Source organism: Asaia prunellae JCM 25354 (genome assembly GCF_000613885.1).
Taxonomy (GTDB): Bacteria; Pseudomonadota; Alphaproteobacteria; order Acetobacterales; family Acetobacteraceae; genus Asaia; species Asaia prunellae.
Window position 1 is genome coordinate 172,434 of the sequence record NZ_BAJV01000002.1, and the last position, 57,671, is coordinate 230,104.

The 57,671-nt window shown below is 56.7% G+C and carries 44 protein-coding genes, 1 tRNA gene and 10 pseudogenes (2 of these 55 cut by a window edge); 33 read left to right on the plus strand and 22 right to left on the minus strand.

The genetic code is table 11. The features are described from left to right. The 4 genes and pseudogenes from proS to dnaE form a co-directional block, all read left to right on the plus strand. Positions 1-848: the 3' portion of a proline--tRNA ligase gene (gene proS / locus JCM25354_RS02255; protein ID WP_025884804.1), read on the plus strand. It extends 478 nt beyond the left edge of the window; the window shows 848 of its 1,326 coding nt (coding positions 479-1,326); the start codon falls outside the window, past its left edge; the stop codon is at positions 846-848. A gap of 2 nt (positions 849-850) precedes the next feature. After that, positions 851-2,098, plus strand: a complete 1,248-nt coding sequence (locus tag JCM25354_RS02260) for a lipoprotein-releasing ABC transporter permease subunit (RefSeq protein WP_025884805.1) — start codon at positions 851-853, stop codon at positions 2,096-2,098. Then, positions 2,091-2,774 carry an ABC transporter ATP-binding protein gene (locus JCM25354_RS02265; RefSeq protein ID WP_025884806.1) on the plus strand — a complete coding sequence of 228 codons (684 nt, stop codon included), beginning with the start codon at positions 2,091-2,093 and terminating at the stop codon, positions 2,772-2,774. Before JCM25354_RS02260 ends, JCM25354_RS02265 begins: the two co-directional genes overlap by 8 nt. Before the next feature lie 44 nt (positions 2,775-2,818). Next, positions 2,819-6,237 (plus strand): annotated as a pseudogene (gene dnaE, locus JCM25354_RS16025) (DNA polymerase III subunit alpha). A gap of 91 nt (positions 6,238-6,328) precedes the next feature. Here the strand turns inward: dnaE and JCM25354_RS02275 are convergent. The 3 genes from JCM25354_RS02275 to JCM25354_RS16035 all read right to left on the minus strand — a co-directional run bounded on the left by JCM25354_RS02275 (position 6,329) and on the right by JCM25354_RS16035 (position 9,241). Further along, positions 6,329-6,670: a hypothetical protein gene (locus JCM25354_RS02275; protein ID WP_148301345.1), complete on the minus strand. Its 342-nt coding sequence runs from the start codon at positions 6,668-6,670 to the stop codon at positions 6,329-6,331. A 519-nt stretch (positions 6,671-7,189) separates the two neighbouring features. Next, the gene (locus JCM25354_RS21275; protein WP_159103431.1) at positions 7,190-8,038 is read right to left on the minus strand and encodes a sensor histidine kinase; all 849 of its coding nucleotides are present in this window, start codon (positions 8,036-8,038) and stop codon (positions 7,190-7,192) included. A gap of 555 nt (positions 8,039-8,593) precedes the next feature. Beyond that, on the minus strand, positions 8,594-9,241 hold the full coding sequence (locus JCM25354_RS16035) for a response regulator transcription factor (protein WP_199899887.1): 648 nt from the start codon (positions 9,239-9,241) through the stop codon (positions 8,594-8,596). A gap of 359 nt (positions 9,242-9,600) precedes the next feature. Between JCM25354_RS16035 and rpsB the strand changes: the two are divergent. The 3 genes and pseudogenes from rpsB to recO all read left to right on the plus strand — a co-directional run bounded on the left by rpsB (position 9,601) and on the right by recO (position 12,200). Continuing rightward, positions 9,601-10,382, plus strand: a pseudogene (rpsB, locus tag JCM25354_RS02300) (30S ribosomal protein S2). 104 nt (positions 10,383-10,486) lie between these two features. Next, a pseudogene (gene tsf / locus JCM25354_RS16040) lies at positions 10,487-11,427 on the plus strand (translation elongation factor Ts). Beyond that, entirely contained in the window at positions 11,424-12,200 is a 777-nt protein-coding gene (gene recO / locus JCM25354_RS02310) for a DNA repair protein RecO (protein WP_025884812.1), read from the plus strand. Before tsf ends, recO begins: the two are co-directional and overlap by 4 nt. On the opposite strand, the gene JCM25354_RS02315 is transcribed toward recO, so the two are convergent. Further along, complete coding sequence (locus JCM25354_RS02315) at positions 12,168-13,094, minus strand: Brp/Blh family beta-carotene 15,15'-dioxygenase (RefSeq protein ID WP_025884813.1); 927 nt, start codon at positions 13,092-13,094, stop codon at positions 12,168-12,170. The two genes, recO and JCM25354_RS02315, sit on opposite strands and share 33 nt — an antisense overlap. Before the next feature lie 16 nt (positions 13,095-13,110). Further along, positions 13,111-13,824, minus strand: a complete 714-nt coding sequence (locus JCM25354_RS02320) for a bacteriorhodopsin (protein ID WP_025884814.1) — start codon at positions 13,822-13,824, stop codon at positions 13,111-13,113. Between the two features lie 227 nt (positions 13,825-14,051). Between JCM25354_RS02320 and parC the strand changes: the two are divergent. After that, positions 14,052-16,272, plus strand: a pseudogene (gene parC / locus JCM25354_RS16045) (DNA topoisomerase IV subunit A). Positions 16,273-16,286: 14 nt separating this feature from the next. Here the strand turns inward: parC and JCM25354_RS02330 are convergent. Then, positions 16,287-17,015, minus strand: coding sequence for an arginyltransferase (locus JCM25354_RS02330; protein ID WP_025884815.1), 729 nt, complete (start codon positions 17,013-17,015; stop codon positions 16,287-16,289). Between the two features lie 129 nt (positions 17,016-17,144). Here JCM25354_RS02330 and cls point away from each other — a divergent pair, with 129 nt between their 5' ends. Next, entirely contained in the window at positions 17,145-18,563 is a 1,419-nt protein-coding gene (gene cls / locus JCM25354_RS02335; RefSeq protein ID WP_025884816.1) for a cardiolipin synthase, read from the plus strand. Here the strand turns inward: cls and JCM25354_RS02340 are convergent. Further along, positions 18,547-19,275: an endonuclease/exonuclease/phosphatase family protein gene (locus JCM25354_RS02340; protein ID WP_025884817.1), complete on the minus strand. Its 729-nt coding sequence runs from the start codon at positions 19,273-19,275 to the stop codon at positions 18,547-18,549. The two genes, cls and JCM25354_RS02340, sit on opposite strands and share 17 nt — an antisense overlap. Beyond that, on the minus strand, positions 19,275-20,327 hold the full coding sequence (locus JCM25354_RS02345) for an AI-2E family transporter (RefSeq protein ID WP_025884818.1): 1,053 nt from the start codon (positions 20,325-20,327) through the stop codon (positions 19,275-19,277). The genes JCM25354_RS02340 and JCM25354_RS02345 overlap by 1 nt, the downstream gene beginning before the upstream one ends. Before the next feature lie 93 nt (positions 20,328-20,420). Between JCM25354_RS02345 and JCM25354_RS02350 the strand changes: the two genes are divergently transcribed. Next, entirely contained in the window at positions 20,421-21,263 is an 843-nt protein-coding gene (locus JCM25354_RS02350) for a sulfurtransferase (RefSeq protein WP_025884819.1), read from the plus strand. Positions 21,264-21,276: 13 nt separating this feature from the next. After that, positions 21,277-22,500, plus strand: coding sequence for a cystathionine beta-lyase (metC, locus tag JCM25354_RS02355; RefSeq protein ID WP_025884820.1), 1,224 nt, complete (start codon positions 21,277-21,279; stop codon positions 22,498-22,500). On the opposite strand, the pseudogene JCM25354_RS16050 reads toward metC, so the two are convergent. The 3 genes and pseudogenes from JCM25354_RS16050 to JCM25354_RS02370 all read right to left on the minus strand — a co-directional run bounded on the left by JCM25354_RS16050 (position 22,487) and on the right by JCM25354_RS02370 (position 26,183). After that, positions 22,487-24,006, minus strand: a pseudogene (locus JCM25354_RS16050) (YifB family Mg chelatase-like AAA ATPase). The gene metC and the pseudogene JCM25354_RS16050 sit on opposite strands and share 14 nt — an antisense overlap. Before the next feature lie 70 nt (positions 24,007-24,076). Beyond that, positions 24,077-25,327, minus strand: coding sequence for a phosphoglycerate dehydrogenase (gene serA / locus JCM25354_RS02365; RefSeq protein ID WP_025884821.1), 1,251 nt, complete (start codon positions 25,325-25,327; stop codon positions 24,077-24,079). 55 nt (positions 25,328-25,382) lie between these two features. Continuing rightward, entirely contained in the window at positions 25,383-26,183 is an 801-nt protein-coding gene (locus JCM25354_RS02370) for an inositol monophosphatase family protein (RefSeq protein WP_025884822.1), read from the minus strand. A 120-nt stretch (positions 26,184-26,303) separates the two neighbouring features. On the opposite strand from JCM25354_RS02370, the gene JCM25354_RS02375 reads away from it, so the two are divergent. From JCM25354_RS02375 to smpB, 4 genes are all read left to right on the plus strand, one after another. After that, the gene (locus tag JCM25354_RS02375) at positions 26,304-27,035 is read left to right on the plus strand and encodes a 3-deoxy-manno-octulosonate cytidylyltransferase (protein WP_025884823.1); all 732 of its coding nucleotides are present in this window, start codon (positions 26,304-26,306) and stop codon (positions 27,033-27,035) included. Continuing rightward, complete coding sequence (locus tag JCM25354_RS02380) at positions 27,032-27,871, plus strand: prephenate dehydratase (RefSeq protein ID WP_025884824.1); 840 nt, start codon at positions 27,032-27,034, stop codon at positions 27,869-27,871. The genes JCM25354_RS02375 and JCM25354_RS02380 overlap by 4 nt, the downstream gene beginning before the upstream one ends. Positions 27,872-27,956: 85 nt before the next feature. Beyond that, positions 27,957-28,853, plus strand: a complete 897-nt coding sequence (gene dapA / locus JCM25354_RS02385; protein ID WP_025884825.1) for a 4-hydroxy-tetrahydrodipicolinate synthase — start codon at positions 27,957-27,959, stop codon at positions 28,851-28,853. Positions 28,854-28,856: 3 nt separating this feature from the next. Beyond that, a complete protein-coding gene (smpB, locus tag JCM25354_RS02390; protein ID WP_025884826.1) occupies positions 28,857-29,348 on the plus strand; it encodes an SsrA-binding protein SmpB in 492 nt (163 codons plus the stop codon). Positions 29,349-29,552: 204 nt separating this feature from the next. On the opposite strand, the gene JCM25354_RS22900 is transcribed toward smpB, so the two are convergent. After that, complete coding sequence (locus JCM25354_RS22900; protein WP_025884827.1) at positions 29,553-30,233, minus strand: cold-shock protein; 681 nt, start codon at positions 30,231-30,233, stop codon at positions 29,553-29,555. A 377-nt stretch (positions 30,234-30,610) separates the two neighbouring features. Here JCM25354_RS22900 and JCM25354_RS02405 point away from each other — a divergent pair, with 377 nt between their 5' ends. After that, on the plus strand, positions 30,611-31,570 hold the full coding sequence (locus JCM25354_RS02405) for a lipid A deacylase LpxR family protein (protein WP_243443853.1): 960 nt from the start codon (positions 30,611-30,613) through the stop codon (positions 31,568-31,570). Positions 31,571-31,673: 103 nt separating this feature from the next. Here JCM25354_RS02405 and JCM25354_RS19710 read toward each other — a convergent pair. Both JCM25354_RS19710 and recG read right to left on the minus strand, forming a co-directional pair. Then, positions 31,674-33,307: pseudogene (locus JCM25354_RS19710) on the minus strand (EAL domain-containing protein). A 109-nt stretch (positions 33,308-33,416) separates the two neighbouring features. Beyond that, a pseudogene (gene recG, locus JCM25354_RS16065) lies at positions 33,417-35,506 on the minus strand (ATP-dependent DNA helicase RecG). A gap of 127 nt (positions 35,507-35,633) precedes the next feature. On the opposite strand from recG, the gene mfd reads away from it, so the two are divergent. Both mfd and JCM25354_RS02425 read left to right on the plus strand, forming a co-directional pair. Next, the gene (gene mfd / locus JCM25354_RS02420) at positions 35,634-39,089 is read left to right on the plus strand and encodes a transcription-repair coupling factor (protein ID WP_025884829.1); all 3,456 of its coding nucleotides are present in this window, start codon (positions 35,634-35,636) and stop codon (positions 39,087-39,089) included. A 172-nt stretch (positions 39,090-39,261) separates the two neighbouring features. Then, a complete protein-coding gene (locus tag JCM25354_RS02425) occupies positions 39,262-40,056 on the plus strand; it encodes an SDR family NAD(P)-dependent oxidoreductase (protein WP_025884830.1) in 795 nt (264 codons plus the stop codon). Between the two features lie 33 nt (positions 40,057-40,089). On the opposite strand, the gene JCM25354_RS02430 is transcribed toward JCM25354_RS02425, so the two are convergent. From JCM25354_RS02430 to JCM25354_RS19715, 3 genes are read right to left on the minus strand one after another with little or no spacing between them, the layout of a single operon-like run. Beyond that, a complete protein-coding gene (locus JCM25354_RS02430) occupies positions 40,090-40,326 on the minus strand; it encodes a hypothetical protein (RefSeq protein ID WP_025884831.1) in 237 nt (78 codons plus the stop codon). Continuing rightward, positions 40,278-40,793, minus strand: coding sequence for a hypothetical protein (locus JCM25354_RS02435; protein ID WP_025884832.1), 516 nt, complete (start codon positions 40,791-40,793; stop codon positions 40,278-40,280). Before JCM25354_RS02435 ends, JCM25354_RS02430 begins: the two co-directional genes overlap by 49 nt. Positions 40,794-40,797: 4 nt before the next feature. Further along, positions 40,798-41,709: a hypothetical protein gene (locus JCM25354_RS19715; protein WP_148301347.1), complete on the minus strand. Its 912-nt coding sequence runs from the start codon at positions 41,707-41,709 to the stop codon at positions 40,798-40,800. A gap of 110 nt (positions 41,710-41,819) precedes the next feature. On the opposite strand from JCM25354_RS19715, the gene JCM25354_RS02445 reads away from it, so the two are divergent. Next, positions 41,820-43,232: a pyridoxal phosphate-dependent decarboxylase family protein gene (locus tag JCM25354_RS02445; RefSeq protein ID WP_025884834.1), complete on the plus strand. Its 1,413-nt coding sequence runs from the start codon at positions 41,820-41,822 to the stop codon at positions 43,230-43,232. 65 nt (positions 43,233-43,297) lie between these two features. Here JCM25354_RS02445 and JCM25354_RS02450 read toward each other — a convergent pair whose 3' ends face one another. The 3 genes and pseudogenes from JCM25354_RS02450 to JCM25354_RS02465 form a co-directional block, all read right to left on the minus strand. Next, on the minus strand, positions 43,298-45,160 hold the full coding sequence (locus JCM25354_RS02450) for a cobaltochelatase CobT-related protein (protein ID WP_025884835.1): 1,863 nt from the start codon (positions 45,158-45,160) through the stop codon (positions 43,298-43,300). A gap of 13 nt (positions 45,161-45,173) precedes the next feature. Next, a pseudogene (locus JCM25354_RS16075) lies at positions 45,174-46,189 on the minus strand (AAA family ATPase). A gap of 111 nt (positions 46,190-46,300) precedes the next feature. After that, positions 46,301-46,888, minus strand: coding sequence for a DnaJ domain-containing protein (locus JCM25354_RS02465; protein ID WP_035446606.1), 588 nt, complete (start codon positions 46,886-46,888; stop codon positions 46,301-46,303). A 51-nt stretch (positions 46,889-46,939) separates the two neighbouring features. Between JCM25354_RS02465 and JCM25354_RS16080 the strand changes: the two genes are divergently transcribed. Genes JCM25354_RS16080 through JCM25354_RS22000 form a run of 3 tightly spaced genes read left to right on the plus strand, consistent with a single transcriptional unit; the run spans position 46,940 to position 47,813 of the window. Next, positions 46,940-47,227 (plus strand): BolA family protein, encoded by a 288-nt coding sequence (locus JCM25354_RS16080; protein ID WP_035446607.1) that lies wholly within the window; start codon positions 46,940-46,942, stop codon positions 47,225-47,227. Positions 47,228-47,232: 5 nt separating this feature from the next. After that, a complete protein-coding gene (locus JCM25354_RS21995; RefSeq protein ID WP_025884837.1) occupies positions 47,233-47,475 on the plus strand; it encodes a hypothetical protein in 243 nt (80 codons plus the stop codon). Then, the gene (locus tag JCM25354_RS22000; RefSeq protein ID WP_243443839.1) at positions 47,472-47,813 is read left to right on the plus strand and encodes a LolA family protein; all 342 of its coding nucleotides are present in this window, start codon (positions 47,472-47,474) and stop codon (positions 47,811-47,813) included. The genes JCM25354_RS21995 and JCM25354_RS22000 overlap by 4 nt, the downstream gene beginning before the upstream one ends. On the opposite strand, the gene lipB is transcribed toward JCM25354_RS22000, so the two are convergent. Beyond that, entirely contained in the window at positions 47,717-48,481 is a 765-nt protein-coding gene (gene lipB / locus JCM25354_RS02480) for a lipoyl(octanoyl) transferase LipB (RefSeq protein WP_051537164.1), read from the minus strand. The two genes, JCM25354_RS22000 and lipB, sit on opposite strands and share 97 nt — an antisense overlap. Positions 48,482-48,538: 57 nt before the next feature. Here lipB and JCM25354_RS02485 point away from each other — a divergent pair. From JCM25354_RS02485 to JCM25354_RS02525, 9 genes are all read left to right on the plus strand, one after another. Then, positions 48,539-48,624 (plus strand) — tRNA-Leu (locus tag JCM25354_RS02485). Positions 48,625-48,898: 274 nt separating this feature from the next. After that, positions 48,899-49,774: a UTP--glucose-1-phosphate uridylyltransferase GalU gene (gene galU / locus JCM25354_RS02490; protein ID WP_025884839.1), complete on the plus strand. Its 876-nt coding sequence runs from the start codon at positions 48,899-48,901 to the stop codon at positions 49,772-49,774. Then, positions 49,774-51,201, plus strand: a complete 1,428-nt coding sequence (locus JCM25354_RS02495) for a phosphomannomutase/phosphoglucomutase (protein WP_148301348.1) — start codon at positions 49,774-49,776, stop codon at positions 51,199-51,201. The genes galU and JCM25354_RS02495 overlap by 1 nt, the downstream gene beginning before the upstream one ends. After that, positions 51,201-51,377, plus strand: coding sequence for a DUF3553 domain-containing protein (locus JCM25354_RS02500; protein WP_084294607.1), 177 nt, complete (start codon positions 51,201-51,203; stop codon positions 51,375-51,377). The genes JCM25354_RS02495 and JCM25354_RS02500 overlap by 1 nt, the downstream gene beginning before the upstream one ends. Further along, complete coding sequence (locus JCM25354_RS02505; RefSeq protein WP_025884842.1) at positions 51,374-52,153, plus strand: ComF family protein; 780 nt, start codon at positions 51,374-51,376, stop codon at positions 52,151-52,153. The genes JCM25354_RS02500 and JCM25354_RS02505 overlap by 4 nt, the downstream gene beginning before the upstream one ends. A gap of 21 nt (positions 52,154-52,174) precedes the next feature. Further along, the gene (gene grxC / locus JCM25354_RS02510) at positions 52,175-52,435 is read left to right on the plus strand and encodes a glutaredoxin 3 (protein WP_025884843.1); all 261 of its coding nucleotides are present in this window, start codon (positions 52,175-52,177) and stop codon (positions 52,433-52,435) included. Beyond that, positions 52,432-52,857, plus strand: coding sequence for a DUF1178 family protein (locus JCM25354_RS02515; protein ID WP_025884844.1), 426 nt, complete (start codon positions 52,432-52,434; stop codon positions 52,855-52,857). Before grxC ends, JCM25354_RS02515 begins: the two co-directional genes overlap by 4 nt. A gap of 36 nt (positions 52,858-52,893) precedes the next feature. Beyond that, the gene (locus JCM25354_RS02520; protein WP_025884845.1) at positions 52,894-53,340 is read left to right on the plus strand and encodes a DUF2147 domain-containing protein; all 447 of its coding nucleotides are present in this window, start codon (positions 52,894-52,896) and stop codon (positions 53,338-53,340) included. Between the two features lie 35 nt (positions 53,341-53,375). After that, positions 53,376-54,638, plus strand: a complete 1,263-nt coding sequence (locus JCM25354_RS02525; RefSeq protein ID WP_025884846.1) for a lactonase family protein — start codon at positions 53,376-53,378, stop codon at positions 54,636-54,638. An 86-nt stretch (positions 54,639-54,724) separates the two neighbouring features. On the opposite strand, the pseudogene ubiG reads toward JCM25354_RS02525, so the two are convergent. Continuing rightward, positions 54,725-55,454 (minus strand): annotated as a pseudogene (gene ubiG / locus JCM25354_RS16090) (bifunctional 2-polyprenyl-6-hydroxyphenol methylase/3-demethylubiquinol 3-O-methyltransferase UbiG). A 174-nt stretch (positions 55,455-55,628) separates the two neighbouring features. On the opposite strand from ubiG, the pseudogene JCM25354_RS16095 reads away from it, so the two are divergent. Both JCM25354_RS16095 and JCM25354_RS02550 read left to right on the plus strand, forming a co-directional pair. Then, positions 55,629-56,875: pseudogene (locus JCM25354_RS16095) on the plus strand (aspartate kinase). Positions 56,876-56,877: 2 nt separating this feature from the next. Beyond that, a protein-coding gene (locus JCM25354_RS02550; RefSeq protein ID WP_025884847.1) for an NAD(P)H-dependent flavin oxidoreductase crosses the window boundary here: on the plus strand, positions 56,878-57,671 show its 5' portion. Its footprint extends 283 nt past the window's final position; only the first 794 of its 1,077 coding nucleotides appear in the window; it begins with the start codon at positions 56,878-56,880; its stop codon lies beyond the right edge, outside the window.

Genomic DNA, 57,671 nt, shown 5'->3' on the forward strand with positions numbered 1-57,671 from the left:
CCTATTCTTTCGATGCGTCCTATGAAGATGCCGTTGCATCCTATCGTCGCATGTTGCTCGCCTATCTGCGCACCTTCCAGCGTCTTGGTGTTCGTGCCGTACCGATGAAAGCCGATACCGGGCCGATTGGTGGTGATCTGAGCCATGAATTCCTGGTTCTGGCTCCGACAGGCGAAAGCGGCGTGTTCTTCGATGCGGCTCTGGAAGAACAGGACTGGCTGGCCGAAACTGTTGATATTGCTGATCACAAGAGCCTTGAGACCTTCTTCAACGGTGTGACGAAATCATACGCCGCAACGGATGAAATGCATGACGAGAAGGCGTGGGAAGACGTTCCCGCCGATCGTCGTCGTGAAGGTCGCGGTATCGAGGTCGGTCATATCTTCTATTTTGGCACGAAATACACGGAATCCATGGGGATTTCGGTCAGCGGTGCTGATGGCAACCAGTTTTTCCCTGAGATGGGATCCTACGGCATTGGCGTGTCACGTCTTGCTGGCGCGATCATCGAGGCCAGCCATGATGAGGCAGGTATCATCTGGCCGGATTCAGTGGCGCCGTATCGTGCGGCAATTCTCAGCCTCAAGCCGGGTGATGAAGCCGTCGATGCATTGTGTGAAAAGCTCTATGCGGCTTCCCCTGATGCATTCCTTTATGATGATCGTGCCGAGCGCGCTGGCGTAAAATTCAATGATGCCGATCTTATGGGTCATCCCTGGCAGATGATCGTTGGTCCGCGCGGGGCGAAAGAGGGCAAGGTCGAACTCAAGCGCCGTGCCACGGGCGAGCGTCTTGAACTTTCGGCTGACGAGGCGCTGGCCAAGGTACTGGGCAAGGACGCCGCCTGATCATGTTCAATCGCTTCGAGCGCGTGGTGGCAGGGCGCTATCTGCGCGCCCGTCGCGGGGAACGCTTCGTTTCCATCATTGCCATTTTCTCGCTGATTGGCATCGCACTGGGCGTCGCAACGCTCATCATCGTCATGGCGGTGATGAACGGCTTTCGCGCTGATCTGATGGGCCGGGTGCTCGGGTTGAATGGTGATCTGAATATTTTCAGCGCCGGTCACAGCATCACCAATTATCAGGATGATGTGGTGGCCATCAAAGGCGTGAAAAACGTTACCCGTGTCACACCTATGGCAGAAGGCACGGTGCTGATCGATGCTGGCAGCTATTCGACGGGTGGCGTCGTACGCGGCATTGCGCCGGGTGATCTGCGCGACCTGCATGCGCTGAGCGATACGGTGATCGAGGGTAAACTCTCCGATTTCCAGGGGGATGATGCCATAGCCGTGGGCGCTACTCTGGCTGCACGTGCTGGCCTGAGTGTCGGAAGCAAGGTCACCCTTCTTTCACCCAATGGCCGTGCAACGCCCTTTGGTACCATGCCGCGCATACGTGCCTATCATGTGGCAATGGTGTTTGATGCCGGTGTCAATGATTACGACACCAGCGTCATTCTCATGCCTCTGGAATCGGCTCAGCGCTTTCTCATGATGCCGGGCGCCGTATCACTTATCCAAGTGGCGACAAAAGATGCGCTCGAAGTGGCTCCGGTCACGCGGGCTATTGCCCAACGTCTGGATGATCCCAGACTGCGGGTAATGGACTGGACACAGAGCAACAATGCGTTTCTTGGCGCTCTGACGGTGCAGCAGAATGTGATGTTTCTTATCCTGACACTCATTATCCTTGTTGCAGCTTTCAACGTGATCTCGTCCATGATCATGATGGTCAAGGACAAGACGCGCGATATCGCTGTGCTGCGTACGCTGGGGGCGAGCCGCGGGGCGATCATGCGTATCTTCTTGATGTGCGGCGCCTCAGTAGGTGTCTCAGGCACGCTGATCGGCTTCGGCATCGGGGTGGTGTTCTGCCTCAATATCGAGCGCATTCAGCATGGTGTGGAGCATCTGACCCACACCAGCCTGTTCAATCCGGAATTCTATTACCTTGAACATCTGCCTGCAAAGCTGATCTGGTCGCAGGTCATCGAGGTGATGGTCATGGCGCTGGCTCTTTCATTCCTTGCCACGCTTTATCCCTCCTGGAGAGCGGCAAAAACCGATCCTATCGAGGCGCTGCGCCATGAGTGAAACACCTGTTCTCGGCCTTGAGGGCGTGACAAGGCATTTTCGTTCGGGTGATGAGACTCTCGAAATTCTCAAGGGGGCGGGTTTCGACCTGTTTCCCGGCGAGATCGTGGCGCTGGTCGCTCCGAGTGGCACGGGTAAATCGACACTGTTGCATATTGCAGGTCTGCTTGAGTCGCCTCAGCAAGGCGCTGTCCGTATTGCAGGGCGGGAAACGCGCGCGTTAAGCGATACGCTGCGCACGCAGATACGCCGCGATGAGATCGGCTTTGTGTATCAGTTCCATCATCTTCTGGCCGAGTTCTCTGCTCTGGAGAACGTGGTGCTTCCTCAGCATATCTCAGGGGTATCACCTCGTGAGGCAAAAGCACGTGCAACCGATCTGTTGACGCGTTTTGGTCTTGCGCATCGTCTGCACAATCTCCCCGGCAAGCTTTCCGGGGGGGAGAAACAGCGTGTGGCCATTGCACGGGCTCTTGCCAATCGTCCCAAGCTGCTTCTGGCCGATGAACCAACGGGGAATCTCGATGTGCATACTTCTGACGCTGTGTTCGACGAACTGCTCCATGCTGTACGAAGCGAGAATGTAGGCGCCTTGATTGCCACGCATAATGAGGAACTTGCCTCGCGCATGGATCGCGTGGTGACACTGCGCAACGGTCAGATCGTCGCAAAATAAAGAAAGGGATGAAGCCATGAGGAGGGTCTGATACATCTCGCCTCATGTCCCATGCCCGCTTTGTTCATCTTCGTAATCACTCCGCCTATTCGCTGAGCCAGGGGGCGATACGCATCCCCGATATGGTGGCACTCGCTGCCGAATCGGCCATGCCTGCAGTGGGACTGACTGATACGGGCAATCTTTTTGGCGCGCTCGAATTCTCGCAATATTGCAGCGCCAAGGGCGTGCAGCCGATCATTGGTTGTCAGCTTGCCTTGCCGTCACGCAGTGACAAGCCGGGGGCGGCCTCGGAACCCATGGTGGCGCTGGCGCGCAACGACGCTGGTCTCGCTAATCTGCAGTTTCTGTCTTCTGAGGGATTCCTGAAGGGTGATCCTTCTGATCCCTGTATTCTGCTTAAAACGCTTTGTGATCATTCTGATGGTTTGTTCCTCCTAACAGGCGGTACGCGTGGCCCGCTCTTTCGCCTTCTGGCTGAGGGGCAGGAAGACGAGGCTATGGCGCTGCTGCGTCGTTTGCAGGCAAGCTTTGGCGAACACATGGCTGTTGAGCTGCATCGCCACGGTCTGCCAGAGGAAAGGGCGGTCGAGCCGGGAATGATTGCGGCGGCGGATCGGCTTGGCCTGCCTCTCGTTGCGACCAATGAGTGCTTTTTTTCCAAACCGGCCATGCATGAAGCCCATGATGCGCTGCTGTGCATCGCGCAGGGGCGTACAATGGCTGAGCAGGAACGGTGGCGTGTCACGCCGGAACACTGGTTCAAGACTCCGGATGCCATGCAGGCGCTTTTTGCCGATCTGCCTGAAGCCTGTGACAACACGCTCATGATCGCGCAGCGATGCGCGGTGAAAGTTTCGACACGTCCTCCGCTTCTGCCTGTCTGTCCCAAGGTCCATGAGGGCGAGACCGAGGAGCAGACGCTTCGGGCCATGTCACGGGACGGGCTGCGTCTGCGTCTGGAGCGCATGAATGCCGACGAGGCAACGCGCACGCGTTATGAAGAACGGCTGGAGATGGAGCTGGGCATTATCGCCCGTATGGGCTTCCCTGGTTACTTCCTTATCGTGGCTGACTTCATTCAATGGGCCAAGGAACATGACATTCCGGTCGGGCCGGGGCGTGGATCGGGTGCCGGCTCTCTTGTTGCATGGGCGCTGACTATCACGGATATCGACCCGCTGCCCTTCAATCTGCTGTTCGAACGTTTTCTCAACCCCGAGCGCGTCTCGATGCCTGACTTCGATATCGATTTCTGTCAGGACCGGCGTGACGAGGTGATCCGTTATGTGCGGACTGAATATGGGGGTGAGCGCGTGGCGCAGATCATCACCTTCGGTAAGCTTCAGGCGCGTGCGGCCGTGCGTGATGTCGGGCGTGTGCTGGGTCTGCCTTTCGGCATGGTTAATCGTGTGGCGGAATTGATACCGAACAACCCGGCGAAGCCCGTGACGCTCAAACAGGCGATCGATGGCGAACCGCGTTTGCAGGAGATGCGCGATAATGACGAGGCGCTGCGTCGCCTCATGGAGATCGCGTTGCAGTTGGAGGGTCTGTATCGTCACGCCTCCACCCATGCCGCCGGTGTGGTGATCGGTGATCGGTCACTCGTGGAGCTCGTGCCGCTTTATCGCGATCCCAAGAGCGATATGCTGGTCACCCAGTATAACATGAAATTCGTCGAACAGGCCGGGTTGGTAAAGTTCGACTTCCTTGGTCTGACCACGCTCACCATTCTCAAGCGTGGAATCAATTTCATTGCGCAGCAGGGTATTGAGGTCGACCTCGCAACGCTGCCGCTCGATGATGCCCCGACCTATGACATGCTGGCCCGCGGCGATGCGGGCGGCGTGTTCCAGTTCGAAGGTGCGGGCATGCGTGACGTGCTCAAACAGATGCGCCCGACCCGGCTTGAGGATCTGATTGCGGCGGTGGCGCTCTACCGGCCGGGGCCAATGGCAAATATCCCCGATTACTGCGCGCGCAAGCATGGCGCAGAGTGGGAGCCGCCTCATGAGGAGATCCGCGATATCCTGTCAGAGACCTATGGCATCATGGTCTATCAGGAACAGGTCATGCAGATCGCGCAGAAAATGGCCGGGTACAGTCTCGGTGGGGCTGATCTGTTGCGTCGTGCCATGGGCAAGAAAATCCGCGCGGAAATGGATACGCAGCGCGAGATTTTCGTCAAGGGTGCGACCGGGCGGGGCATTACGCCGGAAAAAGCCGCCGAGGTGTTCGACCTCATGGCCCGCTTCGCCGATTATGGATTCAATAAATCCCACGCCGCCGCCTATGCGCTGGTGTCGTATCAGACGGCCTGGATGAAGGCGAACCATCCGGTGGCCTTCCTGGCCGGGTGTATGTCGCTGGCGCGGGAAAAGACCGACAAGCTTGCCTCGCTTTGTCAGGAAGCGCGCAGGATGAAAATCAGGGTGCTGCCTGTCGACATCAATCGTTCAAAAGCCGATTTCTCGCTCGAAAAACAGGATGATGGCAGCTGGGCCATCCGCTATGCGCTGGCTGCGGTCAAGCGTGTGGGTTTTTCAGCCATGCAGGCCATTGTTGATGCACGTGGTGACAAGCCTTTTACCAGTCTCGCTGATCTGGCTTCACGCTGTGACGCCAGACAGCTCAACAAGATACAGATCGAAAATCTGCCAAGGCAGGGGCATTCGATTCACTCGACAAGCCGCGTCATATCGTTTTCGCCAGTTCGGAAATCATCATGCGCCGGGCTCAATCCGAGGCGCAGGAGGCCGCGTCGGGTCAGATTGGCCTGTTTGGTGCCGCTACCGAGCCTGAGGAGCTGCGTCTTGCCAGTGCTCCTTACTGGCCCGAATTCGAGCGTCTGGCAGCTGAGGCAGAGGCGATCGGCTTTCACATGTCGGCCCATCCGCTCGACGCCTATCGCTCAGTGCTCAAGCGAGCCAATGTGCTGACCTCCCAGAACCTCATGACAGCTGCTGAAAACGGATCCTATCGTGTACGTATTGCCGGCTGTGTAGTCGACAAGAAGGAGCGTCCGACCAAGAGTGGCAGCAAGATGGCCTGGGTGCGCCTGTCCGATGCAACAGGTGGTTGTGAAGTAACACTGTTCTCAGAGGTATTGTCGCGCTGTCGTGACCTGCTCGTGGCGGGTCAGGCCGTGATGGTGACGGCTGATCTCAAGCTGGAAGGTGATGCGCTGCGTATCACGGCGACCGACGTGACAGATCTGGAAAAGGCCGCGGCTCAGGAAAGCTCGGAGATGCGTGTCTGGATCAGCGAGGCCTCAGCCGTGACGAAAGTGCGCGATCTTCTGACTGGCCAAGGCAAGGGAAGGGGCAGGATTGTCCTCGTGCCCGCAGTTGATGAAACCAAAGCAGTCGAAGTCACACTGAATGGCAGCTTCCCCGTTACTCCCCGGCTGGGTGAACAGTTGCGCATGATCAAGGGCGTATCACGCATTGACCATCTGTGACCGGCAGAATTGACCGCAATGTCACCACGGCAGGAGAGTGAACGAGAGATATTTCATGCATCCGGGATCGGATTCTTGCCTGAAGATCTGTTCACGCGTCTCTGCCAAGGTCCCGTTTTCCCAGGAGTTCTGTCAGACGTGTTTCAATAGTGAGAATCAGAGCTGCGGAAACAGGACGCAGTTGCGCGATTTCAATCATCACCAGCAAGATAATCCTGAGAAAACGGATTATGCGCTTTGTGGCACGTCGCGACATGGCTGTGCGCCAAAAGGGGCGCCAATGGCCGGTAAGTGCCTGATCCCCGGGCTCGTTGCTTTCCTTCTCTGATGGATACAGAAATGCCATCCCGTCATGACGGGTGATGGCCGGGATGCTGGATATCTGGTTGCGATTTGCCGGATAGAGTGATTCGTTCTCGAGCCAACGCGTCAAGGTCTGTCGTGGGCGAGACGAAGGGAACACGGTTGAGCGTGATCGTACAGGTGGCATGCTGCCTGGTTTCCATATGGTCGAACGGTGCTGCCGTTCAGTTTCTTTTTAGATCACGCAGGGTAGCTGCGAGCTTGAGTATGGTGCGTCCGAAAGTTTCGTTTGCCGCGTCTCGCCATGAGACAATCAGACTGAATGCCCCGTTGCCGGCAGTACCCGGACGCGCCGGATTGGTATGGTAAATGGTATTTCTTGTCTTGATGTGGATAGGGTCGCCTACACATGCGAGATCAAAATTCCCTGAGGGCATGTGTTGAGAAAGCTGATGAGCGACCAGGTTTACTGTCCCTGATTGTCGCGTCGAAATCATGCGCTCTTGCATCATCACGGTCTTGCCTCTCAGCAGGGGGTGACGACAGAGGCGTCGTCAGGGGCCCGGCGTTTGAGAGATTTAGAGGACAGACATTGCACGAAGCTGACGGCGTGATTTCCTGTTGAATTTTTAATGCTTGCAGTAAAACCTTACTGATATTCCTGATCCGTTGACCCGACAGGCAGCTCAACCCTGAAGGTGCTCCCTCCACCTGGTGTTTCATGGATCTGTATATTGCCACCGTGCAAAGTCACGATATCTCTGGCCGTTGCCAGACCCAGACCGGTCCCGGGTTTATGATGATCCTTGCGCCAGAACGGTTCATAGATATGGTGCCGATCTTCAACCTCAATGCCCGGTCCATGATCGGCTACCGTGATTATGGCCAGCCCGGACGTATATTCCAGCATCACATTGATGGTGCTGCCCTGAGGCTCGGCCTTCGTGGCATTATCGACAAGGTTCATGATGAGGCTTCGTAATGCCTCACGATCCCCTGTGAGCACACATTGCGTCATACGGGTCTGTAAATCGATTGAGCGTCCACTGCGTAAGACATAGGGCGCACAATCCGCGATGACTTCCTGTAGAAGATCCACGAGATCAAGTGTTGTAAAAGAAGCTGTCTGTTGATGATCAAGTCGAGCAATGGTCAGAAGCTGATCGACCAGAAGGCGTAGACGATGAACGTCACGACCGAGATTCATTCTGCTGTCATTATCGAGTTTGATAAGATCAAGCCGTGCCTGAAGAATGGCAACGGGCGTTCGTAATTCATGAGCAGCATTTGCCATGAAGAAATGTTGTTGCTGCCATCCGACTGAAATACGTTCAAGAGCGGCGTTGATTGCTTCGACTGCTGGGCGAAGTTCGTTCGGCAATTTGTCCGTGGGAAGCGGATGATCAATATGATGCAGATCAATAGAAGCGGCGGCACGTTTTACAAGACTGAGGGGACGCAGTGCCCAGACAATGAGCAAAGGCAGTGAGATGATCATGCCAATAAATAACGGGCCATAGATTGCGAATAGCTCTGGTCTAAAAAGAAGGAAAAAACTTGATAAGTCAGATACTCCAAATGAATTTCCTGCAGTTGCTATACTTATTTTTCCGAATTCCGTCGATACTGAATCAATGTATATTTGACCTTTCCCGGTTCGGCTTACAATAAAGCCCTGTGATACATCGGGTTGCACCGATGCTATCTGTGTCAGTATCTCGCTCAGGTAATGATCTGATCCATCGGCAATATGACCTTTGCTATCTGATACTGCATAGGTCAGTGACGGGCGAGAGGAGGCGTAACGAAGCAGCGCTGGCGACGGCGTTATTGCAAGTTCGCCGGACACGTTGCGTGTAAGAGATTTCTGGATAAGCGTTTCGGTCGTAATGTCGGCGATATCAGTATAGCTGCTGTCAGGAATGAAAAATGGATGCAGAAAGACAATAAGAAGGACGCATGTGACCTGTACTCCAAGCAGAAGCGCGGTAATGCGCATACGGAGAGAGGTGAAACGGGGAACCCACATTTCAGGATTGATCCAGCAGATAACCTACTCCGCGAACGGGGAAAATGGCGATACCCGCCTCCAAAACGGCCAGACGAACGCGCAGCGTGATATATGTGCATCAAGAGTATTGGGTTGGACGTCGTCATCGAAGCCATATACTTCTTCAATCAGGGTTTCACGTCTGACAACACGCCCGGCACGCCGTATAAGTGTTTCCAGTACTGCAAGCTCGCGTCGCTTGAGCGTGACAGGGACTCCGTCGACCGTTACTTCCCGTGTTGAAGGATGAAATCCGACCCGACCGCAGATCATGGGAGGCGTATCCTCTGCGCCCGGTCGGCGTAATGCTGCCCGTACCCGTGCAAGCAGCTCCGCCATATCGAAAGGTTTGGCAAGATAATCATCAGCACCCTTGTTCAGGCCGAGCACACGATCCTGCACGGCATCAAGGGCTGAGAGCACAATGACAGGCGCACCGGGCTGCTGTGCACGAACAGTGCGGATCAGGCTGAGACCATCTCCATCCGGCAGGCGACGGTCAAGAAGAACGAGCGCATAAGAAGCGAGGGCGAGCATCTCTGTGGCCTCATCCAGTGAATGCGCGCAATCAACGGCAAATCCGGCTTCCTGGACGCTTCTGATCACGAGAGCAGCCATGTCCAGCTCGTCTTCAATCAGCAGGATACGCATGGGCTGTATTCCGTATGGTGTCGGTCTGGTCAGGAGGCATTATTCAAACCTGCAAAGCGTGGGGCGTACTGGCCACATGTGCAGCGGAGCGCCTAACAGAGCCGGATTGCAGTAACAAGCGAGGATCACACGCGCTCGTGTAATTCACCTCCGGCATATGCGTGATTCATTATCCAGCCGGTGCTTGCGGCTTGCCTTTTGCGGAAAAAAAAGCCATATCGCGCCCGTCTGACTTTTCCTCCGGTTCTGCCTGAGGGAGAGGGTAAGGCAATTCGCACGTATGACGACAGACTCTCTGGTGCACGCGAAAGCGCGCGATGTCATACGGAGGCACAACCAGAAGAACAGGAATTTGCATCATGGCGATGCCCGAATTCACCATGCGTCAGCTGCTCGAGGCCGGCGTTCACTTTGGTCACCACACGCGCCGCTGGAACCCGGCGATGGCACCGTATCTCTTCGGTATCCGCAACCAGGTTCACATCATCGATCTGCAGCAGACCGTTCCCCTGCTCGACCGCGCCCTTCAGGCCGTTCGTAATACGGTTGCCGGTGGCGGGCGCGTGCTGTTCGTTGGCACCAAGCGCGCTGCAGCCGAGCACGTTGCTGAAGCCGCAACCCGTTGTGGCCAGTATTACGTCAACCACCGCTGGCTTGGCGGCATGCTGACCAACTGGAAGACCATCACCGGTTCGATCAAGCGTCTGCGCCAGATCGACGAGATGCTCTCCGGTGATACGCATGGTCTGACGAAGAAGGAAATTCTCGACATCACCCGTGACCGCGAAAAGCTTGAGCGCTCGCTCGGTGGTATCAAGGAAATGGGCGGCCTGCCTGACATCCTGTTCGTGATCGACACGAACAAGGAAAAGCTGGCGGTTGAAGAAGCAACAAGCTCGGTATCCCGGTTATTGCTGTTCTCGACAGCAACTCTGATCCGGCTGGCGTGACCTACCCGATTCCGGGCAACGACGATGCCATCCGCGCCATCACCACCTATTGCGACCTCGTGGCGCAGTCGGTTCTGGACGGCATTTCGGCTGAAATGGCTGCTTCAGGCGTTGATTTCGGCGCTTCTGAAGAACTGCCGGTCGAGACAGTTGTTGAGGAAACGACGGCTGAAGCTCCGGCTGAAGCCTGATCTGCGTGTGGAGAGCTTCCGGGCTCTCCCGGCATCTGACTATTTTGGGCGTGCCCGGCTGAAAGGCTGCGGCGCGCCGTTTCATTCCTGAAGGAGTATGGAACATGGCGGAAATCACTGCTGCCCTCGTTCGTGAGCTGCGCGAAAAGACCGGCGCTGGCATGATGGATTGCAAGAAGGCCCTTACAGAAGCCGCTGGCGACATGGACGCTGCCATCGACTGGCTGCGCGCCAAGGGTCTGTCGCAGGCTGCCAAGAAGTCCGGCCGCACCACGGCTGAAGGCCTTGTGGCGGTTGCTTCTGGCAAGAACAAGGCCGCTATGGTCGAAGTCAATGCCGAGACCGACTTTGTGGGCCGTAACGAGGCGTTCCAGGCTTTTGTTGAGTCCGTAGCCCATGCTGCGCTTGAAGCCGGTGACGATCTCGAAGTCCTGTCACAGGCAAAGCTGCCTACGGGCCGTACTGTTGCAGAAGAGCTGACTCATCTGATCGCCACGATCGGTGAGAACATGTCGCTGCGTCGTGCCAAGGTTCTGACCGTTCCTTCAGGCATCGTTGCGTCCTATGTCCATGGCGCACTGCGTCCGGGTGTTGGCAAGATCGGCGTTCTGGCCGCTGTCGAAGCCCCTTCGGAATCCGAAGCGCTTCTGACGCTGGGTCGTCAGATCGGCATGCATGTCGCAGCAACCCGGCCGGCCGCCCTCGAAGTGGCCAGCGTCGATCCGGAAGCCCTGGAGCGTGAGCGCCAGGTTCTGATCGAGCAGGCTCGTGAGTCCGGCAAGCCGGAAGCCATCATCGAAAAAATGATCGAAGGTCGTATCCGCAAGTTCTATGAAGAAGTGGTTCTTCTGGAGCAGGTCTGGGTTCATGACGCGAGACGCGCGTTGCCAAGGTTGTCGAGAAGGCCGGTGCCAAGCTCGTCGCTTTCGAACGCTTCCAGCTCGGTGAAGGCATCGAGAAGGAAACCAGCGATTTTGCTGCCGAAGTGGCTGCTGCTGCTGGCGCTGATCATCTGATCAGGCAACAAATCGAGCGCGGTACATGAATTTTGAATGTGCCGCGATCGTCCTCTCCGCCCGCCGCTACGGCGAGGGCGGGGCAGTGGTCCATCTCTTCACTGAAGAGTATGGCCGCATAGCCGGTCTGGTGCGTGGCGGTTCGTCACGGCGTCAGGCTGCGCTCTGGCAACCGGGTAATCTCATTCTTGCCCGTTATACTGCGCGACTTGCTGATCAACTGGGGCAACTTGGCGGAGAAATGGTTCAGGAGACAGCCGTCAGGCTTCTGGATCGCCCCTTGCAACTAGCTCTTGTTCAGTCTGCTGCAGAGCTGGCTGATGCTGCGCTGCCTGATCGTGAGCCTCATCCGGATTTTTTTCTGCGCACTGTGCGCGATCTGACGGCATTTTGCGTGTTGAGCGACCCCGCTCCTGTTATCGATTATATCCGCTGGGAAGCGGCATTACTCGCAACGCTGGGTTATGGTCTGACGCTTGATTGCTGTGCGGTTACCGGCGACAGAGAAAATCTGCGCTACGTTTCCCCCAGGACCGGGCGGGCCGTGAGCGAAAGCGGGGCAGGGCAATGGATCGACCGTCTTCTTCCACTCCCTGATTATCTGCGTCCGGATGGAAATGATGATGGTGCTGATAATCCTGCGCTCTGGGCGCAGGGCCTGTCTTTGACCGGATATTTTCTTTCCCGTCATCTCTTTGGTACACGCCACCGCCCTGTGCCTGCATCCAGGGAAAGACTTGAGGCCAGGATTAGAGCAATGTGCCCGGTTTCAGCAATCAGTCACGAGGATAGTGCCCTCTGATGACACAGGAAGTCGTCTGTAGAAAAAAGTGACAAGCCGCTCGAAGATCATGTGGGGCAGAGTCAGGGCAGCAAGGAGCTGAAAAGTAATCTGGACACTGCGCATCTCATGGGATCCCGCAAAAAACGGCCACAGAGCCAGTGCAATCATCCCGGTTGCGAGGGTAAGAGGCAAAGCATGCAGCAGGGCTGTCTGCCATGAAGCGATACGGCTCCATCGTATATCTTTTATCAGGGTGTTGATGTGGGCGGGTGCATGGATGAACACGAAATAGAGCATGAATGCCTGCAACGGTTGGCATAGCCAGAATATGATAGCCAGGCCGGTCATCAAACACAGATGGTGTCGTCTTGTATCCTTTTGGCAGGTAGCCAGGTCGAGAGCGACAGATGCTATCCATAGAGGGGCTAGTGTCACAAGCCATAGCGGTGGTGAGCTCAGGCTTTCTGGCAGCACCATGGTACTCAGCAGAGCAGCTGTTGCATCAGGGCGCAAAAGACAGGGCAGAATGAGCGGCGCGCCACCCCAGGCCAGTACGGATGCAGGTGAAATATTTCCAGCCTCTCTTTCCATCCCGAAATGGCAAAGAGAAAGAACCAGAAACGCGTTCAGCGTTCCCACGGGCCAGACATGCCAGCACCAGAGAACCATGCCAACAAGGAACAGGTAAGGCAGGGCGAATGAAGGGAACCACCAGGATCTGAAGCGGTGCCGAAGTATCTCTCTCGCCATCTCGCCATCCAGAGCCCCATGGGGGAGACCAAAGATGGCAATCATGGCGAGAGCAGGTAGGGGAGATCCCAGCCAGAGTGAAGCCATCGCACCAGAAATGGCGAGACTCCAGTAGGTCTGTTCGAACAGGCGGTTGGAGAGAGGTGAAGGCCTTGTGAGCAAGACTTCCCCTCCTGTCTCAGACTGTCGTCAGTTTCCGGTCGTCAGACAGGCTGAGGAAACCAAATCCGACCTTGGCCAGAACATCTGTCACAGCAATGACGAGAACACTGGCGGAGTCAGTCACGAGACCAAGCCCGTCGGGGGATAGTGCGAGAATGACCGGATAAACCATCCAGAGGATAGACAGAACTGCAGCGCTGCGTTTGTACGCTGCCTGCACTGCAGGCAGTTCAAGCCGGTTGGCCTGAAGCTGCGAGACCCAGATGACATAATAGACGCCCAGAAACGCAATGCAGGACAAGATAAACCAGATCCAGCGGCTGATGACGTTCTCTGAAGCACTGAACGCGAAAGCCGTGATAACCATGATGATATCGGCTGCTACGGCACCGAGAAGCAGGTCAGTTCTTTTGCGTCCGCGGAACATCCCCAGGCAGCCAAGGCCGATGAGAAGGAGCGGTGTGGTGAAAAGCCAGTCGATGTACCGTCCGAACCAGAAGATACGCGTTGTATTGGCCGCTCCTGCCAGAGTGGCATCGGTGGGGAGGAGCAGGGCACCCTGACCGGTAGCCATAGCCACATAGAGGCAGCCGGCGATGATGGGCACTATGCCGTGCGAGAGGCTCATGACCCCTTCGGTTTCCGTACGTCGTTTACCGAGCAGGAGGAGCGCCGTCCCTCCGGCAAACATGATCAGGGCAGTCAGCCATAGAACGGTCTGGGTCATCATCGCTATCTTTCACGCAGAGAAGAGATTGCTGAACGAGTCCTGACACAAAAGTTGTAGAACTTCCCATCTTGACCGATCTTTTGGGTCCCTTTTTCGATCTGCAGGTCTTTTCCGGACCAGAGATAACTGTCTGGACGCTTCAGGCAGAAACCAGAACAAAAACGGGGTATTTGCACTGGACATTGTCCGGGGCACCGCCTTATCTGCCTGAAACAAGAGGGCGTGAGATGAGTCAGGATCTGGCAGGACATATCGAGGATACGAAACTCGCTGATGCGTTGAGCGAGCGATATATCGCCTATGCGATGTCAACCATCATGCGCGTTCCCTGCCGGATGTGCGTGATGGCATGAAGCCGGTCCACAGGCGCATACTCTATGCCATGCAGCAACTGAAACTGGATCCCAGTTCGGGCTTCAAGAAATGTGCCCGGGTAGTTGGTGATGTTATCGGTAAATTCCATCCCCATGGCGACGCGGCTGTTTATGAGGCACTGGTACGTCTGGCTCAGGATTTTGCTGTGCGCTACCCGCTTGTCGAGGGGCAGGGTAACTTCGGTTCAATCGATGGCGATAATGCGGCTGCCATGCGATATACCGAGTCCCGTCTGACGGAAGTGGCAAAGGCGCTTCTGGAAGGGATCGAGGATGATGCTGTCGATTTCCGCCCGACATATGACAACGAGGATGCAGAGCCTGTTGTCCTGCCAGGTGCTTTCCCGAATCTCCTTGCCAACGGGGCAGCGGGTATTGCCGTCGGTATGGCTACGTCCATACCACCGCATAATGCCGCAGAAATCTGCCGTGCCGCACGCCATCTGATTGATGACCCCAAGGCGTCTGTCGAAGCGCTCATGCAGTATATGCCGGGTCCGGATTTTCCGACTGGTGGAGTGCTGATCGAAGAGGCGCAGAGCATACGCAGCGCCTACGAGACGGGGCGAGGCAGCTTTCGTACCAGAGCACGCTGGGAGGTTGAGCAGGGGCGTTTCGGGACCTGGACAGTTATTGTAAACGAGATCCCCTATCAGGTGCAGAAAGCGCGTCTGATCGAGCAGATTGCCGAGTTGATGGAGCAGAAGAAACTGCCTCTGCTCGCGGATATACGCGATGAAAGTACGACGGATATCCGTCTTGTTCTCGAGCCGAAAACCAAGGGAATCGAGCCCGAAGTGCTGATGGAAACGCTTTTCCGCGTTACGGCACTCGAGAGCCGCTTCAGCCTCAACATGAACGTGCTTGATGCCAATCGCGTGCCCAGGGTTATGGGACTGCGTGAAGTTATCCAGTCCTGGCTCGACCATCGTGAGATCGTGCTGGTTCGTCGCTCGACCCATCGTCTGGCTGCCGTTGAACGACGCCTGGAGATTCTTGAAGGCTTTCTGGCAGTTTATCTCAATCTTGATGAGGTCATCAGGATCATTCGCGAGAGCGATGAGCCCAAGCCGGAACTGATGCGCGTTTTCAGCCTGACAGATCTTCAGGCAGAATATGTGCTGAACATGCGTCTGCGTTCACTGCGCAGATTGGAGGAAATCGAGCTCCGCAAGGAGCGTGATGCGCTTCTGAAGGAAAAGGCGAGTCTTCAGGGATTGCTTGGCAGCGAGCGCAAGCGCTGGACCCGTATCGGCAAGGAACTCGAAGCGACTGCAATCAGGTTTGGTGATGGCGCACTTGGTGCCCGTCGTACGCAGATTGCGGCACCTCCTGCACCCATAGATCTGAGTGTTGCCATTCAGGTCGATCGTGAACCGCTGACGGTACTCCTGTCACGCGAAGGCTGGGTGCGAGCGGTAAAGGGACATGGCATTGATCCTGAGAGTCACAAGTTCAAGGAAGGTGACGCCTTCGGACTTTCGCTCGAATGTCAGAGCACGGAGCGCCTGTGTCTTCTGGCGAGCGGGGGTCGTGTCTTTACGCTCAAGGCGGCCGACCTGCCGCGTGGGCGCGGTTTCGGCCAGCCGATCCGCGTACTGGCTGATCTGCCTCAGGACGAAGACATCGTTGCGTTTTTTGTGCTTGATGAAAACGGACGTCATATCCTTGCCAGTGAGAGCGGGCGTGGTCTGATCATACGTGATGTCGATATGGCGGCAGAAAAACGGACGGGTAAACAGGTACTGACCCTTCGGATGGTGATCGTGCCTCATTCTGTGTTGCCCTTACCGGCGATCAGGTCGTTACCATGGGAAGTAACCGAAAAGCACTTTCCTTCGCTGTATCGGCCTTGCCGGAAATGACCAAGGGTATGGGGGTAACCATACAGAAATTGCCACCTGGTCAGCGTCTCGTCGATCTGCGCGTTTTTTCAAGCGAGGAGGGACTGGTGTGGCATGAAGGGCAGAAGCCACGTAATGCAGCAGATCTTGCCCTGATTTCAGGCAAGAGAGCCGATCAGGGCAAGGCAGCGCCGCAATGGATGACACGCAAGGCGGTCACCCGGAGCTGACGCCTTTTGTGAGGTCAGGGTTTCTGAGGGGGATGGCGTTGCCATTGCCCCGCCTTGAGGATCTCGGCTGGCTGAAAGCGTGATTTATAGCCCATCTTGGCGCTGCCTGGCACCCAGTAGCCCAGATAGAGATAGGGTTTGCCACGCCTTGCTGTCTCTTCGACCAGCCAGAGAATTGACGCCGTACCGTACGAGCGTTGCGGATCATCCAGACAATAGAAGGTATAGACGGCTGAAAGCCCGTCTGACAGCATGTCTATCAGTGATACGCAAACAAGTCGGCCCTCTCTGGTGCGGAACTCGAAAAGACTGGTTTCGATCGGACTCGTTTCGATCATGGCCTGATAATCGTCCAGCCCCATGAGTGCCATGTCGCCATCGCTGTGACGTTGTTCCTGATAGGAGCGAAAAAGGTCATATTGCTCGAGCGTGGCGACGATCGGGCGTTCCACAACAGTCAGATCAGCATGGCTCCGACGGATGCGACGCATGGTACGATCCGGCTGGAAACCGGAAACGGGAAGACGGATCGGGATGCAGGACTGGCAGTTACTGCAGACTGGTGCGTAAACGATGCCATGGCTGCGCCGGAAACCGGCGCGCGAGAGTCTGTCATGGAGCAGGTCGGCGTCGACACCGCTCAGTTCGGTCATCACCTTGCGTTCAGTACGCCCTGGCAGATAGGGGCAGGGCGAGGGTTCTGTGGTGTAGAAAAGCTGAGGACGGTGTGCAGACATGACCATCCTGTCCCTCTCCTTCACAATGTTGGGCGTATCCGAGCGATCACACTCCATCCTTGCATAATTTACGACGAAATTCGGCGTTGCAAGATCGCACCCTTTGAATTTCGAGAGAATACGCTAACGTTATGAATGATGACCTGGCCTGTTACGCTATTTGACTATTTCATGCTCGTATTGCGACTCAGTCTTGCAGTGACGGTGACGCTTCACGTTCTCAGAACGAAACAGAATACAGCAGCATGTGCAGGATGGATCGGTGTGAGCTGGCTCATGCCTGTCTGCGGCGCGCTGCTCTATCTCATGTTCGGTATCAATCGTGTTCAACGTCTCGCGCGACGTCTGGTCAATGATCACCGCTGGCGGGGTCGTGGTCTGGCCTATAACGCCCATTACCGCATGAAGGGCGATTTCGCACCATTGGCCCGGATGGTCGGCAGACTGACCGAGCGTCCTCTTCTGGGCGGTAATTCGGTTACCTGTCTGCATGATGGCGATAATATCTATCCGCGTATGCTGGAAGATATTGCCTCGGCTCGTCGCTCGGTTCTGCTCTGCTCCTATATATTCAGGGCAGACCGGATCGGCGATCAGTTTGTCGAAGCTCTTGCGGCCGCTCAGAAGCGAGGGGTTGAGGTGCGCGTACTGGTGGATGGTATTGGCGGCGGATATTTTTACAGTGGGATTGTCAGGGCCTTACATCGTCGTGGTATCGCCTGTCAGCGCTTCATGCATTCGCTTCTGCCGTGGAAAATGCCGTTTATCAATCTTCGTAATCATCGCAAGATACTGATCATTGACGGACAGATCGGTTTTATGGGCGGACTGAACATAGGTGAGGAAAACCTGCGCCGTCTGCGAACAAAACATCCAGTTGCCGATACGCATTTCCGGCTCGAAGGTCCGGTGGTGCATCAGCTTACCGAGGCGTTTGCCAGTGACTGGTCCTTCACCTGCGGCGAGCAGCTTGACGGGGAGATCTATTTTCCTGAACTGAAGCGTCAGGGCGATATTCCCATGAGAGTCGTGACGTCCGGGCCAGATAATGATCTGGAGAAAATCGAATTTTCGATGTTGCAGGCTATCGCGCTGTCCCGCCGGTCGGTGCGTCTGATGACGCCTTACTTTCTGCCTAATGAACGTCTGGTTTCTGAACTCTGCCTCGCGGCGCTGCGAGGTGTGGAAATCGATATCATTCTCCCCAGACGCAGTAACCATCGTCTGATTGATTATGCGCGTGATGCCAGCCTGGCGCCCTTTCTGACAGCTGGCTGCCATGTATGGATGAGTCGTCCGCCGTTCAATCATGCTAAACTCCTTGTTGTGGATGAAGCATGGTCGTTTGTCGGCAGCAGCAATATCGATGCGCGCAGCCTGAGACTGAATTTCGAGATCAATCTTGAAATCTATAGCGACTTAGTCGCGCAGGAGCTCAATGCGTTTATGGAGCGGCACCGCACAAGGCGCCTGACGCATCATGCGATTGACAGTGTCAGTACCACCCGAAAGATCAGAAATGCTGCGGTAAGGTTATTCAGCCCTTATCTCTGAGACGCTGCTTCTGTCTCAGACGCTGGAAAAACGTGCTGTGCCGGTCGGGAGCCTCGAGTCTGAGTCTGACCTTTATCGGATGATGATCCGAGCTCTGGTTGGGCAGAACAGCGGTCTCCAGAGCGGTCATTCCCCGCACCATGCAGCGGTCGATTCGTATTGGAAGCATGTCGGCCATGCGATGGGTTGGTGCTCTTGGGCCAACATCCTGAAATCCCGGCATCAATGCAGGACCGACAAGATTGAAGTCACCCATAACGAGCGCGTGATGCCGGAGCATGGGCGCAACATGGCGCAGCTGCCGTCTGTTCAGGATCTGACCGTGGGAGAGATGGACATTGGCGATCGAGAAGGAGCCGAAATCGATCAGCTGAGCCGTACGGCGCACCATGAGCCCCGAGGGCAGGGCGCAGGAGACCGGTGCACGCGCAAAGGGGAACCGGCTCCAGCATGCCGTGCCATGTATGCGATCGGGCAACGGAATACGGGCATAATACCCCCCCATTATCTCCGGCAGTCGATCGAACGCGCCAATGGCTTCCTGCATCAGGAAGATATCCGGTTTTACATTTCTGGCGAGTGCCACCACCTCGTCGAGCGGGGCGCCTACGGCGCGCAGCAGGTTCCAGCTCAGAATGGTAAAACTCTGGCCAATCTGCGGAACGTTCCCGCTTTCGGAAAGTATGTTCTGATCAGCAAGGGAGTGGCTCATTACTGCAGTTTCTTTTCAGTCTGATAGGCGCCACGAGCAAATTCCGTCGTCAGTGTATAGCCGACTCCAAGCAATACCGGACCAAGAAAAATGCCTAGTCCACCTAACGTGACAACTCCGCCAAGCACACCCAGAACGGTAAGGAGATAAGGGAGCTGTGCACCACGCGCGATAAAGGCGGGACGTATGATATGATCTGCGCCTGAAATGAAGATGATGCCGTATCCGGCAAGAAAAAGGCCCCAACCGAGATGATGGTGCATGGCGAGCCAGATAGCGGCAGGTGCCCAGACGAGCGGGGCGCCGACCGGTAACACTGCGACAAAGGCAGCCACGCCGCCCAGCAATACAGGCGCAGGCACACCGGAAATGAACAGGCCTATCGCGGTCAGTACGCCCTGAACGATTGCCGTGCCCAGAATGCCATAAACGGTTCCTCTTATCACCCCGCCGATGATCGTGATCAGCCGGTCGGCATAGTTGCCCGTGATGCGCGTCAGAACAGCATGGATAACCCTTCCTAGGGAGTCTCCGCTGATCCAGAAAAACAGGGCGATGAACAGGGCCATCACGAGCTCTGCCAGGCCACTCGCCATCTGCATCAGGGCCTTGAGAGCATAATGGGCAATCTGCCCGGCATAGGGATGGAGTGCTTCGCCCAGCCCTTTGACATCGTGGCTCCAGTGCAGATAGGCATTTGAGAGTTGTGGACCGATCGCTGGTACCGAGATCAGCCAGTCAGGGGCCGGATGGGTACGGCTGAGTGCTTCTATCTCGTTGTTGACGCCTGCAATGATCAGCGGCAGATCAGCCAGTCCTGTTGAAGTCAGAAGGGCAAGCGGCATGACGATGGCAACGGCGCTGCATGTCATCATTACAACCGCCGCAAGAGAGGGCCGCATGTGGCGACGCAGGCGTTTGAAAAGTGGCCATGTTGTGAATGTGAGAATGGCGCCCCAGAGAATGGCAGAGAGAAACGGCCATAATACGACGCCGCAGCCATAGGCTACGCCCACGAGCAGCAAACCAAGCATGATGCGTTCGGTCGTCACAGAATCTCCCGTAGAACTTTCTGGCAGCAGTTGACCAGATTATCTTTCTGCCTGCTATCGTGCGGGTCTCGTCCTTTCTTGCAAGGCCCGTTCATGACGCCGGCACCTCTCATTGACGTCCAGACCCTCATGGCGCTTCCTCCACGCCGATACCGCTATCTCGACGCCTCGATCCTTCTTCCCGGTCAACAGGGGGATATGGAAAGGGCGTTCAGGGAACTAGCGTTCCGGAAAGCCGATCGTTTCCGCATTGACGAGATATGCGACAAGGACAGTCCTCTCCCGCATATGGTACCAGGAGCCGGGTTATTCGCGACTTTCATGAAAAGCCTTGGAATTGGCCGTGAAACCGGACTGATCTTCTATGATCAGAAAGGCAGCATCGGGGCATGTCGCGCCCATTGGATGGCCTCGTTGTTCGGCCATGATGCCGTTCATGTACTTGATGGCGGTCTGGAGGCACTTGTTCGTGACGGACATGATCCCGGCGAGGTACCTGAACCTGCCGGCCCCGTGCAGGAAAATTATTTTCCGTGCACAACCTATGCAATGCTTGCCGGCAAAGGTGATGTTCTGGCTGCATTGATCGATCCGGCCACGATCATTCTTGATGCACGCAGCAAGGCGCGGTTTGACGCCGTCGCCCCTGAGCCAAGGCCGAACATGCGTGGCGGTCACATGCCCGGTGCCGTGAATCTGCCTTTCGGCGAGTTGCTGGATGAAAGGGGGTGCTTTCTGCAGCCTGAGGCACTTCTGGCGCGTTTTCAGGATCGTGGCGCTGGACAGTGCCGCGTCATTACCAGCTGTGGTTCCGGACTTACAGCGGCCACCATCACCATGGCGTTGCGTGTGGCAGGACTGGCGCCGGGTCAGCTTTATGATGGGTCATGGGCGGAGTGGGGCAGTGATCCCATGACGCCGATCGAGGTTTCTTAGGAGACAAAAGAGAGTGGAAAACACCGCTAAGCGGGTTGCTTCCGGTTGGAAGCGCCTGTCATCCCTTCTGGTGCAGAGTGGCCGCCCCGAACCAACCCCTGAAGAGGGAGGTTTTGTGAATGCTCCGGTGACGCGAGGGTCGACGGTACTTTTCCCGTCACTCGCGGCCATGAAGGAACAGGGGCTGCGCAGCCATGACCATGAGCTTGTCTATGGCGCCATGGGATCGCCCGTCCAGCACGAGCTTGAGAAACTTGTGGCGCTGATCGAAGGGGGAACACATACCCAGGTTGTCTCCTCCGGACTTGCCGCCTGTACCCTTGCGCTTCTGGCCTTTCTGAATGCCGGTGATCATCTTCTGCTACCGGACTCCGTCTATGGTCCGACAAGGCGCTTTGCAGGAACCATGCTCGCCCGTATGGGAATAGAAACAAGTTATTATGCCCCCCTCGCTGATGAAGCGACGATTATCGGCATGATGCGTGAGAACACGCGGGTCCTGTTCGCCGAAAGTCCGGGCAGTCATACATTCGAGGTTCAGGATGTACCGATGCTGGCTCGCGTGGCTCATGAGCGTAACGCGCTGCTGATGCTCGATAATACCTGGGGCATAGGTATTTTCCAGCCCTTCCGCCATGGGGTGGATGTATCGATACAGGCTCTCACCAAATACCCGGCAGGTCATTCGGACGTTATTGCCGGTGCCATTACCGTATCCGATGGTGCGCTGTGGAAAGATCTGCGGGATGCCGCCATCCAGACCGGTCAGCTCGCCGGACCTGATGAATGCTGGCTGACTTTGCGTGGATTGCGCACGATGGCTGTGCGTCTGGAGCGTCAGGCAGAATCTGCTTTGCTGGTGGCTCAATGGCTGCGCGGCAGGCCGGAAGTTGCGCGTGTATTGCACCCTGCTTTCGAGGAATGCCCCGGTCATGATTTCTGGTTGAGGGATTTCGAGGGAGCCAGTTCTCTGTTCGGCGTCGAACTGCGAGCCGACCTCTCCGTATCTGCCATGCGCGATATGATCGACGCTTTGGCGCTGTTTGGTATTGGTGCGTCCTGGGGAGGGTATGAAAGTCTCGTTCTGCCAACGACAGGTGGTGTGCGGCGTTCCCTGCCTGACGCGATGCCGGAGGGGCCTAGCTTCAGACTGCATATCGGACTGGAGGATCCCAATGATCTGATTGCTGATCTTGAAGGTGGTCTTGAAGTACTGCGGGCTTCTATTGCTGGCTAGGGAGGGGAGATCGAAGCCGGAAGCCAAGTGCCTCGCTTATGTGCGGGGCGCTGACAATGTCAGCATTGTCGAGATCGGCAATGCTGCGACTGACACGAAGCAGCCGGGTTAGACCACGCGCTGAGAGGCGAAGCCGTTCATCTGCCTGGGAGATGAGGTTGCGTGCTTCCGTACTCAGGGTAATGGACGTTGCGTCTGCCTGTGAATTGGGAACACCCTGACGGTCGATTTGCCGTGCCCGTGCGGCACAGACCCGTGCACGTACGTTTGCGCTGCTTTCCCCCGGTGGCAGGGTAATCATGTTAAGGGGGGAGACCGGCGTGACGAACAGCGACAGATCGAGCCGGTCGAGCATCGGACCGGAGAGGCGTGCTAGGTAATCTTCCCCACACCTGGGGGCTTTTCTGCACGATCGAGTGGTATCGCCCAGATAGCCGCATCGACAGGGGTTCATGGCTGCAATGAGCTGGAAGCGCGACGGATAAAGAACAGTCTGCCTGGCACGGGCAACGGTGATTGAGCCGGTTTCCAGTGGCTGGCGCAGGGATTCGAGACAGGCGCGCGAGAATTCGGGCAGCTCGTCCAGAAACAGGACGCCGTTATGGGCAAGACTGACTTCACCCGGCCTGGACCGGGATCCGCCTCCAACAAGAGCGGGCAGGGTGGTCGAGTGATGGGGGGCACGAAATGGTGGCTGGGTGACCAGCACACTGCCAGCAGCCTGACCACCAAGACTGTGAATGCGGCTGCACTCCAGGATCTGCTCATGGGTGAGCTCGGGCAGGATGGAAGGCAGGCACTGGGCAAGCATGGATTTTCCTGCACCCGGCGGTCCGGTCATGAGCAGGGAATGACCACCACTTGCCGCAATTTCCAGCGCACGACGTCCTGTTTCCAGCCCTCTGATCTCTGCGAGATCTGCTACAGGAGGGGAGGCTGACACGGTTTCAAGTTCAGGGGGTGTCAGAACGTGGTCGCCGTTGAAATGGGCAAGAAGACCGCGCAGTGTCTCGGGGGCAAGAATATCAAGGGCATCGCTTGCCCAGCGGGCTTCCTGCGCCTGGGATCTCGGGCAGATCAGGCCGAGTTGCAGACCAATCGTTTCCAGTGCAGCGGAGAGCACTCCCCCGGTAGCCTGAAGGCGGCCATCAAGGGAAAGTTCGCCAATAGCTGCATAGGCACTCAGGGCCTCTGAAGAAAGGATCCCCATGGCCGTCATGATGGCGAGCGCAATGGGCAGGTCAAAATGGGAGCCTTCCTTCGGTAGGTCGGCGGGAACCAGATTGATCAGAATGCGCCTGGGCGGCAGGGCCAGACCAAGTGCCGCCAGAGCAGCACGCACACGTTCACGTGCTTCACCGACAGTTTTATCCGGCAGGCCCACGATAATGAAGGCGGGCAGCCCGATGATATCTGGATTTCGACTGTGACCGGTATGGCGTCGATTCCCGCGAAAGCAAAGCTCTGGATACGGGCGATCGATGATGAAGCGGACACGGCACCCACTAATGTCAGGAACAGATTTCTCTGTTCCTAACGATTACGTCGGGTTCGTCAATAATTCATCAATAATTATTCAGCGTTGATAGATCAATCGGGCCCGCATCGTACCTTTGAGATCACGCAACCTTGCGAGCAGACGGGTGTCGAGCTCACTGTCGGGCGTGGAGTCGATTTCGACCACGACATAACCTACCTCGCCATCTGTCTGGAGATACTGCGCGACGATATTGCATTCTTCACTCGAGAAGATCTCGTTGATCTGCCGGAGAATGCCAGGGCGGTTTTCATGGACATGCATGAAGCGGGTGCCACGTGGACGCTCGGGCAGCTGCACGGGCGGAAAGTTCACTGCGCCAAGTGTCGAGCCGACATCGGAATATTCCACAAAACGTCTGGCCACTTCCACACCGATGCGTTCCTGCGCTTCCATGGTCGAGCCGCCAATATGGGGCGTAAGAATGACATTGGGCAGCCCCTGGAGTGGTGACTGGAAACTCTCGCCCGCTCCCTTGGGTTCCTTGGGGAAGACGTCCACAGCGGCACCCATCAAATGGCCGTCGCGCAGGGCTGAAGCGAGGGCATCAATATCGACAACTGTACCACGGGCATTGTTGAGTAGGATCGAATTCGGCTTCATGGCCCGAATCTCGGCCTCGCCTATCATGTCTTTTGTCTGGTCGGTCTGCGGGACGTGCAGGCTGACGATATCGGACTGGGCAAGAAGATCATGCAGGCTCGCAACGGCGGTCGCATTGCCATGGGGCAGCTTGTCTACAGTGTCATAGAAAATGACACGCAAGCCGAACGCTTCAGCGAGTACGGAAAGCTGCGAGCCAATGGAGCCATAACCGACAATACCCAGCGTTTTGCCACGTACTTCCCAGGCGTTGACGGCAGATTTGTCCCAGCCGCCAGCATGACACTGTTCCGAGCGTGACGGTATGCGACGCAGCAGCATCACGATCTCGCCCATGACGAGTTCTGCGACCGAGCGCGTGTTGCTGAAAGGAGCGTTGAAAACCGGAATGCCTGCCATGCGCGCTGCGTTGAGATCGACCTGATTGGTTCCTATGCAGAAGCAGCCGATGGCCATGAGGCGATCGGCTGCCTCGATCACAGGTGCTGTCAGCTGGGTGCGTGAGCGAATGCCTACCATATGAACGCCTTTAAGCGCTTCTGTCAGGGCTTTGCCTTCAAGCGCAGTCTTGACGCAGGTGACCTGCCGGTAGCCCTGCGCAGCAAGATGCTGCGCCGCGCTGTCATGAATGCCCTCAAGAAGAAGAATGCGAATGCGGTCTTTGGGGAGAGAAAAAGAGGCTTCCATGTCTGGCTCCTGTCAGCGGCGCAAATCCGAAAAGCGGTGCTAGCCTATAGTTTTCTCAGGGGGAAGGGCGAAGGCGCGCTATTGCGTCCTGCAGCATCGTCCTGTCACCGCAGGCAAGAACCGTACCATCGCTTTCAAGCGTGAGAGGGGCGCCCTGCCAGTCCGTCATCACGCCTCCCGCGCCAGAAACGACAGGAACCAGGGCTCCCCAGTCCCAGGGTTTCATGGTGCATTCCGCAATCAGATCGATCTGGCCAAGTGCGAGCAGCCCGTAACCATAGGCATCGCCACCCCAGCTTGTACGCCTGGTTGCTGCCTTGAGGGCGTTGAAACGATTATCATAAGGCGAGATCAGCATGTCGGGCGACGTGCAGGAGAGCTCTGCCATGCTGAGTGTCGGGCAAGAACGTGTTCCGACCTGTCCCGGCATTCCGGGGGAGATGAAACGGGTCGTTTCGCCTTCAATGCCGATCCAGCGTTCCTTTGTGAACGGCTGATCGATAATACCCAGAACGGGCCGGTTCCTGTGGAATAGGGCAACAAGCGTTGCGAAGCTTGGACGACCGGTGATGAAGGCGCGCGTGCCGTCAATCGGGTCGAGCACCCAGACCCAGTCTCCCGTCACGCCGGAGAAGCCAAATTCCTCGCCCAGTATCGCATGGTCGGCATGACGGCTACCAATCAGGCTGCGCATGGTGCTTTCCGCCTCGCGATCGGCGCGGGTGACAGGACTTTCGTCGCTCTTGTCGTCGACAGCGAGACCTGAACGGAAATAGGGAGAGACGGCAGAACGCGCGTGGTCTGCACAGAGAAGGGCGGTTTCCAGACAGACGGCAAGATCGGGCAGAGACGACATGAAAGCATTCCGTGGCGAGAAGTGAGGAGTAGCGGACGATTGACGCATCAAGGGGGGTGCGGCATGTCTGGCCATGCGTTGCAGCCCTCACAAGACAAGCGGAAAGCCTGCTTCTACCTCATGAAACCGATTATCGTCATCCCATCGCGTCTTGCTTCGACGCGCCTGCCCAACAAGCCCCTAGCCGAGATCGATGGTATACCCATGATCCTGCATGTGGCGCTGCGTGCGCGTGAAGCCAGGCTTGGTCCGGTACTTGTAGCGTCCGGTGACGCGACTATTCTTGACGTGCTGGCAGGTCATGACATCGAAGGAGTGTTGACTGACCCGGCTCTGCCAAGCGGTTCGGATCGCGTTTATGCTGCCTTGCAGGAGTATGACCCTGACGGGGATCATGATGTCGTGATCAATCTCCAGGGCGATCTGCCACTGATTGCGCCGTCAAGTCTTGCTTCCGCACTGCGCCCAGTCAGGGAAGAAAGGTATGATATCGGTACGCTTGTCGCACCGGTCGAGACACAGGAAGAAGCCACGCGCGAGTCTGTTGTAAAAGCGGCCTGCGCTTTCGGCGCGAAGCAGAGTATAGCCCGTGCACTCTATTTTTCACGTCAGACTATCCCCTGGGGCAGCGGGCCGCTCTGGCATCACGTCGGCGTGTATGCCTGGCGACGCGAGGCATTGGCACGTTTTGTTTCCCTGCCTCCCTCCGGGCTTGAAAAGCGGGAATCACTTGAACAGCTTCGTGCGCTGGAGGCGGGTATGACGATTGGCTGTGTTGCAATTGACGAGGCGCCGCTTGGTGTAGATACGCCTGCTGACCTCATTCGTGTTCGGCAGACCTTCACCTCATGAACCAGATCATAGCTTTCCAGGGGCGTCCCGGCGCTTATTCTGATCTTGCCTGTCGCGTTGCGCGTCCTGGCTGGACAACTCTGCCTTGCCCCAGTTTTCAGGCTGCTATTGATGCTGTTCGGGAAGGGCGGGCCACGCTTGGCATGCTTGCCTGCGAAAATTCTCTCGCAGGGCGCGTTCCCGAGATACATGCGCTTTTGCCTGAGGCCGGGCTACCCATCATCGGGGAGCATTTTCAGCGGGTTGAACACTGCCTGCTTGCACTGCCCGGAACCCGTATCGGGGATCTGCGGCGTATCCATACCCATCCCGTAGCCCTTGGCCAGATACGCAGACTCGTAAGTGAGCTGGGTGTTGAAGCCTGCTCTGCCTTTGATACGGCCGGCGCAGCGGAAATGGTGGTCAAATGGCAGTCGCGTGAGGATGGTGCTGTCGCCTCATCCCTTGCCGCAGAGCTGAATGGTCTGGAAATCCTGCGGGCCAATGTGGAAGATGCAGCCCATAATACAACTCGCTTCTATCTTGTCGCGCGTGAGGCTGTCAGGCCGCCGTCAGAAGCGGAGCGTGTTATGACCACTCTGGTTTTTCGAGTTCTCAACCGTCCTGGTGCGCTCTATCAGGCTCTGGGTGGTTTTGCCGAAAATGGCGTGAACATGACCCGTCTTGAAAGTTACATGAGCCCGGGCACGTTGACCGCAACCGGCTTTCTGCTCGATGTGGAAGGACATCCGGAACAGGCAGCATTGAGCAAGGCACTTGCGATGCTGAACGATTGCAGTGAGAATATTGCTGTTCTGGGCGTCTACCCGGCCAGTCCATCACGGTATCCTGAGTAAGGGCCGAGAGAGCGATATCCATTTGACAGCGTCGTCTAGAGTTCTATTTAGCAGCTTGTTTGTTTAACGCGGCAGGTGAGGGCTCATGGCACGGAACAAGGATTTCAAAGGGTCTCTGACCGCGCTGCTCACGCCTTTTCGTGAAGATGGTACCGTGGATCTGGCTGCGCTGGGCCGGTTTATCGACTGGCAGATTGACCAGGGTACGGCTGGACTTATTCCGGCAGGCACGACCGGTGAGAGCCCGACCCTGACTCATGACGAGCACGGACTTGTCGTGGCGCATACCGTCAGGGTTGCGGGTGGTCGTGTGCCTGTAATGGCTGGAGCCGGCTCGAACAGCACGCATGAAGCGATTGGCATGGCGCGCCATGCCAAAGCTGTTGGTGCAGATGCGCTTCTGGTGGTGGTTCCCTATTACAACAAACCCACCCAGGAAGGGTTGTACCAGCATTTCATGCGTGTGGCCGATGCCACTGACCTGCCACTCTACGTCTATAACGTGCCTGGTCGTTCCGTGGTGGAAGTGTTGCCGGAAACCCTGGCTCGTCTGGCAGAGCATCCCAATATCGTTGGAACAAAAGATGCTACAGCCAATCTCTCCCGTCCGCTTCAGCTGCGGCATTGCCTCGGTGACAAGCCCTTTACGCTGTTGACGGGTGACGATGGAACAGCGCTGTCCTTTCTCGCAGCAGGCGGCACAGGGTGTATCAGTGTCACGGCTAATATTGCCCCGCGCCTCTGTGCCGACATGCATGAAGCCTGGCAGGCCGGGAATGTTGAAAAGGCGATGCAGCTTCAGCAGCTCCTGACACCGCTTCATGATGCGATGTTCTGTGAGAGTAATCCGGGCCCCGTAAAATATGCGGCTTCCCGTCTTGGGCTGTGCACCTCATATGTGCGTTTGCCTCTTTCTGAACCCAGCGCTGCGTCTCGCGCTGTCATCGATGAGGCCCTCAAGAAAACGGGTCTGTCAGGATGAACTGTGGCTGAAAAAAAGAAATCCGGTCTGATCTCGCATGGTATTGCTTCACAAAACCGAAAAGGCCGGTTCAATTACACTATTATTGAAACTGTAGAGGCGGGAATTGTCCTCAAAGGGCCCGAGGTGAAAAGCCTTCGTATGGGCCGTGCCACGATCAACGAGGCCTATGCCGGTGAACGCAACGGCGAAATCTGGCTGCTCAATTCCTATATCCCTGAATATCAGGGCGGCGTTCTGTCGCGTTTCGATACCCGTGCTCCACGTAAATTGCTGCTGCATAAAAAACAGGTTGATCATCTGCTTGGTGCCGTATCTCGTTCCGGTGCGTCTCTTGTACCGCTTGATATTCATTTCAACGCGCGTGGTGTTGCCAAACTGACCCTGGGTCTGGGTCAGGGGCGCAAGAAGGAAGACAAACGTCACGCGATTGCCGAACGCGACTGGCAGCGAGACAAGGCTCGTCTTTTGCGAAGCAAGGGTAAGGATTACTGAGGCAGTACAGCCAGAAAGTATCCTGATGTTGTTGTACGAAGAAGCCACGTTGTCCTGCAGCGTGGTTTTTTTGTTCCGGGATGATTTCGTACTCCGACGACAGGAGAATCGGAGAGTCGAAAAAGCCAGGGTCCATTTTTCAGCGAAATCAGGGCATAAAAAAACCCGGCTCGTAAGCCGGGTTTTTCTGGTATTCGCGGGAAATCAGGCGAGGCTGATATCAGCGGCTTCCGGACCTTTCTGGCCCTGAACAACCTTGACATCGACAGCCTGGCCTTCATTCAGACCGGAGAGGCCGGAACGTTCCAGGGCAGAAGCATGAATGAAGATATCCTTGCCGCCGTTTTCCGGTGTGATGAAACCGAAACCCTTGGTGGAGTTGTACCACTTGACGATTCCACGCAGGTCCTGAGCGTGCGAAAGGTCGGGGGCCGGACGAGCCGGGCGACCGCCGCCACCGAAAGACGGACGCGGACCAGCCGGGTTGAAAGCAGCGCGCGGACGCGGAGCTTCCTCGGTGCTGGTATCGACAGTCAGAACTTCAGCGACCTGACGACCTTTCGGGCCCTGACCGATGCGGACATTCAGCGTGGTGCCCGGGTTTACGCTGGTATGACCAGCACTGGAAAGCGCATTGGCATGGAGGAATACGTCACCGGATCCATCAGCAAGCTCGACAAAGCCGAACCCTTTTTCACTGTTGAACCACTTGACGCTGGCACCCACTTCCGGGCCTGACGCCAGAACCTGTGGGCCGCCCGAAGGGGGACGACGATTTTGCATCCCGCCGCGGTCTCCGCCGAAGGAGGGGGGGGCCATAAAATCGTCATCGAATCCGCCGCGGCGCGGGGAACGTGGGCTGCGGTCGGTACGGTTGCTTCTCAACGGTCTAATCCCGAGATCTGAGCGGTGATTCATCTGCGTGAGAATCACCAGTGTTGTAAGTCGAAACGGTGTGCACGAGCCCACCGGTTGAAACGGTACGGGCGATGTCCACAAGGGGTTTCGGGCCGACCCTAACACGCTTTTTTCGAAATATGCCACTGGAAAACGTGGCTTGATTACCACGATCTTCTGGATATCGCGTTTTTATGAGCTGATCGTCTTCGTAATCTAACTGACCTCTGTTTCCCGACCTATGAAATGGGATATGGTGACATAGTATTATTATTGAAGGGGGGATGGCGTTGCGCTGTTCAAAATCGCGCTGGCCGAGCGCCAGGAAGGTCACAACTGGATCGCTCTCGGTTTTCGGTCTTGCGCTGGTCACTGCGGTTGCTGCTCATGCCACGCCCAGGCAGGATCCGTACGGAACCTGGACGCTTCAGGGTGAAAACGATGCTGTCTCGACCCTGAAAGGGACGTCGGACCAGTATTACACGTCCGGCCTGCGCTTCAACTGGACCTCAGGTACGGACAACCTGCCCAAGCCTTTTGCCGATGTGAACCGGTTCCTCCTTGGTAATGGCACGCAGCGTATCAGCCTTGGGGTTCAGCAGCTGATCTACACGCCGCGTGATACGCAGTCGGCTCAGCTTCCCTCGGGCGACCGCCCCTATTCAAGTCTTCTGCTTGGTACAGTCAATTTCATCAATGATACAGACCTGTCGCGCAGTGTTGCCGGTATCCAGTTCGGCGTGATGGGGCCTGCCGGTCTTGGTCGTCAGCTTCAGAACGGGTTTCATGGAGCCATTGGCGACACCAAGAACCGTGGCTGGCACACGCAGCTTCAGAACCAGCCGATCTTCCAGATCCAGGCTGGTCGTATCTGGCGTCTGCCAGTCGTCAATCTTTATGGCATAAGTGCCGATGTGCTGCCCGCCGTCTCGGGTGCCGCTGGTGACTACCGGACGTATGCTGACGTTGCGGGTACATTCCGCATTGGGCAGGGGCTGGACAGTGATTTTGGCAATGCGACGATCGGGCCGGGGCTTGATGGGACTGATGCCTTCGTCGCGACCCGTCCTGTCGCCTGGTATCTTTATGGTGGTGTGGAAGGTCAGGCTGTGGCTTACGACTCTACCCTTCAGGGCAACACGCTTCGTGACAATTCACCTCATGTCAGCAAGACATGGGATGTTGGCATGATCCATGCCGGTGTTGCTGTGATGTGGCATGGTGTGCGTCTGTCCTACAGTCAGAACTGGCAGACTGCGCAGTTCAAGACGTCCAAGGCAGGCCTGTTCAATTACGGATCACTCAAGCTGTCAGTTAAATTCTGACGTTCCGATCACTTTAACGGTTCGGATCACCCGATATGAAAACCCCATGGTGCCAGAACGGCACCATGGGGTTTTCTATATCAGCAAAAGAACAAGAGCCCGATCAAAGGTAATCGCTGGTTGGCAGGCCCAGCAGATAGCCCTGGACTTCTTCGCATCCGTAGGAATCGAGGAAGGCCATCTGTCTTTCGGTCTCAACCCCTTTTGCGCAGCAGGAAATGCCAAGACGGCGCGCCATTTGAATGGTCTGCCCCATCACCTCGTTTACGCGTCGATCATCATTCAGTCGCTGCATGAAAGAGCGGTCGAACTTGATCTGGTCGACCGGGAAATTTGCCAGGCGTTCCAGTGATGAATAGCCGGCGCCGAAATCGTCCAGAGCAACATGAACGCCAAGGGCGCGCAGGCGGGAGAGTTCCTGATAGGCAATATCGCGTGGTCCGAAAGAACGCTTCTCGGAAAGTTCAATCTGTAATCGCTCAGCGGCAAGACCTGTTTCACGCAACACAGTCTCAACCATGCCGGACAATCGGCGTTTGGCGAGCCAGGTCGGAGAAATATTGACGCAGACCCTGAGTGGATGACTCCATGTTATCGCAGTGCTGCAGGCCGTCTGAAGCTCCATTGATCCAGTTTTTCAATGAGTCCGCCATTTTCTGCACATTGTATGAAAATTTCGGGGGAAATCTGTCCATAGCCAGGGCGTTCCCAGCGCAGCAGGGCTTCCAGCGCAACCACGGTCTGGGTGCCGGATGCAATGATGGGCATCCAGTTGAGAGAGAGTTCTCCGCGTTCACCGGCATTGGCAAGATCACGCTCCAGCCCGGAGGTGCCGATGAGGGCGGCAATGCTGCTGGAGTTTGCCCGCCTTTCATGCGCACCGCCATAAAGGCGCACTTCGGCTATCGCGGCATCGACTCCTTGCAGGATGGATGTTGCATTTGTGCCGTCATCAGGGAACAGGGCCCAACCAATGGAGAACGAGGCCTGTATCTCGCTTGAACCGGCCCGAATCGCCGGTGAGAGTGCCTGGCGAATATTTGTTATGAGGCTACGTGATGTAACGAGTGACAGACCTGGGGGAGAAATGACGAGAATATTGCCTCCACCACCATAGCCGAGAAAGGATTTGGGGGGCAGGATTGCGTAAACCCGCCTGATGGCCTCGTCGATGATCAGATTAGAGGTTTCCCATCCATAACGCAGATTGAGCGCGTTCAGATGATCAAGATCGATCGCCATCACTGCAAAGCTTGCTTTGCGCGTGTCCGGCGTCGTCATTCCGATCATATATTCGATATGACTCGCACAAAGACTGCGATCCGGGAGATCGGGGCGCCGGGTCTGCAGGGTCTGGTTACGGAGAATTGTCTCGGCGCAGACGGCAAGATAGGGAGCGAGTTCACGCAGCTCTGTCTCTGCGACTGTCAGCGGAATTGTGGCGAGGAGGGTCAGATCGGAGTCGAGGGCGAGGCCAAGATGATAGCAGGTTTCGGTTTTTGCCAGATAGATCCGATCCGGACTGGCACATACTGTCTTGATGCACGCTATGGTGGGTTCGTCTGTTTTGGAGCAGCCATCGCTTGCTATTTCAATCAGATTGTCTTCCGTATCATAACCGCAGATGCAGATGGACGAGGCGCCTAGCAGCCGGCGCGCGATTTCCAGTATCGCTGCCTGCGGCTGAAGCTGTTTGTTTGACGACATGGGCCTCTCTCTCACGGGGAACCCGCTCATGAAAGACGATGCAGGTTCATGCAACTATGGCGAAAATTCAGTCAATAATCCATACGTACCATTATTTCAAACTTTTAAATAAGTATTGAAACACAGCCTCGGATGAGGCCTAGCCAGAGCGATTGATACGATTCATGTTGTCTCGGTCAAATAGATGAAGGAGGACTTGCAGCTCTTTTGCAAGTATAGAAGAATTACACATTCTTTTCACGGTCAATACTGCATCACGATTGGCTTCCTGCAATAACATCTCGGAATCGACACCCTCGATCAGACGAAAAAGGGGTAGACCCGATTGACGGTTGCCTGCGAGATCACCCCCGCCGCGTAGTTTGAAATCGCGCTCCGCAATGATGAAACCGTCCTCTGTCTCTCGCAACAACGCGAGGCGTTCCTTTCCGGTTGCTCCTGTAGAGTCATCGTAGAGCAGCAAGCAGTAAGAGGCTGTAGCACCGCGCCCGACACGCCCGCGCAGCTGATGCAGCTGGGCGAGGCCAAAACGCTCTGCATGTTCGATGACCATGACGGAGGCGTTGGGAATGTCGACCCCCACTTCGATAACTGTTGTTGCAACGAGTAAGCGTGTTTCCCCCAGTCTGAAACGTTCCAGTTCAGCCTGTCTTTGCGCGATTTCCTGCCGGCCATGAGCCAGTCCGACTGGCATGGAGAGACGCAGGGACAAGTCGCTCCAACGCGCCTCTGCCGCAGCGACATCAAGTATTTCACTTTCTTCGACCAGCGGACAGACCCAGAAGACCTGCGCCCCTCTCTGGAGAATGCGCGTAATGCCACTCATGACCTCATCGAGAGTCGAAAGGGGATGAAGTGAGGTTTGTACGGGCTTGCGGCCAGGCGGTTTTTCGTCAAGGCGGCTCACGCTCAGATCGCCCCATTGTGTCAGCAACAGCGTACGGGGAATCGGAGTGGCTGTCATGACCAGAATATCAGTCTGTGCCCCTTTGACGCCAAGCATCAGACGTTGCTGCACGCCAAAGCGATGCTGTTCATCAATGACAGCCAAAGCAAGATCCTGAAAGACGACTTTTTCCTGGAACAGTGCATGAGTGCCAATGATCAGTCTGGCCGAGCCCTCAGCTATGGCTTCGAGTGCCACTCTGCGCGCCTTGCCTTTCACACTTCCTGAAAGATAAACGCAGGGGACATCGGTCAGGCTGGAAACAGTTCTGAAGTGTTGACTTGCGAGGATTTCAGTTGGCGCCATCAGCGCTGCCTGTCCTCCGGACTCCACAACACGAAGCATGGCAAGAAGTGCTACCAGCGTCTTTCCTGAACCAACATCGCCCTGGAGCAGGCGCATCATGGGGGTTGGAGCCGCAAGGTCAGCATCAATGTCGCCCAGAGCCCGGATCTGGCGCCGGTTGGACGATGGCCAAAACGTTTCAGCGTCTCTGCGCGCAGATGATCATTGCCAAGAATGACCCGTCCGGTTTGAGCGCGTGCTTTCTGGCGTGCCAGAGCAAGAGAAAGCTGATCGGCTAGACATTCGTCATAGGCCAGGCGTTCCCGGGCAAAAAGCGCTATGGCTGACCAGCTCCGATCATGCTCAGGAGCCGGCCGATGCAGGATTTCCAGAGCCTGAGCGAAGCTTGGCCATTGGCGTTGCTCCAGTCGGTCAGAAGCAATCCATTCGGGAAGAGGGGGCATCAGGTCGAGCGCCCTGTGAATGGCGCGTCGCATGACCGAGGTAAACAATCCGGCTGTCAGGGGCCAGACAGGATCGATGGCCGGAATGGTATCACGGCGAGCCCAACCCAGCATGTAGTCGGGATGGGGCATGGTGAGTGAGAGGCCATAGCGTTCGAGACGCCCTGACACGGCCAGTTCGTCGCCTATTGCCACCGACCGGATAAAAGCCTGATGAAAAAACAGGATCTCGATTTCATCCGTTTCGTCGCAGGCACGGATACGGAATGGCTGACGTGGCCGGGTGGGGTGGGTAATATCAAGTACCCGCAGCCTGATTGTCAGTGTGGCACCAGGCATGAGCTGTTCACGGGCCTCATGCAGGGTCAGTACGGTGCGACGGTCGGTATAGCTGGTGGGGAGGGTAAACAGCAGATCGATCACGCGCGGCCCGCACGCAACCTTTCGCAGCAGATCAGCGTAACGAGGGCCTATGCCGGGCAATGTGCTCAGAGGGGAGAGCAGCTGCGAAATACTTGAGGACTCTGGGTGCATGGCCTTCGCGGAACATGGGCTGACAGCGTATAATGCACAGGCTATAGGATAGAACCGTCATGGAACAAAACGAAACCATCGCCTGGCAGCCTGACTGCATTGTGGCGCGCGTGCTTTGGATTTCTGAATGACCGATACCCCCAACTGGCCGACTCTCTGGGGCGTGCCGGAAGCCTATACCGCGTTTCTCCTGCGTCGCCGCCTTGGCGAACACGAAGGGCCGCTGATCCATGTGGCGCGGGACGATGCGGCTGTTGCCGCCCTTGCTGATATGCTTGCCTATGTCGAGCCCGATGTCAGTGTGTTGCGTTTCCCGGCATGGGACTGCCTGCCTTATGATCGTGTCTCACCCAACCCGGTGATTACGGCCGAACGTGCCGCCACACTGACGCGGCTGCTTGAGCCCGCAGGCAAGACGCGGCGTATCGTGCTGACTACGGTCCATGCACTTGTTCAGCGTGTGCCGCCACGCGATGCCTTCCGCAACCAGTCGATTGGTGTGAAAAAAGGTGAGTCGCTAGATCAGGCCATGCTGATCGAGCTGCTGGTTGCCAGCGGATACACCCGTACCGACACGGTGATGGAGGCCGGGGAGTTCGCAACACGTGGCGGGATATTCGATCTATTCCCGGCTGGGGAAAGCGAGCCGATCCGCCTCGATCTGTTCGGGGACGAGGTGGATAACATCCGCCGTTTTGACGTGGCCACCCAGCGTTCAACAGAGTCCCTTGAGTCGTTCAAGTTGCGTCCGGTCTCGGAATATGCCCTGAGCCCGGATGCGATCAGCCGTTTTCGCTCGGCCTGGCGGGACCTGTTCGGCCCGTCTTCAGCATCGGATGTGCTGTACGAGCATGTCAGTGAGGGGAGGCGCTTTCCGGGGCTTGAGCATTATATCCCGCTCTTTCATGAGCATATGGACACGCTGATCGATTATCTGCCTGATGCTTCAGTCAGCTTCGATCATCAGGTGCCGGATATCCTCAAGGCGCGCTTAGAAATGATCGCTGATCATTTTGAAGCCCGCAAAGCCCCGGCCCGTGAAGGAGAGGCGATTTACCGCGCCCTGCCATCTCATCTGCTCTATCTCAACCGCACTTCCTGGGATGCAATGCTTGCCCGGGTACCGAGCATCGCCCTCAATCCCTTTGCAAAACCCGATACAATGCAGGGACTGGATGCGGGTGGCCGACCGGGGCCAATTTTTGTCCGTGGCAAGGACGGAACGCGTGAAGGCGCGTTTGATGCACTCCGAACCCAGCTCGAATCCTGGGAGAAGGCCGGACGGCGCTGCTTTGTCACAGCATGGACCAAAGGCTCCCGCGAACGTATTGCTTCGTTGCTCCGGGAGCACCGTTTCACGACAGAACTTCATGACAGCTGGGCTTCGGCGGCAGGGATTGCTCCCGGGACAGTCGGTCTGATCGTCCTCGGGCTTGAACGTGGTTTTGTGGCCGATCGCATGGCGTTCGTTTCCGAGCAGGATCTGCTTGGCGAACGTATTGCCCGTCCACCACGTCGCAAGCGCCGGGCGGAGCAGTTCATCACCGAGGCCTCCGAAATCAGTGAAGGCGATCTGGTAGTTCACGCGGATTATGGCATCGGGCGTTATGAAGGGCTTGAGACTGTCAGCGATGGCGTGGCCCCGCATGATTGTCTGAGGCTGCTTTATGACGGTGCCCAGAAGCTCTTTTTGCCTGTCGAGAATATCGAGCTTTTGAGTCGTTTCGGCTCCGAGCAGGGCGGGGTCGCGCTCGACAAGCTTGGCGGTCAGGCCTGGCAGGCCCGCAAGGCCAAGATGAAGGAGCGTATCCGCGATATGGCGGGTGAGCTCATTCGCACCGCTGCAGGGCGCGCCATGAAGGACGCGCCATCGCTCATTCCTGCCGAAGGCATGTGGGACGAGTTCTGTGCGCGTTTTCCGTTTGTCGAAACCGAGGATCAGTCACGCGCCATTGCTGATGTGCTTGAGGACCTGACCTCAGGCCGTCCCATGGATCGTCTCGTTTGTGGCGATGTTGGCTTCGGCAAGACTGAAGTGGCCTTGCGAGCAGCGTTTGTGGCAGCTCTTTCCGGCGTGCAGGTAGCCGTTGTCGTACCGACCACACTTCTGGCGCGTCAGCATTTCCGCAGCTTTTCGACGCGTTTCGAAGGCTTCCCCGTGCGTATCGCGCAGCTTTCGCGTCTGGTGACAGCCAAGGAGGCCGCCGAAACCCGTAAGGCGCTTGAAGAAGGACAGGTGGATATTGTTGTTGGTACCCATGCGCTGATTGCAAAATCGGTCGGGTTTGCCAATCTCGGGCTGCTGATCATTGATGAGGAGCAGCATTTTGGCGTGGCGCACAAGGAGCGTCTCAAGTCTCTGCGCGAAGATGTGCATGTGCTGACGCTCTCTGCCACACCGCTCCCTCGTACGCTTCAGCTTTCGCTTACCGGCGTGCGGGAAATGAGCCTGATTGCGACCCCGCCGACTGACAGGCTGGCCGTGCGAACGTTCATTACGCCCTTCGACAGTGTGATGATACGTGAGGCGATCCAGCGTGAGCGTTTTCGTGGTGGGCAGATCTTCTGCGTCGTTCCACGCATCGAAGATATGGACAGGATGGCTGAGCGTCTGCGCGATATCGTGCCCGATGCCAAGACCGTCCAGGCCCATGGCCGTCTGACGCCTGCCGAACTTGAGCGCGTCATGACCGAGTTCTCGGACGGTCGTTACGATGTTCTGCTCTCGACCAATATCGTCGAAAGCGGGCTCGATATGCCTGCGGTAAACACGCTTATCATTCATCGTGCCGATATGTTCGGCCTTGGCCAGCTCTATCAGCTGCGCGGTCGTGTAGGGCGCGGGAAGCAGCGCGGTTATGCATATCTGACATGGCCACAGAGCCATCGTCTCTCGCCAGCTTCCGAAAAACGTCTGGAAATCATGCAGACGCTTGATACGCTTGGTGCAGGGTTTACCCTTGCATCGCATGATCTTGATTTGCGTGGTGCGGGCAATCTCCTCGGTGATGAGCAATCGGGCCATATCAAGGAGGTCGGCATCGAGCTGTATCAACAGATGCTCGAAGATGCCGTCACTACCATGCGTCTGCAGAAGGACCAGAAGCGCGAGGAAGACAAGGACTGGACGCCCAATATCATTCTCGGCCTGCCGGTTCTGATCCCCGAAACCTATGTGCGGGATCTGCCTGTGCGTCTTGGTCTCTATCGACGCATTGCCGGGCTCCAGGGGGAGGCCGAGCTCGATGCCATGCGTGCCGAAATGGTCGATCGTTTCGGCTCCCTGCCGCAGGAAGTCGAGAACCTTCTTGACGTGGTCGTGATCAAGCGCCTGTGCAGCGCGGCCGGGGTTGACCGCCTTGAGGCAGGGCCAAAAGGTATGGTCATCCAGTTCCGTAATCGCAAGTTCCGCAATCCCATGGGGTTGCTCAAATGGGTTGAGCGTCACAAGGATCAGGGGGTCAAGCTTCGTCCCGACCAGAAACTCGCTGTAGTGCGTGAAATGACCAATGCCCAGCGCATCACGATGGCACGCAAGGTTATGACCGCACTCAGGAAACTGGCGGAGAAAACCGATCCCTGATCAGGGCTGAAAACCGGAGCTTTTCAATGGGCTGGAATGGACCTGTTGTCTCCGGCCTGCTGAAAGATCGCGCAGACAAGGCTTCGGATCAAGCAGGGGGTGATGCCCCATCCGGGCAACTTGAACGGGATTCGTTTGTTCGCTGTCTAGCGTATGAATGGAGAAGCTTATGCTGACGATCAATCTCTCGGGCCAGAAGGCTCTTGTGACAGGATCAACAGGGGGTATTGGCCTTGCGATCGCGTCGCGTCTGGCTCAGGCAGGCGCCCATGTGATCGTTAACGGGCGTGGCAAAGAGCGTGTGAATACCGCAATCGAGGCGATCCGCAAGGATGTGCCAGGTGCAACGCTGACGGGGTTCGCGGGCGACGCAGCACGTCCGGAAACTGTACGGGCATTATATGAGGCCCATCCTGATCTGGATATTCTGGTCAATAATCTTGGTATATTCGAAGAGGTACCATTTGCCGATATCTCTGATGAGGATTGGCAGCGCTTTTTCGATATCAACGTTATGAGCGGCGTTAGACTGAGCCGCGCCTATCTTCCCGATATGGTCGAGAGGGGCAGTGGGCGGATTGTGTTTATTTCAAGCGAATCCGGGCTGAATATTCCGGCTGAGATGATCCATTACGGGTTCAGCAAGGCAGCCCAGATTGCCATTGCCCGTGGTCTTGCGGAAAGTGTGGCGGGTAGCGGTGTAACGATCAACAGTGTGCTGCCCGGTCCGACCCGGACCGAGGGTGTTATGGAAATGCTGGGCAAGACCGCGCAGCAATCGGGGAAGACACCAGAGGAAGTTGAGGCCGGTTTTCTCAAAAACAATCGTCCAACCTCATTGATTCGCAGGCTCGAAGAACCGGAAGAGGTGGCAAACATGGTCGCGTATATCTGCTCGCCGCTGGCATCAGCGACGTCGGGCGCGGCCTTGCGTGTTGAGGGGGGATTACTGCGCCATCCGGGTTAGGGTGAAAGCCGGAACTACAGGCTGAAAAGTGGTTCAGGGCTGGAATATGGAGTGTCGTTCCGGGAGCAGCTTGTCGATGAAGCACTGATCGACAGATCTTCCGGCAATATCGACAAGAATCCCTGAAAATCTGTTGCTCCTGTCATAAAGAGCTACAGCGGCAAAGCCTCCATCGCTGCCCGTACTGGCGATGAAGGCAGGAACGTTGTCGGGCGGAATGTTCAGAGGGCTGGCAAAATGCGGCTGGTTGGAAATCTGGCAATCATCCACTCGAAAGACTCATTTCGTTGATCAGCCAGATCGAGCGCCTTGAGGGCCTGTAGGGCTCTTTCGGAAAACACCCCTATGCAGGCACCATCAACAGGAAATTCAATCAGCATTTCCTTTGAAACGGGGAGTGTTCCTTGTGCTTCCAGCCAGATCAGACTGTTGGTATGGGCAAAGAACGAATCGTTTTCCTCTCCCGATTCAAATACCCAAGGTGTCAGGATTGTGGGGATCTCCGGTAGGGTAGCCGCCTGCAAGGCCTCCGGCCCGCTGAGAGGGTCGCCAATATATAGGCTTTCCGTAACGGTGATCGGAGTGAAGCTTTGCCAGTAAAACGGGCGCCCTGCTTCTGACTCCAGCCATTGACGGGCAGGAGTCAGAGGTGATGGAATTTCCTGTTCGTTATGCGACTTGTGGATATTCAGCGTAGTCTGCTTTTTTCCTCGCCATATGAGCGTCCACCAGGCCACGGGATCAATTGACCGGAATAGGGATCGAGTTGACCTTCAGAATGCCGCCACCAAGCGTGAGGTCCCACATCACTTTGTTGCCGTCGCGATGCCCCATGAACTGGGCCACCGAAAGCGCAGTCGAGACCCCACCCGGCAGCACAGGGCGAATTGTTGCCAGCAGGTCACTCAGATCCGTGATTGCCAGATGGATCTGACCGGTGCTCGTGGCCGTCGTGTGACCGGGAGAGATCCAGCCGTTACCCTCCAGCTTTCCCTTGGCCCAAAGGGCTTCAAGAGAGGAAATGGTAATTTTTCCTTCGGGGGTTTTCCCTCCATCGAGCATCTGTTCGGGGATAGTGAGTGTGGTACGCAGACTGGCTGGTAATGCCGAACCACCCGGTGCGCTTAGACCCGACGCTGCAAAAACAATATCGATGCTGCCAGAAGCCTGACCGGCACGCAGGGTGGCGTTCACGTGCTCTGCAGAGTAACGGTTCTTGCCGCTGGAGAGGGCGACGCCTGTCCAGACAAGCTCGGCGACGGCCCCCTGATGCAGGGCGTCACGCAGATTTCTGAGTGCGGCGCGGCCGTTCACATCGTGACACCCTGCCGGCGAGCCGTCATGGACAAGCTTGAGCAGGCCAAACGAGATGAGTGCGTTGGCGTCGCGCAGATTGGGAAGGGTCAGATGTCCCTGCCGGTCCTGCACCACTACTTGCCCGACCCCCAGATGAGCGTCACCAGTTGCGAGGGCCGCGCTGTAGCCTGACATGGACAGGCTGGCCGTACCCATTGTCCTCGATGTGGCATCTGATGTCATGCACGCAGCGGGAATGGCATCGGCCCGGGCCTGTGTCAGGCTTCCACCGAGGGCGAGAAGCGCTATGAGAGAGGCTGTGGCGTATTTCATGGGAGTAAGGATGGGGCTGTTCATGTTGCCACACAACCGGAATTTTGCGGCAGGAGTTGGGCGCAGGCAGTGGCATCGTTACAACGGACATCAAAGCCGTCAGAACATGTTTCAAGCAGGGTATTGGATTGGCAATGAGTGGACTTGACCCCCAGGACTGGACATCGATGCGCGCTCTGGCGCACCGCATGATGGATGATGTGTTTGATCGGGCTGAGCAGGTCGGCAGCGGGCCGGTATGGCAGCCCATGCCTCAGACAATACGTGACGCCTTCAAGCGTGAATTGCCCCGGCAGGGACGGGCGGCGGAAATTCTCTACGGAGAATTTCTTGAGCAGATCCGCCCCTATTCGAATGGCAACATACATCCCGGTTTTATGGGATGGGTGCAGGGGGCGGGGACACCTGTTGGCATTCTGGCCGAGCTTCTGGCTGCAAGTCTGAACGATAATTGTGGAGGGCGTGATCATGCGGCGATCGAGGTCGAGCGTCAGGTTATCCGTTGGGCCGCCGAGATGGTCGGGATGCCCGAAGAGGCTTCTGGCTGTCTTGTAACGGGGTCATCCCTCGCCAATTTCATCAGCATCGTCACGGCCAGCCGTGCAGTTGATCCCTCTTTGCGCCAGCAGGGCGTGTCGGGGCGTAAACTTGTTGGTTACGCAGCAGAGACGGCCCATGGCTGTGTCAGCCGGGCTTTTGATCTGGCCGGACTGGGAAGCGATGCGCTGCGTCTGATCGCGGTTGATGAGCTGTATCGTATGGACGAAACGGTACTTGCCGAGCGTATCAGAGAGGATCGGAAGGCGGGGTATCATCCTTTCATCATCATTGGTACGGCAGGCAGTGTCGATTGTGGGGCCGTTGATCCGCTTGAAGCCCTGGCCGATATCGCGCAGAGAGAAAATTGCTGGTTCCACGTCGACGGCGCCTTCGGCGCCTTTGCAAGGCTTTCTCCTGAACACGCCATTATGCTCGATGGTATCGACAGGGCTGACAGCCTGGCGCTTGATTTTCATAAATGGGGGCAGGTGCCCTATGATGCAGGCTGCGTTCTGGTACGTGACCGCGCTGCCCATGCCCAGGCTTTCTCGCAATCTCTCAGTTATCTGACACGAGCCGATCGCGGTCTGGCCGGGAATGCACCATGGCCTTGCGATTTCGGACCAGACCTGTCGCGTGGCTTTCGGGCGCTTAAAGTCTGGATGACTCTTGCTCATTACGGGACAGACCGTCTGGGCGAGATGGTTGCCACGTGCTGCGACGTTGCGCGTTATCTTGCCGAGCGCGTGGAAAATGATGCCCGGTACCTGCTTATGGCACCGGTCGCACTCAATATCGTCTGTTTCACTCTGGTGGATCTTGATGATGATGCGGTTGATGAGCTGGTGAAGGACTTGCACGAGAGCGGTATTGCGGCCCCCTCAACAACCCGTATCGAGGGGCGGCTTGTCATTCGTGCAGCTATTGTCAATCATCGCACAACGCGGCGTACGATCGATGCCATGCTCGACCAGATCGCTCTTCTGGCAGAAAAACACGGCAGTTAGCGGTCTGCAAGCCCCGGTAACCACAGGCTGGAAGGCTGTTGGTTACCGGGGCAGGGCAGATCATTTTATCGGGCGACGAAGAGATCCGAGAGCTGCTGGATCATTGTACCGCCGAGCTCTTCGGCATTGGTGAGCGTGACGGAATTGCGATAGTAGCGTGTGACGTCATGCCCGATTCCAATCGCCAGAAGCTCGGTTTCGGGAGAGGCTTCGACCCGCGCGATCACAGAGCGCAGATGATCCTCAAGGTAAGAACTGGGGTTCGTCGAGAACGTGCTGTCATCAACCGGAGCTCCGTCCGAGATTACCATCAGGATGCGACGATGCTCCGGTCTGCGGCGCAGGCGTTTCCATGCCCAGAGCAGGGCTTCGCCATCAATGTTTTCCTTGAGCAATCCTTCGCGAAGCATCAGTCCCAGATTGTTTCTGGCTCGACGAAGCGGAGTATCTGCATCCTTGTAGATGATATGGCGCAGATCGTTCAGGCGCCCCGGATCGGCAGGGCGTCCGGCAGCAACCCAGCGTTCACGGCTCTGTCCGCCTTTCCAGGCGCGTGTGGTAAAGCCGAGAACCTCTGTTTTCACGCCACAGCGTTCCAGCGTACGCGCGAGGATGTCACCGCACATGGCTGCAACAGAAATCGGGCGTCCGCGCATGGAACCGGAATTATCAATCAGCAACGTGACGACGGTATCGCGGAATTCGGCCTGTCGTTCTGTCTTGTAGGAGAGGGAGAGCGTCGGATTGGCCACCACACGGGCCAGACGCGCCGCGTCCAGAATACCTTCTTCCTGATCGAATGCCCAAGAGCGCTGCTGCTGGGCCATAAGCTTGCGCTGGAGACGATGCGCAAGCCGGGATACCACACCTTGAAGGCTGCTCAGTTGCTGGTCGAGTTGCTGACGCAACCGGGCCAGCTCGTCAGGATCGCAAAGCTCTGCAGCATCGGCCTCTTCGTCGAAAGCCGTTGTAAAAATCTTGTAGGCCGGGGCGGTGCTGGCTGTTTCGCCTTCCTTGCTTGCGTCATCGTCAAGTGTACCGGCCGGTTGTTCGGCGCCCTCATCCTGAAGATCGGAATCGCTTGAATCCCGGCTGTCAGGCTGTTCAGTCGGTTCGGGCTGAAAGCCATGTGTGTCGCTGTCATCCTGATTCTGGGGTGAGGGCTCCTCTTCAGGTTGATCGGATTCCGTCTGGCTGTCGTCGTCCTGATCAGGATCGTCAGTCTCGCTCTGTTCATTCTGCTCCGGCTCATCGGTCAGATCAAAGGCCTTGAACAATCCCGAACAGGCCTCGGCGAAACGCGTCTGGTCCATTTGCGACGAGGCAAGTCTGCCCAGGGCACGTCGGGCATCAGGTGAGAGCGTGTCGCGCCAGGCTTTCAGTCCGGCTCCCGCCTGGGAAGGCGCTGCCTCGCCCGACAGGGCCTCGCGTACGAGTAAAGGCAGAGCAACCGAGGCAGGCATGGTGTCGCGTGTCGTCATGCGACCGTAGCCGCCATCAAGACAATCCTGCACAAGCTTGTGATGCAGATTGGCCTGCACCCCCGCCATATGCCGGGCACCGAACACCTCGCAGCGCACCTGTTCCAGCGTGTCATAGAGTGGGCGCGTCTCAGGGGTTTCCGCGTTCAGGGGCAGGGGGGACAGATTTGAGTCGTGGTGTCGCAGCCTGAGCGCAGCGGCATCTGCAGCGCCACGCACACGCTGCATTTCCTGAGGGGTGAGTGCACGCGAAACATAAGGGAGCTGCACACCCTTGCTTTGACTGGCTGCTGACGACGCGGCAAAGCTGATCTCGGTTTCTGGCTCACCTGACATGGCGCGCAAAGCCGCAGTCGTTGCACGGCGAAAGGCATCTGTGCGTTCACTGCCGGGCAAGGCAAGATCTGTCGTGTTCCTGTCTGGCGTCTTTGGCCTGGGGGAAGCCATGGGCCTGCCCCTTTCAGCTGTTCAGAGGCGAATGGTTGAAGCAGCGCTGGTAGTACTCGGCTACAATTCCGCGCTCGGCCTCATCGCATTTATTGAGGAAGGTGAGACGAAATGCGAAAGCGAGATCACCAAAGATACGCTCGTTTTCGGCCCATGTAATGACCGCACGTGGTGACATGACAGTCGAAATGTCACCGGCCATAAAGCCTGAGCGGGTCAGGTTGGCAAGTGCCACCATGCTTTCCAGACGCTTGGTGATGGCAGGTTCCTCGCTCAGACCCAGCTTGGCGCGGACAATCCCGACTTCCTGGTCAAGGGGCAGATAGTTGAGAGAAGCAACAATGTTCCAGCGATCCATCTGTCCCTGATTGATCTGCTGCGTACCGTGATAGAGTCCGGTTGTGTCACCAAGTCCGACCGTATTGGCGGTTGCGAAGAGGCGGAAACCGGAATGTGGACGGATAACGCGGTTCTGGTCGAGCAGGGTCAGATGCCCCTCGGCTTCAAGAACGCGCTGGATGACGAACATCACATCAGGGCGGCCTGCATCATACTCGTCGAAGATCAGCGCCACGGGGTGTTGCAGACACCATGCAAAAGCCCTTCGCGAAATTCGGTAATCTGCTTGCCGTCACGCAGGACGATAGCGTCCTTGCCGATCAGGTCGATACGCGAAATATGGCTGTCGAGATTGATGCGGACAGTTGGCCAGTTAAGGCGGGCTGCAATCTGCTCGATATGCGACGATTTGCCGGTGCCATGAAAGCCCTGCACCATGACGCGCCTGTTATTGGCAAAACCGGCCAGAATCGCGCGCGTAGTGTCACAGTCGAACTGGTAGCTGTGGTCGATATCAGGCACATGTTCGGTGCGTATGGAAAAGGCGGGAACCTCCATGTTGCAATCGATGCCAAAAACCTCACGGGCAGATACGATCCGATCAGGCGCGCCAAGTACATGGGTCGGCACCGCGTTCTGTTCGGCGGTAACAACCGTTTCCGGTGCGTCGATAGAGGCGAGATCGCTCATGGGTTCAATCCGTCTTTCATACAGTCTGGCGACATTCTGTCTTGTCTGGTTGCCGCCAAGATATGGTCATGTTTCCCCTGATGGCCAGAGGGAAACGCGCAATAAACCGGCCTAGAGACTGATCAAATGGGCGCGAATCGCGCTATAGGCCACGCTTACGGTCTTGAAGCGGTCTTCCGCTGCCGGATCCCCGGCATTGGCATCAGGATGATGTTTTCGGGCAAGTTCCTTGTAGCGTGTCTTGAGTGTGTCAACCGTCAGAGGCCAGTCAAGCGCAAGTGCCCGCAGATGATCCCTGAGCCCCGGTGGTGCGGCTTCCTGTGCCTGCTGGTGGCGTCGTTTTGCCGATTGGGCACGTTTGGCGCGAGTAGATGAAAGGATATCAAGAGGATCCAGAACCTCTTCCTCATCGAAACTCTGACCACCACGTGTTCCCAGTTTCCATGAGGGTCGTTGCCAGGAGATATCGGCGCGCAGCTGGGCTTCGATCTGCCCTGGTGTCATACCCTTGTAGAAATCCCAGCGCGCATTGTACTGGCGGACGTGATCAAGGCAGAACCAGAAATACTGCCGTAATTGTGTTCGATCCTTGGGTGCACGATATCCTGCATGCTCGGTGCAGTTTGGCATGTCGCAGTAACGCTCCGGCGCGTCAGGATCGGGGTCGAATGCCCTGTGTCTTGTGGATTTGCGCTGCATGATCGGGTTTATGTGCGTTGTAAGAGTGATTGATGCAAGAAGGGAGTGCTCATGAGTGACCTCAAGGAACGCGCTGCGCGTATGAAGACCGAGCTCCAGGCGAAGTTGCAGCCCGTCGAGCTGGTCATACGTGATGACAGCAAACGCCATGCGCATCATGCCGGACGCAACGGTATTGAGGGAGATGAGACCCATTTCACCATCTCCATCGTAAGTGATCGTTTTGGTGGCATGAACCGTGTCGCGCGGCACAGGCTTGTGAACGAGCTTCTCAAGCCCGAATTCGCCTCCGGGCTTCACGCCCTCTCACTCTCTCTTTCAGCCCCCGGTGAAGAATGAGAGCGATGCTGCGCCGGCTTCCGGCACTGACGCTTCTGGGTGCATTGGCCGGGTGCGCGGTCAATGGCATGGATGGGCTCTCTCCTGCGCAGCAGCGTGATGCTCATCGCGTCGAGACAGTGCTCAACAGGCCTGTTACGTTCACAGGTCATTTCGTTCAGGTAGGGCCGGGCCAGAATCGCGGGGCAGGGCAGTTTGACTATCGTCCGGTGCGCTGGCCCTTGATTATGTCTCCCCCCATGTCATGACCCTTAGGGCCTCGGGCAAGCACCTTGTGCTCAACGATTCCCAGACAGGAGCCGTGACAAGGATGAGTCTGGCGCGCAACCCGCTGGGTCTGCTTCTTCATGTACCAGTGCGCTTTACGGGTGCGATTCGGGTGACCGATATCCATATGGCGCCGGGCGCAGCACAGATATCGCTCGCAGAAGCAGACAATCCGTCCCAGGGCCTCCTGACCCTGCAATTCATCGACAGAAACGGAACACTTCAGCTTTCAACGGTGGATGGTGTGGACGCGCGTGGCAACAGGATAGTGCTGTCCCTTTCCGATGTTACGGAAACCGGATCCGTGCCAAAAAACTGACCCCAGTGGGACAGCAGGGCGTTATCCAGATCTTCCATCGTAAGAGTCGGATCAAAGCGTCTGAGGCTTGTCACACCATACTCCCTGATACCGCAGGGAATGATGCCATCGAAATCGCCCAGGCGCGGATCGAGATTGATCGAGATGCCGTGCCATGACACCCAGCGACTCACTCTTATGCCAATGGCAGCGATTTTCGTCTCACAACCGGATATCGGATCATCAACCCATACGCCGATCCGGTTGCATTCCGTGCGACCTGTGACCCCCAGGCTGGAAAGGCTGGCAATGACCCAGCTTTCCAGGCTCTGGACAAAAGCCCGCAGATCACGCGCCGGCGTGGGACCATGCGGACGCTGGAGGTCAAGCATTACATAAACGATTCTCTGACCGGGTCCGTGATAGGTCCATTGCCCCCCGCGCCCCGCCTCGAAAGTGGGCAGATCATCCGGGTTGATAAGGTCTGCCGGCTTGGCCGAGGTCCCGGCTGTGTAGAGCCTTGGATGTTCCAGAAACCACAGGCGTTCCTCGGCTTCACCTGACCGTATGGCTGCGGCGCGATTCTGCATTTCACGCAGCGCAACCTCATAGGAAATCAGTTCTTTTTCCCTTTTCCAGAATATTTTGTCGAAAATCGCCGTTTCGGCGATTGCCTGCTCATGAGTCATCGGCTATAGCCCCCTTCACACGAGCGGTATCGCCCAGAGCGGCCCGCTTGTCACGATGCGGTCGTGGCGGAATGGTAGACGCGCAAGCTTGAGGTGCTTGTGGGGGCAACCCCGTGGAAGTTCGAGTCTTCTCGACCGCACCATAGGAACTGGAAGCACCCCCTTCGGGGGGTGCCAGTTCAAAGAAATCCCAAAACTGATCTCCAGAAAATGAACTTTCAGCAAGCTGGCGACTTTCTTGTGTCTTGCTGATTGTGACATTTCGCATCCATGCCATCACTTTGCCTGAGTTTTGTTTCTATATACTGGATGTGAAACACTATCCGTGTAATCTGCGACGTCGTATTCGGGTATAATTCTGACTAAAATACCCCGATCGATGCCGCAATAGTTTGTAAAATCTAGAGGTCGGATAACGTGATTAAGCCGCTCAAAAAAGCTGTTCTCCCCGTTGCTGGTATGGGAACACGTTTTCTTCCTGCCACCAAGGCTATGCCAAAAGAGATGCTGCCGGTCGTCGACCGCCCTCTGATCCAGTATGCAATTGATGAAGCCAGAAAAGCAGGAATTGAGCAGTTCTGCCTTATAACGGGGCGTGGCAAGGACAGCCTTATCGATTACTTTGATGTGGCTTTTGAACTTGAGACCACCCTGCGGGAACGCGGCAAGAACGCCCTGCTGGAAACGCTCCAGCCAAGCTCTATTGAGGCAGGCTCACTTGCTGCTGTGCGTCAGCAGGAGCCTCTTGGATTGGGACATGCCATCTGGTGCGCGCGCTCGTTTATCGGTGATGATCCGTTTGCCATTCTGTTGCCTGACGATATCGTACAGGGCGAGAAGGGCTGTATTGCCCAGCTGGTCGACGTGTACAATCAGACAGGCGGCAACGTCGTTGCTGTTTCCGAGGTCCCCAAAGAACATACCAATCGTTATGGTATTCTGGATGTGGGCACCGACGACGGCAAGCTGGTCGAGGTAAAGGGGCTGGTCGAGAAGCCGAAGCCTGAGGACGCGCCGTCCAATCTTTCCATTATCGGTCGCTACGTCCTGCTTCCCGATGTCATGACCCATCTTTCAAAGCTGGAACGTGGTGCCGGTGGTGAGGTTCAGCTGACTGACGCAATGGCCAAGATGATCGGCCACACGCCTTTCCATGGTCTGCGCTATGATGGCATCCGTTATGATTGCGGCGACAAGGCAGGTTACCTCGAAGCACAGATCGCCTTCGCTCTGGAACGTCCTGATCTCCGCGAGGCCATGCGTGGTTTCATCAAGAAATATGCCAATGCCTGATGGATATGCTTCACAGGCATGAGTTTCATCCTTCGATCCTGCGGGAATATGATATCCGTGGGATTGTTGGTAAGACATTGTTCGAAAACGACGCCCATAGTCTGGGCGTCGTTTTTGCATGTGTACTGCGAGACTGCGGTCAGCAGGATGTGATTGTCGGTCATGACGGACGCGACAGTTCTCCGGTGCTGGAACAGGCGCTGGTTGAAGGTCTTGTCTCGGGCGGCATGGCTGTTACCCGTCTCGGATGCTGTGCAACTCCTGAGCTCTATTTCGCCTCTGCGAGGGAGCAGGCCGCAGGCGCCATCATGGTAACGGGAAGCCATAATCCCATCGGTTATAACGGCTTCAAGATTCTGCGCGGGAACCAGCCTTTTTTCGGAGAGACGCTTGAATCTCTGGCTCATCTGTTAAAGCAGGGTGTTGCACAATCCCTTACTCGGGGTCGGGTCGACAGATATCAGGGCGACAAGCATTACGAAAATGCCCTGTCGGAAGGATTGATCAACCGCACGAGAAAACTGCGTGTTGTGTGGGATAATAGTCATTCCTCGGCTGCTCGCGCTCTTGCGGCGCTGATTGCGCTTCTGCCCGGGGAGCATCTTGTTCTGAACGGAACAGTAGACGGGCTGTTTCCGGCTCATCACCCTGATCCAACTCTTCCCGAAAACATGGTCCAGCTTCAACAGGCAGTCATCGCCTCTGGTGCCGATCTTGGGGTGGCGTTTGATGGAGATGCAGACCGCCTGGGTGTGGTGGACGAGACCGGCATGCTTGTTCCGGCGGATCGACTGTGTCTTCTTTTCGCTCAGGCGATCCTTCACAAGAAACGTGCGGCAGTGATTCTGGGCGATGTGAAAATGTCCCAGACGTTTTTTGACGGCGTGAGTGATGCTGGTGGCAGGGCAGTGATGTGTCCGAGTGGCCATTCGCAGGTCAAGTCGGCGATGCGTGAGACGGGAGCGATGTTTGCGGGAGAAATGTCAGGACATTTCTTCTTTGCCGATCGCTGGCCGGGATTTGATGACGGTCTCTATGCCGCCATTCGTATGATTGACTTGCTGGCAGGAGAAACGCGTACGCTTTCTACTCTCTGCGCTTGTCTGCCCCGACTGGTCTCGACACCGGAGCTCAGGTTTGATTGTCCTGATAATATCAAATTTGGCGTGATCGAAGAGATCATAGCCCATTGTCAGGCGGAGGGCTCGGATATGACCCTGATCGATGGTTTGCGCGTGCGGGAGGCAGAGGGATGGTGGCTGCTGAGGGCTTCCAATACGCAACCGGCACTGGTGGCGCGTGTGGAAGGAAAAGACCATCGGGCGTGTAGTATCATGATCACGCGTCTGGCCGGATTGCTCGAATGTCGGGGTGTGTTTCTGCCCAGGATCGAAGGTTTTTCCAGTGCCGTGCGACCGGTCGATTGATGAGGTCGATCATCAGCTTTTATGAACCCGGTCAATTCGTGACCCATCCCGATTGTCCTGACTGGGGTATCGGACAGGTCCAGAGTGTTGTCGGCCATCGTGTGACGATCAATTTCGAGAATCAGGGGAAGGTTCTCGTCAATACAGAGCTTGTCGACCTGGTCGTGATGGAATGAGAAGAGTCGGGAGATCATTGACAGTTCTGGCGCAAGCCGGCCTGGACTGGATTTTTCCGCCAACCTGTCTGTGTTGTGGCGGAGAAACCACTTCAGCTGGACTTGTTTGTGTCAGCTGTTTCCGTGCGCTTCCTGCAAATGTCCTGTTATGTTCTCATTGCGCCTTGCCGGTTCCTTCCCAGGCCTATCTGGATACACAGGGGCGCTGTGCCAAATGTGGTTCTTTGCCCAATCCGTGGAGCAGGGCTCATGCAGCCTGGCTCTATGAGGGCACTGCACGTCGACTGATCCTGCAACTCAAATATGCCGATCGACTTGATATGGTACCCTTTCTGTCACGTGCCATGATGTCTGGCGCTGCCCATATTCTCGACGGTGCCGAGTATCTTGTCCCTGTTCCCATGCATCGTTATCGCTTCTGGCATCGGCGTTTCAACCAGTCAGCCCTGCTGGCACGCTGTATTGCGCGCAAGAGGCATGGTCTCATCCTGCTGCCGGACGCCCTGATTCGTCATCGTCGCACCCCGGCCATGGCGAGGCTTGCGCGACTTCAGAGAGCGCAGGTGCTTGAAGAGGCATTCAGTGTGAGGGCGCCTCTGCATCACAGGATAGCCGGGCGGCATATTGTTCTCGTCGACGATATCTTGACCACAGGCGCCACCGCCGCCATCTGCGCTAGGCGTCTTCGGGAAGCGGGTGCGAGGCAGGTGGATCTTCTGGTAGCTGCGCGCACTGTCAGGCTTGCCGGTGAGGCCGAGCAATATTGTGAGAGTTAGCAGCAAGGACTGAGACCAATCGTGCAGAAAATTGAAATCTATACCCAGCCAGGCTGCCCTTACTGCGTACGCGCTGTGCAGATTCTGGCATCGAAGCACGTTGTATTTGAGGAAATCGATGCTCCGCGTGGAACGAGCGAGAGAGAAGATGCCATCCGTCGTTCCGGTGGTGCGCGTACTGTCCCGCAGATTTTTGTCGGTGATCGTGCTTTGGGGGGCTGTACTGAGCTGATGCAGCTGGATGCTACGGGTCAGCTTGACGAGATACTCGGCACGAAATGATCTGCTATCGGTTGCACTGCCCTGCCGGACATGAGTTTGAAGGATGGTTTCCCAGTGGGAAGGCCTATGACCGGCAGCGTGAGACTGGTCTCGTTTCCTGTCCGCGATGTGAATCGACTGAGATCGAGAAAAGTCTCATGGCGCCTGCTGTATCACGCACCGTCGATATCGAGCGCATTACCCCCGCCGACCAGTTGCGCATGGCATTACATGCTGTACGGAAGGAGGTGGAAGCACAGTGCGATAATGTCGGTGACCGATTTGCTGTGGAAGCGTTGAAGCGTCATAATGGGCAGGATCAGGGAGAGCGCCGTTCTGAACGTGGCATCTATGGCACGATGAGCAGCTCCGAGAGGAAAAGACTCGAAGATGAAGGCGTGGACTTTACTCCGATCCCATGGATCGACCATTCTGATTCCTGAAAAGGGTCGGCTACGTTCCTCTCTGTTTCGGGCCTTGTGTGTCCTAGGAGCCTGATTCTGCTGCCAGCGTCTTCGCTGACATCTGTCCGGGCTCAGGGCGTACAGACTCCGCCTGTACCGGAAGAAGGACTGTGGCTCTCGCAGGATCACGATGGTGTGTTCCTGATCGGTCATTGTGGCGATACGCTTTGCGGAAAGCTGATCGGTATGCAGTACGATGGCCCTGTTCCCAAGGATGTGTGGGGCCGGTCACAATGTGGGCTGGTCATGTTGACCGATTTCCGCTTAAGCAAGGACGAAAACGCGTGGCAGGGGCATATTCTCGACCCGGAGACAGGGCGTACCTACGACGCCCGTATCCATGCCGAGTCTTCTGATGTGCTCAAGCTGCGCGGTTTCATTCTGGGAATTCCCCTTTTTGGCAAGACGCAGACCTGGACCCGGTATCGGGGCACTATCGGGCCGGAATGCAAACTGCCCTGAGTGGGAAGGCCATCCGAGGAGCTTGAGATCAGACCATGAAGACGACCCTTTCCCGCCGCGGCTTTGCGTTGGGTACACTTGGACTGCTTGGATGCGCCACAGCGCATGCACAGGATGCCACCGATCGAACGCCAGCTGCGCCGCCACCGCCGCCCAAACCGGTTTCGAAAACGATCTGTTTCGTCGGGGGCTATACCAAGCATGCGCCTCCGGGTGGGGCTGGTAATGGCGAGGGAATTGCTGTCTTCGAAATGGACCGTCAGAGCGGCGTTCTGACGCCGGTCACGACCTTTACGGATATTGCCAGCCCCTCCTTTATCACGCTCTCGCATGACAAGCGTTTTCTGTACGCGTTGAGCGAGATCGACGATTTCAACAAGGATGGTGATGGCTCAGTGACGGCTTTTGCCGTTGACCGGAAGACCGGTTCTCTCAAGAAGCTCAATACGGTCAGCTCCGGCGGTGCCGTTCCGGCGCATCTGAGCGTGCACCACTCCGGTCGTTATGTCCTGGTCGCCAACTATATGGGTGGTTCTGTCGGCGTGCTGCCGATCCGTCCTGACGGTTCTCTGGGTCCCGCTACCGACGTTGTTCACAATACCGGTCCGCGCCAGCCCGAACGTGCAGCAGATAACCCGCAGGGTAATTTTGCCGTTTCGGATCATTCCGGATCCCACCCTCACATGATCCAGAGCGATCCGAGCGGGAAATTCGTGATCGCCGATGATGCCGGGCTTGATCGGGTTTATGTCTGGACGCTGAATCTGCAAACGGGCAAGCTCGTGCCGGCCAAGGTGCCGTACTACGATATGACTCCGGGCAGCGCACCGCGCCACTTCCAGTTCAATCGCTCCGGCAAGTTGATGTACAATCTCTGCGAGCAGGATTCGAAGATCGTTGTCAGCGCCTTCGATCCGCAGACGGGTGCCATCAACAACCTTCAGTCGGTCAGTACGGTTACGTCACATTTCCGTGGCAGCACGCTGGCGGCTGAAATTCTGATCTCGGCCGATGATCGCTTTGTCTATGCGTCGAACCGTCTTGGTGACTCTCTTGCAGTGTTCAAGGTTGGCGAGGATGGTACGCTTACGTTGCAGGACGAAGCGTGGATGCATGCCGATTACGGTCGCGCCATGATGTTCGATCCATCAGGTAACTTCCTCTTCTGTGCCAATCAGCGCAGCGACGCTGTAACGTCGTTCCGTGTCGACAAGGCGAGCGGCCAGCTGGGCTTTACAGAGAATTTTACGCCGGTTGGCAGTCCGACCACCTTTGCCTTCATGGACACTGAGGTCTGAAGCCGAAGGAGGCAGGCGGGAATTCTCTGCTTGCCTCCCCGCGTCACACTGACCGGGTGCTTCTTTTGCAGAAGCAAGCCGGATTATCAGTCGCGAACGAACATGGTGATATAGTTGATGCTGGTATCACGTGTGATACGCCAATGCATCGGACGATAGCTCATTCCCGCGACATCTATCATCCGCAAACCGACAGCACGTCCCATCTGATGCAATTCGTCCGGTTTGATGAACTTCTTCCAGTCATGCGTACCGATCGGCAAGAGACGTGCGATATACTCTGCGCCGATCTTGCTACTGCCAGTGAGCGCAATGTGCGGTTAAGAGTCGAGACGGCTATCAATCCGCCTGGCCGTGTCAGGGAGCGGAGTAGTGCCAGAAACGCCTGCGGGTCGTTGACGTGTTCGATGACTTCGAGCACCGAAATGGCATCAAAGCTCTGCTCCTCACGCACCAGTTCTTCGGCACTGCTCTTGCGATAGGTCAGTCTGCCTGATCCTAGTGGTAAGGGGGAGGCCGCAAGATGGGCTTCTGCTGCGCGGATGCCTTCCGGAGAGGCATCGAGCCCAAGTACGTCATGGCCCATTCGGGCAAAGGCTTCACTGGCAAGGCCGGCACCGCAGCCGATATCGAGGAGAGAGAGGGTGCCCCCCTCAGGCCTTCGAGGCGTCTGAGATGCGCATCGACCACTGCGTCCGCATGGGGTTCATGTCATGCAGGGGCTTCATGGGCTTTCGGGTCCCACCAGGTCGCGGCCAGCTGATCAAAATGGGCGATCTCGCGATCAGAAACGGAAGAGGCGGCGTTATCTGGCATTATGGTTCCACAAAAAAACAGAAATGAGTCCGTTTTACCAGAGTATCTGGACGGCGCGAGCTGGACTTAGTATGTGACCGGCCTTTCCTTGCGCAACATCGCAGGCTGGAAAATCCGATCCAGGCGCTCTGTGATTGACCGCTTTCTGCTACGTACGGAGCCAGGTGCACCATTATGACGTCATCAGACCAGCGCCCGACCCGGATCGTCATGAAGTTCGGTGGAACCTCAGTGGCTGATCTGGACCGCATACGCGCCGTTGCCGAACGTGTCCGTATTGAGCGCAACAAGGGGCATCAGGTTGCCGTGGTTGTTTCTGCCATGGCCGGCGTAACCAATCAGATGGTGGGGTATGTGCAGGCGCTCGACCCCATGGCCGACGCACGCGAATATGATTCTGTCGTGGCCAGTGGCGAACAGGTAACGAGTGGTCTGACAGCTATTGCACTTCAGACACTGGGCGTACCTTCCCGCTCGTGGCAAGGCTGGCAGATTCCTTTTCGCACTGATGATGCTCACGGCAAGGCCCGTATCGGCGATGTGGAAGGGGCAGCGCTGATCGCGTGCATGGAACGGGGAGAGGTGCCGGTAATTGCCGGATTCCAAGGCGTGGCCCCCGGCGAGCGCATCAGCACACTTGGACGCGGCGGATCCGATACGTCTGCCGTTGCCGTAGCTGCGGCTATCAAGCAGACCGATGTGATATCTATACCGACGTCGATGGCATCTACACCACCGATCCGCGTATCGTGAAAAAAGCCAGAAAGCTGGATCGCATCACTTTTGAGGAGATGCTGGAGCTGGCTTCGGTAGGCGCCAAGGTACTCCAGACCCGTTCGGTCGGGCTGGCGATGAAAGAAAAAGTGCGCGTACGCGTATTGTCAAGTTTCGAGCCCGAGACGGAACTCTCTGGCTCACTGGTGGTGGATGAGGACGAGATGATGGAAAAGGAACTGGTCACGGGGATCGCCTATTCCCTGGATGAGGCGAAGATCTCGGTGAGCCGCATTCCGGATCGTCCGGGCATCGCCGCCGCTATTTTCAGCCCGTTGACCGCAGCGCGTGTGAATGTGGACATGATCGTCCAGAGCGTTGGCTCTGACGGATCAACCAACATGACGTTTACTGTGCCAAAAGGCGATCAGGCCCGCGCACTTGCCGCTCTCGAAGCCGCGCGCAAGGACATCCAGTATGGTGAGATCCATACGGCAAATGACGTTGTAAAGATCAGTGTTGTAGGCATCGGCATGCGTTCTCATTCCGGCATGGCGAGCACGATGTTCCAGACCCTGGCAGAGCGTGGCATCAATGTTCAGGTCATCTCGACCAGCGAGATCAAGATCTCGGTGCTGATCGATGCGGAATACATGGAGCTGGCCATGCGCGCATTGCATACGGCCTATGGGCTGGACGGGGAATGAGCATGACCGATCTCGATCATAACCGCCAGCAAGCGCGTGCGACCCTCGATCGTCTCTGGGCGCCAGGCTGCCAATTTCTTGGTACGCCAACCGCCATTCTGGGCGGTGCCATGTCCTGGGTGAGTGAGCGCAATCTTGTCTCGGCAATTTCGAATGCCGGCGGATTTGGTGTGATTGCCTGCGGCGCCATGATGCCCGATCGTCTGGCCGAGGAGATCGCAGCGACCCAGGCTCTGACTGACAAGCCCTTTGGCGTGAATCTCATCACCATGCACCCCGAGCTGGATCGTCTGGTGGATGTCTGTCTGGAACTCAAGGTCGGACATATCGTCCTTGCCGGTGGTGTTCCCGGTGCAGCAACGATCAGGCAGGTGCGTGACGGTGGTGCAAAGGCCATTGGCTTTGCACCGGCATTGGCGCTTGGCAAACGTCTGGTGAAACAGGGTATCGAAGCGCTGGTTATCGAAGGGTCGGAAGCCGGGGGTCATGTCGGTCCGGTTTCGCTCAACGTGCTTGCGCAGGAAATCCTGCCGCATATCCATGATGTACCTGTTTTTGTTGCTGGTGGTCTGGCGCGTGGTGATGCGGTGCTGGGCTATCTGGAGCAGGGGGCATCGGGTGCGCAGCTCGGCACTCTTTTCGCGGCCAGCAGCGAAAGCATCGCGCATGACGCTTTCAAAAAGGCTTTTGTGCGTGCCTCTGCCCGTGACGCGGTGACCTCCAACCAGATTGATGAGCGCTTCCCGGTCATTCCTGTGCGTGGTCTCAATAACGCGGGAACGCGTCGTTTCATGGC

Bases quoted from the DNA above. Each gene is read 5' to 3' on its own strand.
- mfd (WP_025884829.1), top strand. From the start codon at position 35,634: ATGACCGATACCCCCAACTGGCCGACTCTCTGGGGCGTGCCGGAAGCC.
- JCM25354_RS16080 (WP_035446607.1), top strand. From the start codon at position 46,940: ATGAGTGACCTCAAGGAACGCGCTGCGCGTATGAAGACCGAGCTCCAG.
- JCM25354_RS02320 (WP_025884814.1), bottom strand. From the start codon at position 13,824: ATGATGACCCAGACCGTTCTATGGCTGACTGCCCTGATCATGTTTGCC.
- lipB (WP_051537164.1), bottom strand. From the start codon at position 48,481: ATGACTCATGAGCAGGCAATCGCCGAAACGGCGATTTTCGACAAAATA.
- JCM25354_RS02370 (WP_025884822.1), bottom strand. From the start codon at position 26,183: ATGTCGTCTCTGCCCGATCTTGCCGTCTGTCTGGAAACCGCCCTTCTC.
- JCM25354_RS02500 (WP_084294607.1), top strand. From the start codon at position 51,201: ATGAGGTCGATCATCAGCTTTTATGAACCCGGTCAATTCGTGACCCAT.
- JCM25354_RS02515 (WP_025884844.1), top strand. From the start codon at position 52,432: ATGATCTGCTATCGGTTGCACTGCCCTGCCGGACATGAGTTTGAAGGA.
- serA (WP_025884821.1), bottom strand. From the start codon at position 25,327: ATGGAAGCCTCTTTTTCTCTCCCCAAAGACCGCATTCGCATTCTTCTT.
- JCM25354_RS02445 (WP_025884834.1), top strand. From the start codon at position 41,820: ATGAGTGGACTTGACCCCCAGGACTGGACATCGATGCGCGCTCTGGCG.
- recO (WP_025884812.1), top strand. From the start codon at position 11,424: ATGAATTTTGAATGTGCCGCGATCGTCCTCTCCGCCCGCCGCTACGGC.
- JCM25354_RS02495 (WP_148301348.1), top strand. From the start codon at position 49,774: ATGGATATGCTTCACAGGCATGAGTTTCATCCTTCGATCCTGCGGGAA.
- JCM25354_RS02265 (WP_025884806.1), top strand. From the start codon at position 2,091: ATGAGTGAAACACCTGTTCTCGGCCTTGAGGGCGTGACAAGGCATTTT.
- JCM25354_RS19715 (WP_148301347.1), bottom strand. From the start codon at position 41,709: ATGAACAGCCCCATCCTTACTCCCATGAAATACGCCACAGCCTCTCTC.
- cls (WP_025884816.1), top strand. From the start codon at position 17,145: ATGATGACCTGGCCTGTTACGCTATTTGACTATTTCATGCTCGTATTG.
- JCM25354_RS02450 (WP_025884835.1), bottom strand. From the start codon at position 45,160: ATGGCTTCCCCCAGGCCAAAGACGCCAGACAGGAACACGACAGATCTT.
- JCM25354_RS02375 (WP_025884823.1), top strand. From the start codon at position 26,304: ATGAAACCGATTATCGTCATCCCATCGCGTCTTGCTTCGACGCGCCTG.
- JCM25354_RS22000 (WP_243443839.1), top strand. From the start codon at position 47,472: ATGACCCTTAGGGCCTCGGGCAAGCACCTTGTGCTCAACGATTCCCAG.
- JCM25354_RS02330 (WP_025884815.1), bottom strand. From the start codon at position 17,015: ATGGTCATGTCTGCACACCGTCCTCAGCTTTTCTACACCACAGAACCC.
- dapA (WP_025884825.1), top strand. From the start codon at position 27,957: ATGGCACGGAACAAGGATTTCAAAGGGTCTCTGACCGCGCTGCTCACG.
- JCM25354_RS02340 (WP_025884817.1), bottom strand. From the start codon at position 19,275: ATGAGCCACTCCCTTGCTGATCAGAACATACTTTCCGAAAGCGGGAAC.
- JCM25354_RS02525 (WP_025884846.1), top strand. From the start codon at position 53,376: ATGAAGACGACCCTTTCCCGCCGCGGCTTTGCGTTGGGTACACTTGGA.
- JCM25354_RS02505 (WP_025884842.1), top strand. From the start codon at position 51,374: ATGAGAAGAGTCGGGAGATCATTGACAGTTCTGGCGCAAGCCGGCCTG.
- JCM25354_RS16035 (WP_199899887.1), bottom strand. From the start codon at position 9,241: ATGCGTATCCTGCTGATTGAAGACGAGCTGGACATGGCTGCTCTCGTG.
- JCM25354_RS21275 (WP_159103431.1), bottom strand. From the start codon at position 8,038: ATGATCATCTCACTGCCTTTGCTCATTGTCTGGGCACTGCGTCCCCTC.
- JCM25354_RS21995 (WP_025884837.1), top strand. From the start codon at position 47,233: ATGCTGCGCCGGCTTCCGGCACTGACGCTTCTGGGTGCATTGGCCGGG.
- JCM25354_RS02380 (WP_025884824.1), top strand. From the start codon at position 27,032: ATGAACCAGATCATAGCTTTCCAGGGGCGTCCCGGCGCTTATTCTGAT.
- JCM25354_RS02350 (WP_025884819.1), top strand. From the start codon at position 20,421: ATGACGCCGGCACCTCTCATTGACGTCCAGACCCTCATGGCGCTTCCT.
- JCM25354_RS02260 (WP_025884805.1), top strand. From the start codon at position 851: ATGTTCAATCGCTTCGAGCGCGTGGTGGCAGGGCGCTATCTGCGCGCC.
- JCM25354_RS02465 (WP_035446606.1), bottom strand. From the start codon at position 46,888: ATGCAGCGCAAATCCACAAGACACAGGGCATTCGACCCCGATCCTGAC.